This is a genomic window from Stenotrophomonas sp. TD3, assembly GCF_001939825.1.
GTDB lineage: Bacteria > Pseudomonadota > Gammaproteobacteria > Xanthomonadales > Xanthomonadaceae > Stenotrophomonas.
Genome location: NZ_MOYM01000001.1, coordinates 1875053 through 1929853 on the forward strand (window position 1 = coordinate 1875053; position 54801 = coordinate 1929853).

General features: G+C 65.9%; 55 protein-coding genes (2 of these 55 only partly in view). 19 read left to right on the forward strand and 36 right to left on the reverse strand.

The genetic code is table 11. The features are described 5' to 3' along the window. Nucleotides 1-110 carry the 5' end (the start) of an oxygenase MpaB family protein gene (locus tag BKE09_RS08780; RefSeq protein WP_014035826.1) on the reverse strand. 820 nt of this gene lie to the left of the window's left edge, so the window shows 110 of its 930 coding nt (coding positions 1-110); the start codon lies at nucleotides 108-110; its stop codon lies beyond the left edge, outside the window. Between the two features lie 309 nt (nucleotides 111-419). On the opposite strand from BKE09_RS08780, the gene BKE09_RS08785 reads away from it, so the two are divergent. After that, complete coding sequence (locus BKE09_RS08785; RefSeq protein ID WP_014035825.1) at nucleotides 420-1034, forward strand: hypothetical protein; 615 nt, start codon at nucleotides 420-422, stop codon at nucleotides 1032-1034. A gap of 39 nt (nucleotides 1035-1073) precedes the next feature. Here the strand turns inward: BKE09_RS08785 and BKE09_RS08790 are convergent, their stop codons facing one another. From BKE09_RS08790 to BKE09_RS08850, 13 genes are all read right to left on the reverse strand, one after another. Continuing rightward, complete coding sequence (locus BKE09_RS08790) at nucleotides 1074-1418, reverse strand: hypothetical protein (protein WP_014035824.1); 345 nt, start codon at nucleotides 1416-1418, stop codon at nucleotides 1074-1076. A 35-nt stretch (nucleotides 1419-1453) separates the two neighbouring features. Continuing rightward, complete coding sequence (locus BKE09_RS08795; RefSeq protein ID WP_075675481.1) at nucleotides 1454-2224, reverse strand: LytTR family DNA-binding domain-containing protein; 771 nt, start codon at nucleotides 2222-2224, stop codon at nucleotides 1454-1456. Continuing rightward, a complete protein-coding gene (locus tag BKE09_RS08800) occupies nucleotides 2214-3473 on the reverse strand; it encodes a histidine kinase (RefSeq protein ID WP_075675482.1) in 1260 nt (419 codons plus the stop codon). Before BKE09_RS08800 ends, BKE09_RS08795 begins: the two co-directional genes overlap by 11 nt. Nucleotides 3474-3661: 188 nt before the next feature. After that, complete coding sequence (locus BKE09_RS08805) at nucleotides 3662-5311, reverse strand: M28 family metallopeptidase (RefSeq protein ID WP_075675483.1); 1650 nt, start codon at nucleotides 5309-5311, stop codon at nucleotides 3662-3664. A 426-nt stretch (nucleotides 5312-5737) separates the two neighbouring features. After that, nucleotides 5738-7390 carry a CsgG/HfaB family protein gene (locus BKE09_RS08810; RefSeq protein ID WP_075675484.1) on the reverse strand — a complete coding sequence of 551 codons (1653 nt, stop codon included), beginning with the start codon at nucleotides 7388-7390 and terminating at the stop codon, nucleotides 5738-5740. A gap of 16 nt (nucleotides 7391-7406) precedes the next feature. Continuing rightward, nucleotides 7407-8093 (reverse strand): hypothetical protein, encoded by a 687-nt coding sequence (locus BKE09_RS08815; protein ID WP_075675485.1) that lies wholly within the window; start codon nucleotides 8091-8093, stop codon nucleotides 7407-7409. Between the two features lie 89 nt (nucleotides 8094-8182). Next, entirely contained in the window at nucleotides 8183-9283 is a 1101-nt protein-coding gene (locus BKE09_RS08820; protein ID WP_014035818.1) for a hypothetical protein, read from the reverse strand. After that, on the reverse strand, nucleotides 9274-10470 hold the full coding sequence (locus BKE09_RS08825) for a hypothetical protein (protein WP_075675486.1): 1197 nt from the start codon (nucleotides 10468-10470) through the stop codon (nucleotides 9274-9276). The genes BKE09_RS08820 and BKE09_RS08825 overlap by 10 nt, the downstream gene beginning before the upstream one ends. Before the next feature lie 106 nt (nucleotides 10471-10576). After that, complete coding sequence (locus BKE09_RS08830; RefSeq protein ID WP_075675487.1) at nucleotides 10577-11839, reverse strand: sigma-70 family RNA polymerase sigma factor; 1263 nt, start codon at nucleotides 11837-11839, stop codon at nucleotides 10577-10579. A 45-nt stretch (nucleotides 11840-11884) separates the two neighbouring features. Beyond that, nucleotides 11885-12241, reverse strand: coding sequence for a DUF1428 domain-containing protein (locus BKE09_RS08835; RefSeq protein ID WP_014645774.1), 357 nt, complete (start codon nucleotides 12239-12241; stop codon nucleotides 11885-11887). A gap of 23 nt (nucleotides 12242-12264) precedes the next feature. Then, a complete protein-coding gene (locus BKE09_RS08840) occupies nucleotides 12265-12675 on the reverse strand; it encodes a VOC family protein (RefSeq protein ID WP_075675488.1) in 411 nt (136 codons plus the stop codon). A 34-nt stretch (nucleotides 12676-12709) separates the two neighbouring features. Continuing rightward, nucleotides 12710-13132 (reverse strand): VOC family protein, encoded by a 423-nt coding sequence (locus BKE09_RS08845; protein WP_075675489.1) that lies wholly within the window; start codon nucleotides 13130-13132, stop codon nucleotides 12710-12712. A 67-nt stretch (nucleotides 13133-13199) separates the two neighbouring features. Then, nucleotides 13200-13613: a YciI family protein gene (locus BKE09_RS08850; protein WP_075675490.1), complete on the reverse strand. Its 414-nt coding sequence runs from the start codon at nucleotides 13611-13613 to the stop codon at nucleotides 13200-13202. Nucleotides 13614-14332: 719 nt separating this feature from the next. On the opposite strand from BKE09_RS08850, the gene BKE09_RS08855 reads away from it, so the two are divergent. Then, entirely contained in the window at nucleotides 14333-14740 is a 408-nt protein-coding gene (locus tag BKE09_RS08855; protein ID WP_053442461.1) for a YciI family protein, read from the forward strand. Here BKE09_RS08855 and BKE09_RS08860 read toward each other — a convergent pair. Then, on the reverse strand, nucleotides 14718-16799 hold the full coding sequence (locus BKE09_RS08860; protein WP_075675491.1) for an NHL repeat-containing protein: 2082 nt from the start codon (nucleotides 16797-16799) through the stop codon (nucleotides 14718-14720). The two genes, BKE09_RS08855 and BKE09_RS08860, sit on opposite strands and share 23 nt — an antisense overlap. A gap of 167 nt (nucleotides 16800-16966) precedes the next feature. Between BKE09_RS08860 and BKE09_RS08865 the strand changes: the two genes are divergently transcribed. Then, complete coding sequence (locus BKE09_RS08865; RefSeq protein ID WP_075675492.1) at nucleotides 16967-18487, forward strand: hypothetical protein; 1521 nt, start codon at nucleotides 16967-16969, stop codon at nucleotides 18485-18487. Between the two features lie 98 nt (nucleotides 18488-18585). Here BKE09_RS08865 and BKE09_RS08870 read toward each other — a convergent pair whose 3' ends face one another. Continuing rightward, nucleotides 18586-19362 carry a lytic transglycosylase domain-containing protein gene (locus BKE09_RS08870; protein WP_075675493.1) on the reverse strand — a complete coding sequence of 259 codons (777 nt, stop codon included), beginning with the start codon at nucleotides 19360-19362 and terminating at the stop codon, nucleotides 18586-18588. Nucleotides 19363-19672: 310 nt separating this feature from the next. Continuing rightward, a complete protein-coding gene (gene cycA, locus BKE09_RS08875) occupies nucleotides 19673-21046 on the reverse strand; it encodes a D-serine/D-alanine/glycine transporter (RefSeq protein WP_075675494.1) in 1374 nt (457 codons plus the stop codon). 230 nt (nucleotides 21047-21276) lie between these two features. On the opposite strand from cycA, the gene BKE09_RS08880 reads away from it, so the two are divergent. Continuing rightward, nucleotides 21277-22893, forward strand: a complete 1617-nt coding sequence (locus tag BKE09_RS08880; protein ID WP_075675495.1) for an EAL domain-containing protein — start codon at nucleotides 21277-21279, stop codon at nucleotides 22891-22893. 217 nt (nucleotides 22894-23110) lie between these two features. On the opposite strand, the gene BKE09_RS08885 is transcribed toward BKE09_RS08880, so the two are convergent. Both BKE09_RS08885 and BKE09_RS08890 read right to left on the reverse strand, forming a co-directional pair. Then, complete coding sequence (locus BKE09_RS08885) at nucleotides 23111-24295, reverse strand: MFS transporter (protein WP_075675496.1); 1185 nt, start codon at nucleotides 24293-24295, stop codon at nucleotides 23111-23113. Continuing rightward, a complete protein-coding gene (locus BKE09_RS08890; protein WP_075675497.1) occupies nucleotides 24292-25470 on the reverse strand; it encodes a serine hydrolase domain-containing protein in 1179 nt (392 codons plus the stop codon). Before BKE09_RS08890 ends, BKE09_RS08885 begins: the two co-directional genes overlap by 4 nt. Nucleotides 25471-25698: 228 nt before the next feature. On the opposite strand from BKE09_RS08890, the gene BKE09_RS08895 reads away from it, so the two are divergent. Continuing rightward, nucleotides 25699-26598 (forward strand): LysR family transcriptional regulator, encoded by a 900-nt coding sequence (locus tag BKE09_RS08895; protein WP_075675498.1) that lies wholly within the window; start codon nucleotides 25699-25701, stop codon nucleotides 26596-26598. 255 nt (nucleotides 26599-26853) lie between these two features. Further along, a complete protein-coding gene (locus BKE09_RS08900; protein WP_075675499.1) occupies nucleotides 26854-28461 on the forward strand; it encodes an ATP-binding cassette domain-containing protein in 1608 nt (535 codons plus the stop codon). Nucleotides 28462-28565: 104 nt separating this feature from the next. Here BKE09_RS08900 and BKE09_RS08905 read toward each other — a convergent pair whose 3' ends face one another. Next, nucleotides 28566-29891, reverse strand: coding sequence for a GTP-binding protein (locus BKE09_RS08905; protein ID WP_049443559.1), 1326 nt, complete (start codon nucleotides 29889-29891; stop codon nucleotides 28566-28568). Between the two features lie 69 nt (nucleotides 29892-29960). Here BKE09_RS08905 and BKE09_RS08910 point away from each other — a divergent pair, with 69 nt between their 5' ends. Beyond that, entirely contained in the window at nucleotides 29961-30332 is a 372-nt protein-coding gene (locus tag BKE09_RS08910; RefSeq protein ID WP_075675500.1) for a MerC family mercury resistance protein, read from the forward strand. Between the two features lie 77 nt (nucleotides 30333-30409). Here BKE09_RS08910 and BKE09_RS08915 read toward each other — a convergent pair whose 3' ends face one another. After that, nucleotides 30410-30694 (reverse strand): metal-sensing transcriptional repressor, encoded by a 285-nt coding sequence (locus BKE09_RS08915; RefSeq protein WP_075675501.1) that lies wholly within the window; start codon nucleotides 30692-30694, stop codon nucleotides 30410-30412. Nucleotides 30695-30743: 49 nt separating this feature from the next. Between BKE09_RS08915 and dmeF the strand changes: the two genes are divergently transcribed. Then, entirely contained in the window at nucleotides 30744-31718 is a 975-nt protein-coding gene (gene dmeF, locus BKE09_RS08920) for a CDF family Co(II)/Ni(II) efflux transporter DmeF (protein ID WP_075675502.1), read from the forward strand. Between the two features lie 131 nt (nucleotides 31719-31849). On the opposite strand, the gene BKE09_RS08925 is transcribed toward dmeF, so the two are convergent. Continuing rightward, nucleotides 31850-32134, reverse strand: a complete 285-nt coding sequence (locus BKE09_RS08925; protein WP_075675503.1) for a hypothetical protein — start codon at nucleotides 32132-32134, stop codon at nucleotides 31850-31852. Between the two features lie 90 nt (nucleotides 32135-32224). On the opposite strand from BKE09_RS08925, the gene BKE09_RS08930 reads away from it, so the two are divergent. From BKE09_RS08930 to BKE09_RS08940, 3 genes are all read left to right on the forward strand, one after another. Beyond that, nucleotides 32225-32641 carry a hypothetical protein gene (locus BKE09_RS08930; RefSeq protein ID WP_075675504.1) on the forward strand — a complete coding sequence of 139 codons (417 nt, stop codon included), beginning with the start codon at nucleotides 32225-32227 and terminating at the stop codon, nucleotides 32639-32641. A 69-nt stretch (nucleotides 32642-32710) separates the two neighbouring features. Then, nucleotides 32711-33091: a hypothetical protein gene (locus BKE09_RS08935; RefSeq protein ID WP_049443550.1), complete on the forward strand. Its 381-nt coding sequence runs from the start codon at nucleotides 32711-32713 to the stop codon at nucleotides 33089-33091. Between the two features lie 64 nt (nucleotides 33092-33155). Continuing rightward, nucleotides 33156-33998 (forward strand): MnmC family methyltransferase, encoded by an 843-nt coding sequence (locus BKE09_RS08940; protein ID WP_083663110.1) that lies wholly within the window; start codon nucleotides 33156-33158, stop codon nucleotides 33996-33998. Nucleotides 33999-34001: 3 nt separating this feature from the next. Here BKE09_RS08940 and BKE09_RS08945 read toward each other — a convergent pair whose 3' ends face one another. Together BKE09_RS08945 and BKE09_RS08950 are read right to left on the reverse strand one after the other, a co-directional pair. Continuing rightward, nucleotides 34002-34970 (reverse strand): polysaccharide deacetylase family protein, encoded by a 969-nt coding sequence (locus BKE09_RS08945; RefSeq protein ID WP_075675506.1) that lies wholly within the window; start codon nucleotides 34968-34970, stop codon nucleotides 34002-34004. 64 nt (nucleotides 34971-35034) lie between these two features. Next, the gene (locus BKE09_RS08950) at nucleotides 35035-35679 is read right to left on the reverse strand and encodes a hypothetical protein (protein WP_083663073.1); all 645 of its coding nucleotides are present in this window, start codon (nucleotides 35677-35679) and stop codon (nucleotides 35035-35037) included. Nucleotides 35680-35932: 253 nt separating this feature from the next. On the opposite strand from BKE09_RS08950, the gene BKE09_RS08955 reads away from it, so the two are divergent. Further along, nucleotides 35933-37198, forward strand: a complete 1266-nt coding sequence (locus tag BKE09_RS08955) for a hypothetical protein (protein ID WP_075675508.1) — start codon at nucleotides 35933-35935, stop codon at nucleotides 37196-37198. Nucleotides 37199-37244: 46 nt separating this feature from the next. Here the strand turns inward: BKE09_RS08955 and BKE09_RS23490 are convergent, their stop codons facing one another. Beyond that, nucleotides 37245-37418: a hypothetical protein gene (locus BKE09_RS23490; RefSeq protein ID WP_168356083.1), complete on the reverse strand. Its 174-nt coding sequence runs from the start codon at nucleotides 37416-37418 to the stop codon at nucleotides 37245-37247. A gap of 9 nt (nucleotides 37419-37427) precedes the next feature. Continuing rightward, nucleotides 37428-38240, reverse strand: coding sequence for an alpha/beta hydrolase (locus BKE09_RS08960; RefSeq protein ID WP_075675509.1), 813 nt, complete (start codon nucleotides 38238-38240; stop codon nucleotides 37428-37430). A 221-nt stretch (nucleotides 38241-38461) separates the two neighbouring features. On the opposite strand from BKE09_RS08960, the gene BKE09_RS08965 reads away from it, so the two are divergent. Continuing rightward, nucleotides 38462-38941: a nuclear transport factor 2 family protein gene (locus BKE09_RS08965; protein WP_075675510.1), complete on the forward strand. Its 480-nt coding sequence runs from the start codon at nucleotides 38462-38464 to the stop codon at nucleotides 38939-38941. 75 nt (nucleotides 38942-39016) lie between these two features. Continuing rightward, entirely contained in the window at nucleotides 39017-39433 is a 417-nt protein-coding gene (locus BKE09_RS08970; RefSeq protein WP_075675511.1) for an XVIPCD domain-containing protein, read from the forward strand. A gap of 46 nt (nucleotides 39434-39479) precedes the next feature. Here the strand turns inward: BKE09_RS08970 and BKE09_RS08975 are convergent, their stop codons facing one another. From BKE09_RS08975 to BKE09_RS09005, 7 genes are all read right to left on the reverse strand, one after another. Beyond that, nucleotides 39480-40577 (reverse strand): hypothetical protein, encoded by a 1098-nt coding sequence (locus BKE09_RS08975; RefSeq protein ID WP_049443537.1) that lies wholly within the window; start codon nucleotides 40575-40577, stop codon nucleotides 39480-39482. Nucleotides 40578-40617: 40 nt separating this feature from the next. Next, a complete protein-coding gene (locus BKE09_RS08980) occupies nucleotides 40618-41193 on the reverse strand; it encodes a hypothetical protein (protein ID WP_075675512.1) in 576 nt (191 codons plus the stop codon). 143 nt (nucleotides 41194-41336) lie between these two features. Next, complete coding sequence (locus BKE09_RS08985) at nucleotides 41337-42482, reverse strand: YncE family protein (RefSeq protein WP_075675513.1); 1146 nt, start codon at nucleotides 42480-42482, stop codon at nucleotides 41337-41339. Between the two features lie 209 nt (nucleotides 42483-42691). Next, nucleotides 42692-43663, reverse strand: a complete 972-nt coding sequence (locus tag BKE09_RS08990) for a DUF3427 domain-containing protein (RefSeq protein WP_075675514.1) — start codon at nucleotides 43661-43663, stop codon at nucleotides 42692-42694. A 190-nt stretch (nucleotides 43664-43853) separates the two neighbouring features. Continuing rightward, nucleotides 43854-44780 carry an XVIPCD domain-containing protein gene (locus tag BKE09_RS08995; protein ID WP_075675515.1) on the reverse strand — a complete coding sequence of 309 codons (927 nt, stop codon included), beginning with the start codon at nucleotides 44778-44780 and terminating at the stop codon, nucleotides 43854-43856. A 155-nt stretch (nucleotides 44781-44935) separates the two neighbouring features. Next, entirely contained in the window at nucleotides 44936-45910 is a 975-nt protein-coding gene (locus BKE09_RS09000) for a lytic enzyme (protein ID WP_240502892.1), read from the reverse strand. A 4-nt stretch (nucleotides 45911-45914) separates the two neighbouring features. Then, entirely contained in the window at nucleotides 45915-46514 is a 600-nt protein-coding gene (locus BKE09_RS09005) for a hypothetical protein (protein WP_075675516.1), read from the reverse strand. Nucleotides 46515-46727: 213 nt separating this feature from the next. Here BKE09_RS09005 and BKE09_RS09010 point away from each other — a divergent pair, with 213 nt between their 5' ends. The 3 genes from BKE09_RS09010 to BKE09_RS09020 all read left to right on the forward strand — a co-directional run bounded on the left by BKE09_RS09010 (nucleotide 46728) and on the right by BKE09_RS09020 (nucleotide 48274). Further along, nucleotides 46728-46937 carry a hypothetical protein gene (locus BKE09_RS09010; protein WP_170871735.1) on the forward strand — a complete coding sequence of 70 codons (210 nt, stop codon included), beginning with the start codon at nucleotides 46728-46730 and terminating at the stop codon, nucleotides 46935-46937. 91 nt (nucleotides 46938-47028) lie between these two features. Further along, the gene (locus BKE09_RS09015; RefSeq protein ID WP_075675518.1) at nucleotides 47029-47454 is read left to right on the forward strand and encodes an energy transducer TonB; all 426 of its coding nucleotides are present in this window, start codon (nucleotides 47029-47031) and stop codon (nucleotides 47452-47454) included. Between the two features lie 451 nt (nucleotides 47455-47905). Then, nucleotides 47906-48274 (forward strand): hypothetical protein, encoded by a 369-nt coding sequence (locus BKE09_RS09020; protein ID WP_075675519.1) that lies wholly within the window; start codon nucleotides 47906-47908, stop codon nucleotides 48272-48274. A 180-nt stretch (nucleotides 48275-48454) separates the two neighbouring features. On the opposite strand, the gene BKE09_RS23240 is transcribed toward BKE09_RS09020, so the two are convergent. The 3 genes from BKE09_RS23240 to aceE form a co-directional block, all read right to left on the reverse strand. Further along, nucleotides 48455-49009 (reverse strand): hypothetical protein, encoded by a 555-nt coding sequence (locus tag BKE09_RS23240; protein ID WP_139319632.1) that lies wholly within the window; start codon nucleotides 49007-49009, stop codon nucleotides 48455-48457. Then, the gene (locus BKE09_RS09025; protein WP_083663074.1) at nucleotides 49002-50603 is read right to left on the reverse strand and encodes an anti-phage dCTP deaminase; all 1602 of its coding nucleotides are present in this window, start codon (nucleotides 50601-50603) and stop codon (nucleotides 49002-49004) included. The genes BKE09_RS23240 and BKE09_RS09025 overlap by 8 nt, the downstream gene beginning before the upstream one ends. Nucleotides 50604-50703: 100 nt before the next feature. Further along, complete coding sequence (gene aceE, locus BKE09_RS09030; protein WP_046984452.1) at nucleotides 50704-53391, reverse strand: pyruvate dehydrogenase (acetyl-transferring), homodimeric type; 2688 nt, start codon at nucleotides 53389-53391, stop codon at nucleotides 50704-50706. 547 nt (nucleotides 53392-53938) lie between these two features. Here aceE and BKE09_RS09035 point away from each other — a divergent pair. Then, the gene (locus tag BKE09_RS09035) at nucleotides 53939-54499 is read left to right on the forward strand and encodes a PadR family transcriptional regulator (RefSeq protein WP_075675520.1); all 561 of its coding nucleotides are present in this window, start codon (nucleotides 53939-53941) and stop codon (nucleotides 54497-54499) included. Between the two features lie 61 nt (nucleotides 54500-54560). Then, nucleotides 54561-54801, forward strand: partial view of a siderophore-interacting protein gene (locus BKE09_RS09040; protein WP_075675521.1) — the 5' end (the start) only. The gene runs 557 nt beyond the window's last position; only the first 241 of its 798 coding nucleotides appear in the window; its start codon is at nucleotides 54561-54563; the stop codon falls past the right edge of the window.

The window sequence follows — 54801 nt, forward strand, 5'->3', positions numbered from 1 at the left end:
TGCGGATGGTCGTAGTCGATGCCGCTCTGGCCACGTGGAAAGGCCTCCAGTACCCAGCGCCGGATCGGCGCGGTGACGGGGCGGGAGAGTCGCTGCAGCAGAGCCGGCATCGCAGGTCCAGGAAAGGCGGAAGAACGGCCGCAGGTTGCGCGGTCGCCCCCGATTCTGGGCGATCACGACGGCGGCGGCGAGTCTCCGCGCTCAGCCACGGTTCCATGTGCAGCCGCAGCACGTTTCACCCTGCGACATCCTGTCGCAGGCTGCGACCACGATGCTGCGCCGCACCAAGATTCACCCATTCAGACAAAACCCTTACGCCGCTTGGCATTGCGCCCATTGCACGGCTCGCTGGAAGTGCTAGAACTGAACCCGCCACACCGTCCAACGCTGATCGACGCACGTTCCACAAGGAGCCAGCCATGATTGCTTTGTTCAAGGGTTTGGGACTACTGCTTCGCGACAACGAGCTCTACAGCAGCCCGTTCGAAAAACAGGTCGCGCACTGGCGCAGCCTCAGCGAGCAGCAGATCCGCGATGAAGTGGCTGTGCTGGCCCAGGCCAAGTGCCAATGGCTGATCGCCTCGATCGTCGGCTGGCAGGCGGCCTCGCTGCTGATCCTCGGCCTGATCACCAACTACCTGTGGCGCGACGATTACCACATCACCTTCACCCGCGTGGTCGTGGTGTTCGGTTCGTGGATCTCGATCCTGTTCGTGATCTGGTTCATGGCCAACATGTTCGACCGTACCGCCGGTTTCGAGCGCTGGATGAAGGCCTTCAACAGCCGCGCCCGCATCAGTTCCAAGGCTGACAGCGTCGAGCACGTGGCCGAGGCGCTGGACCTGGCCGAGCACTACCCGGAAGTGCTGGACTACAAGCAGGCGGTCACTGCCAAGCGCGAACTGCGCCATGAAGACATCCGCATCATGACCGAGATCGGGCGCATGAAGCAGCACTCCGAACTGGTCGGCCGCCTCAACCATGTGGGCGAGACCGAACACCACCATGACCTGACGCTGCAACCTGCCTACTGACCCTTCAGGGAAGCGGGGGGACCCACAATGCCACCGTGATCACTCACGGTGGCATTGTTCTATCGGGTCCTGGCTGACGCACTGGCGGAAGCCGTTGGGCAGGCCACGCATGGCCTCGGTCTTTCCCACTGCCACCGCGAACCGGCGCAGCGGCGGCGTGGCACACGCGGCGTCAGGGCTGCAGGCCGGATCAAGCACCAGGTAGTGGCAGGCGCCACTGCTGCTGGCAATGCACTGGAAGCGTGCCTCGCCATCGACGACGGTGCCCTTGCTGTACAGCGTATCCACGCCGTTGGCCTGGGTGCGGGTGATCGAGGTGTTGCGGGATTTTTCGCAGCCGGCCAGCGCCAGCACGACGACGCACGCAATCAACAGTCGGGGCATGTTCGTTCCTCGGTGCAAGGGCGATGCTGCTGCGGCTACATGCCGCGGAACAGGCTCATGAACGGCTGGCTGACCACCAGTGTTTCCGTGCGCCCGCGCAGGCGCAGCACGCCGCGCCCGGTATCGTCGCGGCTCACCGCCGCCACCGCCTTCATGTTGACGATGGTGGAGCGATGGATCTGGCGGAAGTGCTGCGGATCGAGCACTTCCAGCAGCTCACGCAGCGGTGTGCGCAGCAGGCTTTCGCCGGCGGCGGTGACCACGGTGGTGTATTTGTTGTCGGCGCGGAAGTAGGCCACGTCTTCCAGCATGATCAGCTGCGTCTCGCGGCCGTTGCTGGCGGTGATCCAGGCCAGCGGCGGACGCTCCGCTGCGCCCTGCGATGGGCCCAGCCGCTGCAGCAGGCGCTCCAGCACGGCATCGTCCTGGCGCGTTGATGGCAGCCGCGACAGGATGCGCTCGCGGGTGGCCAGCAGGCGCTCGTCGCTGACCGGCTTCAACAGGTAATCCATTGCGCCCTGCTCGAACGCATCGATGGCGTACTGGTCGTAGGCGGTGACGAACACCACCTGGGTGCGCGGGCTCAGTTCGGACAGCGAGCGCGCGACCTCGATGCCGCTGATGCCGGGCATGCGGATGTCGAGGAAGGCGATGTCCGGCTGTTTCTCGGCCAGCTGCTCCAGCGCGCTGGCACCGTCCTCGCACTCGGCCACCAGTTTGAGGTCCGGCCACAGCCGGCCCAGCTGCTCCACCAGTGACTGCCGCAGCAGTTCTTCGTCTTCGGCGATCAGGGCTTCAAGCGGCATGGCTGCGCTCCTTGTGCGACTGCGGCAGGGTCATGGTCGCGGCCACGCCGCTGGGAAAGTTGGCAACGATTGCCACGCCGGCCTGCTCGCCGCAGGTCAGGCGCAGGCGTTCGCGCAGGTTCTTCAGGCCGATGCCGGTTCCGCTGGTGCCCTGGCCGAAGCCGAGCCCATCGTCGGCCACGGTCACGGTCACGTGGTCATCGAAGCCGCGCGCCAGGATCCAGATCGTGCCACCGCCGGGCTTGGGTTCCAGGCCGTGCTTGATCGCGTTTTCCACCAGCGTCTGCAGTGCCATCGCCGGCAGGTGCACGCCGTGCAGTTCGTTCGGCACCTGCACTGCCACCGCGAGGCGTGCGCCCATGCGGATGCGCAGGATTTCCAGGTAGGCGCGGGTGCGGTCCAGCTCCACGCCCAGCGTGGATACCGATTCGTCCACCTGCGGCAACGAGCTGCGCAGGTACTGGATGAGGTGGCCGAGCATCTGCTCGGCACGCGCCGGGTCGGTGCGGGTCAGCACCTGCGCATTGGCCAGCGTGTTGTAGAGGAAGTGCGGCTCCACCTGCGCGTGCAGCAGGTTCAAGCGCGCCACCGACAGCTCCTTTTCCACCTGGGTCTGTTCGGCGGCGGCCTGCTCGTCACGGCGCTGGTCGGCAACGCGGCGGCTGATCGCGCGGGTGACCGCTTCGGCGTTTTCGTAGTTGCTGCCTTCGTCCAGCGCCAGCAGGTCGGCCCACCAGCCGGCATCGGGTTCGAACAGCAGGGTGACGGTGCTGGTGCCCTGCCCCGGCGTGACCGTGGCCAGCACGCTGTTGCGCTTGATCGCCAGCCGCGCCGGCAGGTTCCAGCGCGACGGCTGGCGGCCGTTCCAGAGGTCGACGCGGCGAACATAGGCGCGCACCTGCAGGCTGCCGGCCGAGCTTTCCACATCCTCGACGCGCGGCAGTTCGGCGATTGCCGCTTCCACCACGGCGTAGGCCTGGCCGGCATCCATCGGCAGTTCCACCTGGCGGCGCTGGCGCCCGGACAGCGTGGTCGAATCCAGCCGTCCGGCGACCAGCCAGACCCGTCGTACATGGGTGATCGCGCTGCCCAGCGCGGAGATCATCAGGAACATCGCCAGCAGGCCGAAGACCCAGCCGGGGCCATCGTTCATGCCGCTGAAGATGCCGCTCCAGACCATGCCGGCGACAACCAGCGCGGCAGCCCAGGCCAGCAGGTGGCGGATCAGGAGAGAGAGGCTGGCGAACACGGCGGCGCCTTGGAGGAAGGGGGTGAGCCGAGCATAGGGCGGCCCGCCGGGCAAGCAAGCGGGCTGCGACGAAGGCCGGGAAAGTGGGGATGGAAGCCATTCTGGTAGAGCCGGCCGCTGGCCGGCTCCCCATGACCTCCGCAAGCATCACAAGGTTGCCGGCCAGCGGCCGGCACTACCGAGCGCCCTTACCTGCGCTGGTCGGCGCTAGCGTCACGCACGGCGCGGAACGACTCGTCCTTGCTCCAGTTCGGCCAGCTGCGCGAGTTGGCCAGCTGGTTGCCCAGCGTGTACAGCACTTCCAGGTCGCGGGCGGCACCGGCGAACACCCAGTCCGGCTGCCACTCGTCGCCCTGCTGGTGGTAGCGCTTGGCGGTGTAGTCCTCGGAGGCCTTCTTGCCTGCGGCCACGCCACCGTCCACCCAGTCCTGGCCGGCTGACCAGGACAGCGCCGGCACGCCACGCTTGGCGAACGGGAAGTGGTCGGAGCGGAAGAACAGGCCCGCTTCCGGCTTCGGGTCCGGCGTGTAGCGGATATCCCAGCCCTTGGCCACGTCCTTCAGCTGGTCCAGCAGCTCGAAGCGCGCGGCACCGTAGATGCCGAAGTCACGCGACGGGCCGAATGGCGCCATGCCATCCATGTTGATCACCGCCACGGTCTTTTCCAGCGGGTACAGCGGGTGGGTGGCGTAGTACTCCGAACCCAGCAGGCCCTTCTCCTCGGCGGTGACCGCCAGGAACAGCAACGAGCGCTGCGGGCGCTTTTCCTTGGCGAAGCCACGGGCCAGTTCGATCAGCGAGGCAGTACCGCTGGCATTGTCCAGTGCGCCGTTGAAGATGCGGTCACCGCGCGCGTCCGGCTCGCCCACGCCGATGTGGTCCCAGTGCGCGCTGTAGATGATCGTCTCGTCCGGGTGGCGGCTGCCTTCCAGGCGTGCGGCCACGTTGTGCGAGGTGATCACTTCGGTCTTCACCGCGTACTTCGCGTCCAGGCTGGCACCGGTCAGCGGCACCGGGGTGAAGTCGCGCTGCTGCGCCTTCTTCTTCAGCGCCTCGAAGTCCTGCCCGGCGGAGCGGAACAGCTCCACCGCCAGGTCGCGCTGGATCCAGCCTTCCAGCAGCGGATGGCTCTCGGCCGGGTTGTCGCGTACCACGTCGAACATGGTGTTGGTGTTGGAACCGGCCACGGTGGCCCAGCCATACGACGCCGGCGCGGTCTCGTGCACGATCAGCACGCCCAGCGCACCCTGGCGGGCGCCTTCCTCGTACTTGTAGGTCCAACGGCCGTAGTAGGTCATGCCCTTGCCGTCGAAATCACCCTGTCCGGTTTCGAAGTCCGGATCGTTGATCAGCACGACAGCGATCTTGCCCTTCAGGTCCACGCCCTTGAAGTCGTCCCAGTTGCGCTCCGGGGCCTTCACGCCGTAGCCGAGGAACACCAGCGGGGCCTTGCTGATGTCGACGTTGCTGGCGCCGTTCATGGCGGCACGCACGGCGATCTGCTTGCCCTGCTCCAGCGCAACGGTCTTGCCGCCCTGGTGCAGCGCCAACTGCGGTGCGCCGACGATGTCGCCCTTGCGCAGCGGCACGGCCTGGGTCCACAGGCGCTTGCCGTCCTTGAGGTCGCCGCCCGGCTGCAGGCCGGCGTCGGCGAACTGCTTGCTGAGATAGGCGATGGTCTTCTCTTCGCCGGCGGTGGCCGGCGAGCGGCCTTCGTAGGCGTCGGAGGCCAGTTCCTTGACGTCGGCGGAGATCCGCGCGCCATCGAATTTCGGGGTGGCCGCCATCAGTGCGCTCGACACCGACAGGGCCAGCACGCCCAGTACCACTCGTTTCATTGCTCTCTCCAGCAGGGAAATCCTTCTGGAGTGTAAGGGGTTCGGCAGGGCTGCGCCCTGCACCTGCCGAAGCCAGGGCAACAGCAATAGCCGAAGCAACAGCGGTATTCCGTGGGATGGCGGGGTGGGTCCGGTTGCGGGAGACGCCGTAAACCCCGCTCCGCGGTCCGGCCCAGCCGCTGGCGGCTGTGCGTTCGGGCGCTTGCGAAGCAGTGCTTCGCAAGCAAAGCACCCTCACCCATGGGGGCTTGGCCGCGGCATCCACGCCGCGGACACTCCCGCAACCGGACCCACCCCGCCTTCGACAGGTTCCCGCTGCTGTTGGTAGGTGTCGACCTTGGTCGACACGAACGGAAACAAGAAGGGGTCAGAGCCCTTTCCCGGCGGGAAAGGGATCTGACCCCATCGGTGTGTTGCTTGAGCCTGTTACCAGTTCGGGTCTTCGGCGGGGGCGGCGGGCTTGGGCTTCGGCTTGGCCGCCGGGCGCGCGGCGGCGGCCGGTGCAGCCGAGGCCGTTGCGCCAGCAGCGGCGGCAGCCGGCTTGCTGCCCAGCTTCTGGCGCAGTTCGATCTGGCCCGGACGGAAGCCGCCGCGCATCGCGTCGACGCCGTCTTCAATGGTGCCGTACGAGGTCTGTGCAGCAACGCGGTCGATGCGGATGGTGCAGCATGGGTGTTCACTGCGGCCCAGCGAGCGGCCGGTCTGCGGGTCCTTCAGTTCCTCGCCCAGGCGCACGGCCTGCCAGCGCTGGCCGGCCTGCAGGGTTTCGCCCCCCTGGCTCAGCACCACCTGGTCACCGTCCACCGACACCACCGACACCGGGAACAGCGTGGTGACGATGGTGGTACCAATCTGGCCGGACAGCGATTCCATCATCGCTGCGGCCATGTTGCGGCCGTTGACCACGCGCGGCAGGGTGCTCGGGCCGGTCGAGGCCAGCTGGTGATCGAAGCTGTCGGACATCACCACCTGGCCGGTGGTGGCGTTGATCAAACGCAGGGTGATGCGGCCGCCACCGGAGTACGAGGTCACCTGGCGGTCGGACATGCGCAGGTTGCGCACGCTGCGCGGGTACTCGAAGCGTTCGATGGTCGGGATCAGGATCAGGTCGGTCGCCAGCTGCTGGCCGACGCGCGCGGTGTCCTGCAGGCGTACGTTGCCGCTGTTGATGTGGTCGATCTCGGCCTGCAGTTCGTCGCCGAACTCGCGGTCCAGCACGATGAAACGCTGGGTCTGGGTCAGCGTGTCGGACAGGCGCGCTCGGATCGCGTCGGCCACTTCATCGGCACTCACGCGACCATCGCCCACGGCATAGCTGCCGGCCTTGGTACGCGGCAGCGCGACCACGATCTTGGGCTTGCCCTGCTCGTCCGGTGCGCGGTACTGGGCGATCTGTGCACGCACGCGCACCTTCCAGTAGCTGCGCATGCTGCGGTGGGTCACGTCGGAATCGAACGAGCTGGCGCCGCGCTTGGCATCGACGCTGACCTTCTCGTCGTAGCTTTCCTTGACGCTGGCCGAGCCGCCGGCACCCTTGGCCGTGGCTTCGCCGGAAGCGCTGGCAGATGCCGAGCCCTTGAAGCTCCAGCCTTCATCGCTGGCGCGCACGCGCGCGATGGTCTCCTCGTCCAGCTGCCGCACTTCGTCCTGCGACAGGATTTCATAGCCCAGCACCGCGCCCTGCGAGCCGGCGATCATCTGCTGGGTGAACGCGTCGGCGCGGATATCGCCGACGTGTTCGTCATCCACATCCACATGCAGGCCTGCACGCAGGCTCTGCATCTGGCTGGCCACGCGTACGCCGTTGACCTGCGCCACCGCCGACTGCAGCGCCGCCAGCACCGCCAGTTCCGGGGTGCTGCCGATGCCGTCGGCCTCGCGCGCGACCTGGGTGGTACCGCCGAAATCCGGCGTGCCACGCAGGGGCGCTGCTTCCACTGGCGCATTGCTGGCCAGTGCACTGGTTGCCTTGTCCTTGGCGGGTGTGGGCGCATCGGCGGCCGGGGTGTCCTGCTTGCCGCAGGCTGCAAGCAGCACGGCAGCCAGGCCCAGGCCGATCAAACGGGGGGTCGTACGCATGGGGATTCGCCTCGGATCAGTTCATCTTGTCCAGCTGGCCCAGCATCGAGTCGGCGTTGGACGGCACCTTGACCTTGCTCTTCTTGGCGAAGGTCACGGCCGACTTGGTCGAACCGTACAGGCCCTGGATGAAGCCCGGCGATTCCTTGGCCACCCATGCACCGGCGGCCAGCTTGCGGCCAACGGTAGCCATCTGGGTCGCGCCCAGGTTCTTCATGCCGGCGGTGAAGTTGCTGGCTTCGCCACCCAGCTTCTGCGCTTCGGCAGCCGAGGACAGCAGCGAGACCAGGCCTTCGGCGTAGTGCTGCTTGGATTCAGCGTTCAGCTCCGGCTGCGCGGCCTGGCGCTCGTCGATCGCGGCCTGGGCGGCTTCGCTGACCGACACCGACTTCTTCATCGCATCGACGCTGACCGAACCCGACGACAGCGCCTGGCGCTCGGCTTCCAGCAGCTGCACCTGCTCGGCCAGGCCGAAGGCACGGGCGAACGAGGTCTGGGCCTGCAGCGAGTGCGACTGCGAGCTGACGAAACGACGCACCAGCGCTTCCTGCGCGGCTTCGTTCGGGGCAGCGGCGCTGGAGGTGCTGCTGGAGGCGCCGGTGGAGGCACCCGTCAGGTCCTTCAGCTTGCCCAGGCCCGCATGGGCCGGCATCGACAGGGTGGCGGCCGCGATGGCCAGGACAAGAGCGGTATTGCGGATCATGAGAGAGTCCTTTGGGAGAGACGGCCGCGGTGCGGCGCGTGGAAACACGGGGGTAGCGCCGGGCCTGGCCCGGCGCGAACGGCCAGGGATCAGCGGACCGCCTTGACGTTCAGTTCGTTGATCATCTGCTGGGCGGCCTTCTCGGCAGCCAGCTGCAGGGCGTTGGTACGGGCCACGGTTTCATTCGGGCCGGTGCCGGAGAACTGCACCGGGCCGACCGAGGACACCGTGCGCGGGAAACGGCCGGTCACGTCCAGCACCTTGCCGGTGACGGTGACGAACACGCGGGTGTTGCCACTGGCCGGATCGCGGTCACGCATGCCGACGTCGAGGGTGCCGACGGCGATGTACGGAATGTTGGCCGCACGGATGCCGTTGGCGGTGTCGCGCAGGGTGGCCGGGGCCAGGTCGTTGCCGGTGCTGAAGTCCTTGCGGATGCGCTCGATGCTGAGCAGGCCGCGCGACTCGCCTTCCACGTATTCGGCTTCAACCACTTCGTAGCCGGCGGCACTGAAGGCACCGGTCATCGCAGTGTTGACCTCGGCGGCGTTGGCCACCTTCCAGGTGATGTTGTCGGCACGCGCGGTGGTGCTGCCGCCGCTGGTGACCGACACCGAACCGTTCTGGTTGATGCTGCCGTTGGTGCTGACCGAGTTGCCGCGGAAGCTGTCGCCTTCACGGGTGTTCTCGCTGTAGCTGCTGCTGGCGTCGACGCGGCGGTATTCCTTGTCCTGGAACGACTGCACGGTGTCCTGCGAGCGCGCCATGAACAGGAAGGTCAGCAGCGAGCGCTGCGCGGCGGTGGCACCGGCCACGGCCGAACCCGCATCCAGCTTGGTCTGCAGCAGGGTGGTGTTGATCTCGGCGCGGACGGTGACGCTGTAGGTCTTGGCCTTCTTGTCTTCGGTGTCCGACAGCTGCACGGCACTGAGCACGTAGCGGTCGATCTCGCCGATGAACTCGGCGCGGCGCGCTTCGAACAGGCGCAGCTTGGCTGCACCGGTTTCGGCGATGTACGCCTCCAGGGCATTGACCTTGGCCTTGTTCAGGGCCTGGGCGCGGGTGTCGGCACTCAGGCGCAGGCCGTAGCTGGCCGAGCCGGTACCGCGCGAACTCGCGGTCTGCGCAGCGACCGGCGAGGCCACCACCAGCGCGATGAGGATGAGCAGGATGGTACGCATCAACGACATGACTTGATCAACTCCTGGAGGGCTTGGGTCTGCTGCTGCAACGGGCGGCCGCCCGGCTTCTGTTCGTCCAGCCAGGCGCGCGAATCGGCACGCTTGGCGGCGGCGCCGGCGAAGGCGTCGAAGCCGGCCAGCAGGGTTTCGTAGCTGGCCGACCACTGGTCGACCTGCCACTGCGTCACCGGCACCACCTTGGTGGCACCCTTGCGCAGCGGCTGTTCGAAATAGACCTTGCCCGAGAACGGTTCGGTCACCTTGGCGGTGAAGAAGGCGCCGAACAGCATCGTCTTCATTGCCGGGGTTTCCTCGATCACACCGTTCTTCAGTGCATCGACCTGCAGGTTGATGACGTAGTCGGGTTCGGGAATCTTCAGCTGGTAGACCTTGCCGTCGGCAAAGCGGGCGGCCATCGCACCACCGATCGCCTGACCCGAGGCCGGCGGCAGCAGGCCGACGCCGGTGTTGGACGACAGCGTCTTGGACAGCTCATGGGCCAGGGTGGCGCGCAGCGGCGCATCCCACTTCGGGTCGGGCAGCTTGGCGCGCACCGCGTCGGACAGGGTCACCCCACCCACCTGCAGGCGACGCATGGCGGCGTCGGGCAGCCGGGCCTGCGCCAGGCTGGCCGCCAGTACCTGCGACAGGCTGGTATCGGCGCCGCCGTACAGCAAATCGGCGACGATCGCGTCGATATCGTCGTTGTCCGGACGGTAGTCCTGCACGTCGATGCGCTGCAGGGTGAGCGGATAGGAGGCGATCACCTGGCGCTCGCGGAAGTCGAAGAACAGCGCCTGCAGCGCCACTTCCACCAGCACCTTGTACTGGTCGCCGATCGGTTCGACCGAGACCAGCTCGCGATCCAGCGCAGCGGCCAGCACGGTGGCGCTGGTGGTGCCGTCGAGCATCGCCACCGGCTGGTCGATCAGCTCCAGGTGCGCCGGTGCACGGCGCTTGAGCGACTGCGCCAGCGTCTGGTTCAGCGGGACCAGGCCACGCCGTTCCAGCACCGCATGCGCATGCGGCGTGGTCGCCTGCACGGCGGCAGCGTCAGCGGTATAGGCAAAACCGGCCCAATAGGCCTGCTGCGATTTGTCCGCGGCCTGCACGGCCATCGGCCATACGGCCAGGCACAGGGCACAGGCAAGCAGGCGCGCAAAAGCGCGCGATGCGCTCTTCGTCCTTGAATACATCCAACCGCTCCTCGGTCAATACGCACGGGTCGCGGACGCTCATGCGTCCGCTGGGCGCGAAACATAGCCGCTCACGGGCCCGCCGACAAGTGCTGCCTTTGTCGGTTCACTCCGTGGGGGACAGGCCCGCCCGTTGCCGCAGCAGTCCGCGCTCGGCCTGGTTCTGGCTGAGCCGGGCGGCTTCGGCAAATGCATCGCGCGCGTCCTGCTCCCGTCCCAGTGCCTGCAGCAGCTCGCCGCGCACCACCTGCAGCGGCGCGTAGTCGCGCAGGCGCGGCTCGACCAGCAGTGGCTGCAGCTGCGCCCACGCGGCGAAGGCACCATCGCTGCGCAGGATCGCCACCACCCGGTTCAATGCCACCACCGGCGAAGGTTGCACCTGCAGCAGCTGTGTATAGAGCGCAGCAATGCGCGGCCAATCGGTGGCATCAGCGCGACGCGCAGCCGCATGGCAGGCCGCGATGCGCGCCTGCAGCACATAGGGGTCCTGGTCGCCACCGATGGCCAGCGCGCGCGCCAGCACCTGCTGCCCGCGGCCGATCTGCAGCCAATCCCAACGCGCGCGGTTCTGCTGGTCCAGCAGCACCGGTGCCCCCTGCGCATCCACGCGCGCCGCTGCGCGCGAGGCCTGCAGTTCCATCAACGCCAGCAGGCCCAGCACCGGCGGCACCGGCAACCGGTGCGCCAGGATGCGGGCCAGCCGCAGTGCTTCCTCGCACAGCGCCGGGCGCATCCAGTCATCACCGGCACTGGCCGCATAGCCTTCGTTGAACACGAGATAGATCGCCTCCAGCACCGAGGCCAGGCGCTCCGGCATTGCCTCCGCGCGTGGCACTTCATAGGGCACCTGCTTCTGCGCCAGGGTGCGCTTGGCGCGCACGATGCGCTGGGCGATGGTCGGCTCCGGCTGCAGGAACGCACGCGCGATCTCGATGGTGGTCAGGCCACCAAGCAGGCGCAGGGTGAGTGCCACGCGCGCATCGGCCGGCAGCACGGGATGGCAGGCCACGAACATCAGCCGCAGCAGGTCATCGCCCAGGTCATCCTCCAACGCCTGGCTGTCATCGGGTGCTGGCAGCGCCGCCGGATGCAGTTCCTCGCCCCATTGCGCGTGCTGCTGCGCCACCCGCTGGTGCTGGCGCAGCACATCGATGGCACGGTTGCGCGCGGTGGTCATCAGCCAGGCTCCGGGGTTGTCCGGGATGCCCTGCTCCGGCCAACGCTCCAGCGCGGCCAGCCAGGTGTCCTGGGCCAGTTCCTCGGCACGGCCGACATCGCCACCGAGCAGCCGCGCCAGGCGCGCGATCAGCACTGGCGACTCCATCCGCCAGAGGGTTTCCAGACGCTGCGTCAGTGCGGGCTCGAGCATGCGCCGATCACAGCACGCACGCCCGGCCCGCACAAGCGCCGCAGCTCACGCTTCAACAATCGGCTTGAAGCCGCCCCAGAACATGCGCCGGGTATCGAACGGCATGTCCTTCGGGCCCAGCGACGCCAGCCGCGGGTCGGCCATCACCTTTGCGTTGATGCGGTCGCGTGCCGCGCGCGAGCGGAACACCACGAAGGCGACGATCACCGTTTCGCCCGGCTTCGCCTTGACCGCGCGCGGGAACGAGGTGCTCTTGCCCGGTTCCACATCGTCGGCCACGCATTCCATGTACTGCAGCGCGCCATGGTCCTTCCACACCGCGCCGGCCTTGCGGGCAAGGCGGCGGTAGGCCGCCACCTTGTCCTGCGGGCACGGCAGCACGTAAGCATCCACGTAAGCCATGCGGGTTCTCCCTGCGGCGGCCGTCAGCCCGGCTCGCCGTCCATGTGCGCGATTTCCCAGAGGTGCCCATCCAGATCCTGGAAGCCCCGCTGGTACATGAAACCGTAGTCGCGCGCGGGCTGCGGTTCGCTGGCGCCGGCCGCCAGTGCCTTGTCCACCATCACATCCACCGCCTTGCGGCTGTCGGCCGACAGGCAGGTGATCACCTCGGTCTGGCTGCGTGCATCGGCGATCGGCTTGGTGGTGAACTGCTTGAAGAACGGTTGGGTCAGCAGCATCAGGAAGATGCTCTCGCTGATCACCATGCAGGCCGCATCGTCATTGGTGAAGGTCGGGTTGAAGCTGTAGCCCAACGCGGCGAAGAAGGCCTTGGACGCGTTCAGATCCTGCACGGGCAGGTTGACGAAGATCATCTGCGGTTGCGGTGCACTCATCGGTGAAGCTCCTTGTGGATGAAAAGAAGAGGGATCAGGGCTGCTTCATGCAGTTGACCATCCACGGCTTGCCGTAGCGGTCGATCAGCATGCCCCAGCGGTGCGCCCAGAACGTTTCCGCGATCGGCATCTGCACCTGGCCACCCTCGGCCAGCGCGGCGAACACGCGTTCGGCTTCTTCGATGCTGTCGACGTCGACATTGATGGTGGTCGAGCCACCCTCGCCGCCGCCGGGGCCGTCGGCCGCCATCATGATGGCGTTGCCGATCTCCAGCTGGCTGTGCGCAACGTGGTCCAGGGTCTGCGCCGGCATCTCGTTGCAGCCGGGCATGCCATCGGACGGCGGCATGTCGCGGTACTTCATTTCCGAGGTGACCTGGCCACCGAGTGCCTTGGCGTAGAACGCCATCGCGTCGTGGGCCTGGCCGCTGAAGCCGAGGAAGGGAATCAATCTCATGGCAATACTCCGTGGTGTGGTTCAGGGCGGTAGCGCCGGGTCGAGCCCGGCAGGGAGATGAATCGGATCAACCTTCCAGCTGTGCACGCAGACGCTGTTCCTGCTGCTGTAATTCGGGGGTGAAGGCTTCGCCGAAGTCTTCAGCGGAGATCAAGGGACGCAGTTCGAGGGTGCCACCACTGCCGAACGGCGCACGGCTGGCCCACTCGACGGCCTCGTCCAGCGACCGCACCTCCCACAGCCAGAAGCCGGCGATCTGTTCACTGGCAGGACCGAACGGACCGGCCTCGACCTTCGGTGCCGCGCCGCCGAAGTGAATGCGGCGGCCGCGCTGGGTGGCGTGCAGGCCTTCACCGGCCAGCATGATGCCGGCGGCCACGAGTTGTTCGTTGAAGGCGCCCATTTCGGACAATTCCTGTTCACTGGGCATGCGGCCGGCTTCGGAGTCGGCGTTGGCCTTCACGATCACCATCACTTTCATTGTGGTCTCCCGTGGGGACGCGTGGTGCGTGCCCTTCACTGGGTACAACGAACCAGGGGGCTGGGAATCGACACGTCTGTTGGAAATTTTTTCTTCCGCGGAAAGCGCGCCTTCGGCGGAGGTCGGCGAACGGCGGAGCCCCTCCGTGGTGGATTTGGGTTGGTCGCTGAAAGCTCGGGTTCATGGGTTTGGCCGGGTGGGTAGGCGGGTCGGGGGACGCCGTAAACCCATCCATGGGGGCTTGGCCGCGGCATCCATGCCGCGGACACCCCCGCCCCGCCTACCCACCCGGCCCTGGACAGTTTCCTGCCTCCGGTACCCACCACGGGAAGATCAAGAGAGAAGGCAAATGCAACAGCAACGGTGGTTGGCTGGCGACCTCGGCTTTGCGAGCGAAGCGACCCGCTTTCGCTCTTGTTGTTGATTTCCCGTGGTGGTTCGGCGACCGGAATCTGTCAGGGGCCGGGCGGGTGGGATTGGCGGGGTATCCGCGCCATGGATGGCGCGGCTAAGCCTCCAAGGACGGATTCACGGCGTCCCCGCCGATCCCACCCGCCCGACCCACCCTCTGAAACCCAGCTTTCAGCGACCAACCCACCCCACCACGGAGGGGCTCCGCCGTTCGCCGATCCCCGCCGAAGGCGCGCCTCCCGCGCTGCAACATGCCCACGCGCCATCCTGCGCCATCATGGGCACCCCGCCCCCGCCAGGACCGTGCCATGCAGCAGTACCTGCTTCTGATCTACATCGAGCCTGCCCTGCTGCAGGCCCTGCCCATCGAAGAATTCAACGCGCTGATGCGCGACTGCCTCGCCCACGCCGACAAGCTGCAGGCCGAAGGCACGCTGCTGGCCGCGCAGAAGCTGCAGCCGGTCGACACCGCGCAGACCCTGCGCGTGCGCGATGGCCACAGCCGCGTGCTCGATGGCCCGTTCGCCGAAACCCGCGAACTGCTGGCCGGCTTCAACCTGATCGTCGCCCGCGACCGCGACGAAGCCATGCGCATCGCCCGCGACTTCCCCTGGGCGCGCTTCGGCAGCATCGAGGTGCGGCCGCTGGAAGACATGGACGCCGAGCGCGAGCGCTGCGGCGCCCCGGCTGCCGCTATGGCAGCAGCCGTACTCTGATCTCGCGCGGGCCGACGCCTTCGTTGCCGCTGTAGTCGCGCACGCTGGCACGCACGGTGTACTCGCCCGGCGGCAGCGCCGCCGGCTGCCAGCGCCCGGTTTCCATCAGGCCGTCACGCACGGTGTTGGTGGCCAGGTAGCGGAAACGGGTCACCGCGCTGCCATGCACGGTGATGCCGCTGTCGGGGGCGTAGGCCACCCGCACCGCTTCCTTCTGCGGCGGCATGCGGTTGAACACGATGTTCCAGCGCGGCTGCTCGTAGCCCTGCAGCGGCTGCCCAGCGGCATCGAGGATCTGGTAGCCCACCTGGTACATGCCCAGGCGACGGCGCGGCAGGTTGTTGTCCACCTGGTCCCAGGCCTCGACCACGATCTGCACGCCGCGCCCCTGGCGCGCCACCATCACCACGCCATCGCCGCCTGCGGCCATCGGCTGGTCGTTGTCGTCCAGCAACGCTACATCGGTGATGCGCGGCGCGAAGTGGTCGGCGTAGCCTTGGAAGCCCAGCGCCACCGCGTTGGTCTCGAAGCCGCCGGTACCCACCGCCAGGTGCACATGCGCCTGGTTGTTGATGCTGCCCAGGCGATCGCCGACGTGGATGCGCATGCCGCGACGCACGCGCATCCGCTCCAGCTTGCCCTGCTCGTCATACAGCGCCTGCCAGCGCGCATCGTAGGGTTCGTCGCGCGGGGTGCGGCCTACCCGCATGTGGATGTACTTGAGGCGATCCACCGCCAGCCCTTCGGCCTGCTCACCCAGGTTCCAGGCGGCCACCGGGCTGCTGATCTTGCCTTCGGCGATCGCCAGCACGGTCTGGCCCACATCACCGCGCACGTCGAAGCCGCCATGCAGGTGGTGGCGGCTCTCTCCGGTGAAGTTGCCGCGTACTTCGCCCAGGGTGCCGACCACTTCGTGCCAGCCGTCCTGCGGTGCCAGCGGCCAACGGCCCCCGGTCTTCGGCAACGCGGCATCGGCGGCCGGGCCGACCAATGCCGGCGCCGGCAGGTCGCCCACCGGCAACGGGCGCAGGCGGTGCAGGCGGTAGCTGGCGGCGTCGGCCACCAGCACGCTGCCATCGGCATCCATCGCCAGGCCACTGGGGCGGGCCAGGCGCGGCAGGCGGCCGTTGCCGACCAGCGCGATCTGGTGGCCCTGCGGCGTCACCTGCACGATGCGGCCATCGAGGTCACCCACGTACAGCACGCCGTCGTGCGTGGTGGCCAGTGACAGCGGCCCATTGATCACGCCACCGGCGGCGACCACGGTGCTGACCGTGCCATCGGCCCCCACCCGGCGCACCGCGTTGTTGAACAGGTCGGCCACCAGCAGCGCACCGTGTGCATCGAAGGCCAGCGCCACCGGCGTATCGAAACGCGCGGCGCCACCCACGCCATCGGCAAAGCCGGGTCGATCGCCACCGGCCAGGGTGCGCACGCTGCCATCGGTGCCGATCACCCGGATGCGGTCATTGAAGGTGTCGGCCACGTAGACCTGGCCCTGCGCGTCCACTGCGATGCCCATCGGCGCATCGAAGCGTGCCTGCGCAGCCGGACCATCGGCATGGCCCTGTTCGCCACCGGCCAGCGTGGTCACCTGGCCATCGGTGCCGATGCGGCGGATCGCATGGTTGCCGGTGTCGGCCACGTACAGGTTGCCCTGCGCATCGGCAGCAATGCCCGAGGGCGTATTGAAGCTCGCCTGCAGCGCCGGGCCATCGACGCGGCCCTCGCCCTGCCCGGCCACGGTTTCAACACGGCCATCGGGCAGGCGGCGGCGGATCCGGTTGTTGTCACCGGCATCGGTGAAGTAGACGTTGCCATCGGCGCCGCGCAGCAGTGCATACGGGTCGGCGAAGCGGGCCTGCGCGGACGCACCGTCGCGGTCACCGGGGTGGCCATCGCCGGCCAGCGGCTCGATCTGCGCGGTCCAGGCCAGGGGCGTGGGCACCGGGCCTGCGGGGCCGGCCAACGATTTCAGCGGGGTGTCCCACCAGGTTGCAGCCAAGCCCACTGCCGTTGCCAACGCCACCCCTGCCGCCATCCATTGCCACCGTGCCATCGTGTTGCGCTGCCTCTGCCTGCTGCTTGAAGAGGCACCGACAATAGACGCTGCGCGTGCGATCCGCCACGGCCGATCGTGCGGCTGAACGCCAGAATTCCCTTCCTCGTGCTTGTCCTCGCTGGCTGCAGCAGGTTCAATGCGGTTCCCACGGATGGAGATTCTCCATGCCCCGCGTTCTCCCCCTCACCGCCCTGCTGCTGGCCGCATTGGCCATCGCGCCCGCCTCCGCCTCGATCACGGTGGCCCCGCAGAAGCCATCAGCCACCGCCGACGCAGTACACGCGGCGTACGCCACGCGCTGGGATGAAGCGATCCAGCAGGCACGCAGCGGCAATACGCTGGGTGCGCTGATCAGCATGGAGCGGCTGATGGAGGATCCGTTGCTGGACGACTTCGATGCCGAGCATCGTGGCCGCGCCGCGCAGGTGGCCGGCTGGACCGCGCTGATGCAGAAGAAGCCGGACCAGGCCCGCCGCTACCTGCAGCGGGCGCAGGAGGCCCTGCCGGAGGATGCCCAGGTCCTGCTCACCCAGGTGTCGGTGGAACTGTCGGACAACCAGCCGGCCGCAGCCACCACGTTCCTGGTGAAGGCACTGCAGCATGCCGACGCACCGCTGCCGGTCGATCACCACGCCATCAACTACCTGCAGTACCGCCTGCGTGACCAGCCACAGAAGCGCATGGACCTGCTGCAGGCGCTGTTCGACAACGGCTGGAAGAGTGGCGGCCTGGAGCCCACCGGGCTGTGGCTGGCGCTGGCCACGCTGCAGGCCGACAACGGGCGTGGTGACGGCATCCCAGCCACGCTGGCGCGCATCGACAGCCCGGCCGAGATCATCCGCCTGCGCAGCGACAAGCGCTTCGACCGTTATGTCGATCGCGGCGATGCGCGCTTCGATCCGGTGCAGGCGGCACAGCGCCACCTCGATCAACTGCGCGTCTCCGGCCTGCTCGACCGCGCACTGGATGCGCGCATGGCCGAGTTCAGCACCACCCTGCTGATGCTGGACCGCAACGAGGAAGTGCTGTCGTTGACCGAGGGCATGGCCGGTGCGGCGAGCAACGGCGAATCGCCTTCCGCCGCGGAAGCGGAATGGGTAGCCTGGCTGCTCAACAGCCGGCTCACCGCGCTGCGCCGGCTGGGCCGCACCGATGAGGCGCTGGCCACCGCAAAGCAGGCCGCACGCATCGGCGCGCTCGGCCCGGATGGTGTCGAGCACCAGATGAATGTCGGTTTCGTGTTCAGTTCGCTGGGCCGCATGCAGGACGCTGCGCAGGCAGTGAATGACATGCCGGGCCTCGCTGGCTACGGCAAGGCCGCGCAGGCGCTGCTGCAGTTCGCCGCCGCCCGCGAGCGTGGCGATGCCAAGGCACGCGATGCGGCGCGCGCGGTGATCCTGGCCCAGCGCGATGACGCCCGCCTGTTCCATCGCGAAATGCTGCTGGAGGAAGGCAACCTGGACGGTGCCGCCGCCGTGCTGATCGAACAGCTGCGCTCGCCGGTGGAACGCGGTGAAACCCTGGCCAGCCTGCAGGACATGCGCACCTACCCTTCGCTGCCGGGCGACGTACGCATCGATGCCGCCTGGCGCGCACTCAAGCAGCGTGCGGATGTACAGGCCGAGGTGGCACGCGTCGGCCGCATCGAGCGCTACGACCTGGTCAGCACCTCCACCTCGCGCTGAGCAGACTCCCTGTAGAGCCGAGCCCATGCTCGGCTGCTGGCACCTCAGCCGAGCATGGGCTCGGCTCTACAACGCCACGTGCGGGCAGCACCGTCCGGCTAACGCGCCGGCACCTCGGTACGGATGCCCATCGCTTCACGGTAGCGCGCGTACAGGGCCATCACCTTGTCCACGTAGGCCAGGGTTTCGGCATAGGGCGGTACGCCCTTGTAGCGGGTGACCGCACCGATGCCCGCGTTGTAGGCGGCCGCCGCCAACGGACGGTCGCCGTTGTAGCGGCGCAACAGCGCGCGCATGTAGCGCGCGCCACCCTCGATCGACTGCTGCGGCGAGAACGGATCGCTTACCCCATATTCCAGCGCGGTATCGGGCATCAGCTGCATCACCCCCTGCGCGCCCTTGCTGGATACCGCCAGCGCATCGAAATTGCTTTCGGCGTGGGCGATCGCACGCAACCACGCATCATCGACCCCGGTGGCCTTGGCCGCGGCCTTGAACTGCCTGGCGTGCTGCGCCAGCTGCGGCTTGCCGACCTTGCCCAACCCTTCGTGTGCCGGCTCGCCGGGCGGCGTGGCCACGGTGAACTTCAGGAACACCCGCGAGCCGGGCAGGTTGCGCGTGGAGTAGACCAGCGCCCCGTCCTGTTCGCGCTCGTACAGCACGCCGCTGAACACGCCCATGTTGCCCCACAGGTTCGGAGTCTGGATGGCGTTGTCGTCGATCTCCCTGGCGGTGCAACGCGAGCCCGGTTCCGGGGCGGTGGCCAGGCTGACGGTGTTGCCCTGCACGCAGCGATAGACGGTGCGCGCGGCGGCCGGCCCGGGCCACAGGCTGGGCAGCAGCAACAGCGCAAGCAGGAGGGGGCGACGGGACATGGCGGCCGGATGATCCGGCCGCGCCCGCTAATGTTGGGTGAATGGGGGTCGGCAGGGCTGCGCTCTGCACCTGCAGAGGCCAGATCAAGAGCAACAGCAAGTTGGCTGAAGGATGGCGGGGTGGGTCCGGTTGTGGGGGACGCTGCAAGTACGTCCATGTAAGCTCGGTCGCCGCATCCATGCGGCTCACGCCCCCACAACCGGACCCACCCCGCCTTCGACAGTTTCCTGCGACGAGCAGTAGATCCACGCCATGCGTGGATGAAACGTCCGGAGACAATGGATCAATCAATGGAACGAAAACGCCGGGTTACTCCGCGGTCCGCCGCCGCACCCAATACCCCACGCCCAGCAGCACGAACCACGCGGGGCTGGCGATCAGCGCCTGGCGGGTGTCGCCCTGCAGGCTCAGCAGCACCAGCACGCCGGCGAAGAACACCAGGCAGGCCCAGCACATCGCAACGCCGCCGGGCATCTTGAAGATCGACGCGGCATGGCGCTCCGGGTAGCGGCGGCGATAGGCCATGTAGGCCACCAGGATCAGCGACCAGACGAAGATGAACAGCACCGTCGCCAGCGTCGTCACCAGGGTGAAGGCGGTCACCAGGTTGGGAATCAGGTAGATCAGCAACGTGCCGCCCAGCAGGCACAGGCATGAGAACAGCAGGCCGCGGGCCGGCACCGCGGCGCGCGACAGTTTCGACAGCCCGCGTGGGGCGTGGCCCTCTTCGGCCAGGCCGTACAGCATGCGGCTGGTGGAGAAGATGCCGCTGTTGGCCGAGGACGTGGCCGAGGTCAGCACCACGAAGTTGATCAGGCTGGCGGCGGCGGGAATGCCGGCCAGCACGAACAGCTGCACGAACGGGCTCTTGTCCGGCACCACCTGGCGCCACGGGGTGACGGCCATGATCGCGATCAGCGCCAGCACGTAGAAGATGATGATGCGCACCGGGATCGAATTGATCGCCTTGGGCAGGTTGCGCTCGGGGTCGGCGGTTTCGGCGGCGGTGGTGCCCACCAGCTCGATGCCGACGAAGGCGAACACCGCAATCTGGAAACCGGCGAAGAAGCCGACCAGCCCCATCGGGAACATGCCACCGTCATTCCACAGGTTCGACAGCGAGGCGGTGTGGCCGCTGGGCGAGGTGAAACCCCACGCCACCAGGCCGGCGCCGGTGATGATCAGCGCGCAGATCGCCACGATCTTGATCAGCGCGAACCAGAATTCCATTTCGCCGAACAGCTTCACCGTCACCAGGTTCAACGCCAGCAGCAGCATCACGCAGGCCAGCGCCGGTTTCCAGGCTTCAAGCCCGGGAAACCAGAACTGCGCATAGGCGGCGATCGCGATCACGTCGGCAATGGCGGTGACGATCCAGCAGAACCAGTACGTCCATCCACAGAAGAACCCGGCCCACGGACCGAGCAGGTCGGTGGAGAAATCGATGAAGGATTTGTACTGCAGGTTGGACAACAGCAGCTCGCCCATCGCGCGCATCACGAAGAACAGCATCGCGCCGATGATCAGGTAGACGAAGACGATGGACGGGCCGGCCAGGCTGATGGTCTTGCCCGACCCCATGAACAGGCCGGTGCCGATGGCACCGCCGATGGCGATCAGTTGCAGGTGGCGGTTGGACAGGCTGCGGCGCAGGTGCTCGGGGGGCGTTGCGGGCTCGGTCATGGGCGCGGGCTAAGGGACGGGCGAAGCATCCGACGGTAGTCCTCCGCGGCGCCGAGCGCCAGCGCCGGACGGACCCATTACGTCAAAGTCGGCCGCTTTCACCACAATGTGACCGAATACCGTATTGATCCCATTCCGCCCGGCCCGGCGCCATGCTCAGATAGCCGCACCTGCCCAAGGACCGGCCCGACCATGCGCCCTGCCCCGCCCGCCCCGCTGGAGCCCCGGCCATGAGCCGGCTGCGCGTCATCATCGGAGGCACCGCGCTGGCGCTGCTGGCCGCCGCCGTGCCGATCGCGGTCATGGCCTACGCCACCTGGGACCGCGCGGTCAGCGTCGAGCAGCAGCGCCTGCGCGACATCGCCGACCGCACCCTGCGCCGCTCCGACCTGTCCTACCAGGAAGCACTGGCGGCGCTGAAATCGGCCGAGGCCGGCGCCTACGTGCCCTGCAGTCCCGAGCACGTGCGGCGCATGCAGACGCTGGTGATGACCACCCCGTCGATCGACCAGATGGGCTACTTCGAAGGTGGCAAGCTGCGCTGCACCTCGTGGGGACCGTTCCTGTCCGACGTGGATCAACCCACGCCCGACCACGTCACCAGCGATGGCGCCGGCATTGCGGTGGATGTGCGCCCTGAAAACAGCGGGCGGCGCCAGGTGCTGGCGATCCTGTATGGGTCCTACGACGCACTGGTGGACCCGCGCCGCTTCGTCGATGTCATTGCCGACCCGAACGTGCGGCTGGCCTTGGCCAGCCCGGATGGACGCCTGCTGGCCCAACAGCCCGGCCTTGATCCGGAGCTGTTGCAGGCACTGCTGCGCGACCCCGGCGAAGGCCTGGATCACAGCACGCTGTACGCCACCTCGCGCAACGAGGAATGGCTGGCCATCGCCACGACGCCACGCACCGCGCTGGCTGCGGCGTTCCGCCAGCAGGCGTGGCTGTACGTGCCGGTCGGCCTGCTGCTGGCCGCCGCCGGTGCCGGCCTGGTGATCTGGCTGTCGCGGCGCCGCCTGTCGCTGCGCGGTGAACTGGCCACCGCCATCCGCCGCCGCGAGCTGTACCTGCATTACCAGCCGATCATCGAGCTCGACACCGGCATCTGCGTCGGCGCCGAAGCGCTGGTGCGCTGGCAACGCCCGGATGGCACCCAGGTGCGGCCCGACCTGTTCATTCCGCTGGCCGAAGAGGCCGGCATGATCGCCGACGTCACCGACCTGGTGATCGAGAACGTGGTGCGCGACATGCGCGAGCTGTTGGTGGCCGACCGCAGCGCGCACATCGCGATCAACCTCGCTGCCGAAGACATCAGCAGCGGCCGCGCCCTGAAGATGATTTCCCGGCACATGGCCGGCAGCGGCATCCTGCCGCAGCAGATCTGGATGGAGGCCACCGAGCGCGGCTTCCTCGACCTGGACCGCGCGCGCACGATGCTGGCGCAGGCACGCCGTACCGGGCACAGCGTGGCCATCGACGATTTCGGCGTCGGCTTCTCCAGCCTGCAGTACCTGGAACAGCTGCCACTGGATGCGCTGAAGATCGACAAGTCGTTCATCGATGCGATCGGTACCGAAAGCGCGACCAGCCCGGTCACGCCGCACATCATCGACATGGCCAAGGAGCTGGGCCTGTGGGTGGTGGCCGAGGGCGTGGAAACCGAAGCACAGCTGGCCTACCTGCACAGCCGGCATGTGGAATTCGGCCAGGGCTGGCTGTTCTCGCGGCCACTGCCCCGCGATGAGTTCGTCGCCTTCCACCACAAGCGGCAGCAGCAGTACGGCGCGGCACGCGAACACATGCAGAACCCGCGCAGCGTGCCGATCGAGCGTGAGGGGATCGAGTAGGACGGCCAACGGCAGAGCCCCTCGTGGTGGGTCGCGTACAGCTATCCCGGAGTTGGCCGGGGCGGTCGGGTTCCGGCTGCGTCCCACCACGGAATCAACAGAAGAAAGCAAAAGCAAACGCGGGTCGCTGCGCTCGGTAGTTCCACGCCATGCGTGGATGGCGCGGACCACGGTAGTGCCGGCCGCTGGCCGGCACCACGTGACACTGATCGGCTGCCTACGCCCACGCCTTCGGCCGTGCCAGCAGCCACGCCACGGTCACCGCCAGCAACAGCAACGGCAACCATCCCAGCTGGCGTGGGCCACTGGCCTGCAGCAGCACCCCGCCCGCCACGCCGCCGGCGGCTATGGCCAGGTTCCAGCCGGTCACCAGCATCGACTGCGCCAGGTCTGCGGCGGCACCCGCACGGCGTGCCAGTGCGGCCTGGAACAGCGTCGGCACCGCACCGAACGCCACGCCCCACAGGATCGTCGCCAGCAGCAGCGCGGTCGCCGCACCCGGCCATACCAGCAACGTCAGTACCGGCACGATGAAGCCGGTCACCGCCGCCCACACCAGCGCACGCAGGTGGCGATCCACGCCCCAGCCAGCAATCCCGATGCCGGCAATCGCCGCCACGCCGAACGCCAGCAGCAGCCGGTCCAGCCACGCACCGGCACCCGCATCGACCGCCAGCGGCTCGATGTAGGTGTACAGCACGTTGTGCGCCAGCACGTACAGCATCATCACCAGCAGCGTGCTGCGCACGCCGGGCATCCGCCAGACCGTAGCCAGCGAAGTGCGCTGGCCGGCACTGGCCGCCGGCAGCGCCGGCAGTGTCCAGCGCGCGTATGCCAGCAGACCCACGCCCAGCACGCTCATCAATGCGAACGCCCAGCGCCAGCCGATCTGCTGGCCGAGCAGCGTACCGGCCGGCACCCCCAGTGACAGCGCCAACGGCGAACCCACCATTGCCACCGCGATGGCCCGCCCCTGCAACGACGGCACCACCATGCGCGCGGCGTAACCGGCCACCAGCGACCACAGCAGGCCACCGCTCACGCCGGCCAGGAAGCGCGCGGCGAGGATCAGCGGGTAACTGCTGCTCAGCGCGGTCAGCGTGTTGACCACCACGAAACCGGCAATGGCGGCCAGCAACAGCGGACGCCGCGGCAGGCGCTGGGTCAGCGCGGTCATCGGCAGCGCGGCCATCACCGAGCCCAGCGCATACACGCTCACCAGCTGGCCGACCGCCGCATCACTCACGCCCAGGCTGTCGCCCATCGGACGCAGTACACCGGCCGGCAGGGTCTCGGTCAGCAGGGTGATGAAGCCACCACCGGCCAACGCCAGCAGGCCCGCCCATGGCAGACGCGTAGCCTCACCGGCCGGGCTGGCCGCATCAATGGCATGGCCACTCATCGCACGGTCTCCAGATCGGCGTACACCGCATCACGCAGCTCATCGACGAAGTCCCCATCCATGCCTTCGTACAGGGTGTTGGTCAGCGCCACCACGCTCAGCCCACGCGACGGGTCGACGAACCAGCTGTGACCATAGGCGCCGCCCCAGCGCCAAGTCCCTTCGCGCTGCGGCGTGCCACTGGCGGCAGCATCGCGCAACACCGCAAAGCCCAGCCCGAAGCCCCAGCCAGCCGGTTCCGGCGGCCCCTGCTCGCCCACCTGCGGGCTGGCCATCTCTGCCGCCAGCGCGGGCGGCAGCAGGCCGGAGCGCTGCACATCACGCAAGGCCTCCAGCACCACCATCACCTCATCGGCAGTACCCACCAGGCCGGCGCCGGCGGAAGCGAAACGGCTGGCATCGAGCGCACGCGCAAGGCTGTACTCGATGCCGACCGTACCTTCGAACGGCGCAACCACCTCGCCTTCACGCAGGCGATGCGGCTGCGGCGTGTCGCTCACATAGGGCGTGGCCAGCCGCGCACCCTCGCGCGTGGCGAACGCGGTATCGCGCAGGCCCAAGGGGACGGCCAGCAAACGCCGGAACAGCACCTGCAGCGTTTCACCGGTCGCGGCTTCGGCCACCGCACCGGCCACATCCACGCCCAATGAGTACAGCCATTGGCTGCCCGGCTCGAACAGCAGCGGTGCCTGCGCGATCCGGCGTACGTTCTCGGCCAGCGAGAGCGGGTTCGCGTCCAGGCCATCGCTGACCCCAGCGCGCGCATAGGGGCCGTCTGCATCGGCTTCCAGGAAACGGTAGCCCAGCCCGCTGCTGTGGCTGAGCAGCTGGCGCAGGCTGATCGGCGGCGTGCGGCCATCGGCCAGCGCCGGGCGGAACTCCGGCAACCAACGCTGCACCGGCGCATCGAGGTCGAGCACGCCCTCGGCCACCAGGCGCAGGATCACCGTGGTCAACAGCGGCTTGCTGACCGATGCCAGCCGGAACAGCTGGTCGCGCAGCATCGGCAGGGCCGACTCGCGATCGGCCAGCCCGGTCGCGCTGGCATGGCGCAGCACGCCGTGCTCGCGCACCAGCACCACCGCACCGACCAGGCGCAGGGGGTGGACCTGCTGCAGCAGCCGCTGCACCGAAGGCAGCGTCGGTGCGGGTTCAAGGGAAAGAGCGGCATTCATCGCGGTGATCCGTGGGGAGAGGCCCGCCACGTTAGGCAGCATGGCTCGGCGCAAAAAGCCGGTTGCCGCTCCGGGCATCATGGACCGTGCAGTCCGCAATCGGCATCATGGCCGGAACTGCAAGGCCGCAACGGCCGGCGACCGCGCCCCGCACCACAGTGTTGCGGTGGCGGCGCCGACCAGCGCCATCGCCCTCTCTACCCTGCTGCTTTCATCGCCCGCACGCCCATGTCAGTCCTGGACAACCTCGCCAACCTGCAGACCTTCGTGCACGCCGCCGACACCCGCAGCTTCGTCGAGACCGGGCGCCTGCAGGGCATCTCCGCCTCGGCCGCCGGCAAGTGCGTTGCGCGGCTGGAGCATGCACTGGGCGTGCGCCTGTTCCATCGCAGCACGCGCAGCATCACCCTCACCGCCGAGGGCCAGCTGTTCCTGGCACGCTGCCGGCGCATCCTCGACGAGCGCGATGCCGCACGCACCGAGCTGGCACAACCACACGCCACGCCCCGCGGCACGCTGCGCATCGGCCTGCCGTTGGTGGGCGACCTCACCCTGCCGTTGATGGCCGAGTTCATGGCGGCGTATCCGGACATCCGCCTTGACCTCGACTTCAGCGACCGATTGGTCGATGTCATCGAGGAAGGTTTCGATGCAGTGCTGCGTGTCGGTGAACCCAGCGATTCGCGCATGAACGCACGTCGCCTGGGCGTGTTTCCACGCCGCATCGTCGCCTCGCCGGCCTACCTGCAGCGCCGCGGCACGCCACGCACACCCGCCGAACTGCTGCAGCACACGCTGCTGCACTACCGCTTCCCCAGCACCGGCAAGCTGGAACTGTGGCCGATCCACTGGCCCGATGAGGAAACCCCGCAGGAGCTGCCGGTACACATGGTGGCCAACACCATCGAGGCGCGGGTGGCGCTGTCACTGCGCCACGTCGGCCTGGCCTTCGTGCCGGTGCACTCGGTGCGCGATGCGCTGGCGGACGGCCGCTTGGTTACCGTGCTGGACGAACACGTGCATTCCTGCGGCATCTTCCACCTGCTGTGGCCCTCGGGCCGCCACGTACTGCCGAAGCTGCGGGTGTTCATCGATTTCGTCAGCGCCCGCCTGGAAACCGTGCCCTAGGCGCGATCCCCCCCATGCCCGGCCCACAGTAGATCCACGCCATGCGTGGATGCCTTTGTAGAGTCGAGCCATGCTCGACTTGCCGGATGCCCGGCCCACCACACCCGACCATTCAGCCAGCCCCGCTATACTGCCCGCTCATTCCTCCAAGAGGCTCGCGACCAATGCGCCATTGATGCCGCCGTCTTCCCACCAGACGGCCTGACTCTTCCCGCCCCTGCGCGCAGGGGAGAACCCGGCATCCATGGAGGTCGCATGACCACACATTCCCTCACGCTCGATCGCGTGTCGTATCGGCTGGCCGACGGCCGCCCGCTGTTTTCCGATCTGTCGTTTTCCTTCGAACCGGTTGCCACCGGCCTGGTCGGTGCCAATGGCACCGGCAAGAGCGTGCTCGCCCGCCTGCTGGCCGGCCACCTGCTGCCCGACAGCGGGCTGATACGCAGCAGCGGCCGCGTGTTCCTGTTGCCGATGCCCGGCTATCCCCCCACCGGCACGGTTGGCGAACTGGCCGGCGTCGGCGCGGAACTGGCCGCACTGCAACGCATCGAAGCCGGCAGCGTGGACGAGAGCGACTTCGCCTGTGTTGGCGAGCGTTGGGATCTGCGCGAGCGCCTGCAGCAGCAATGGCAGGCGCTACGGCTGCCCGGCGATCTCGATCCTGCCCAACCCGCCGCGCGCCTCAGTGGCGGCCAGGCCATGCAGGTGGCGTTGTCCGGCGCCTGGGCCAGCGGCGCCGATTGGCTGATCCTGGACGAACCCAGCAACCACCTCGATGCCCGCCATCGCCAACAGTTGTACGAACACCTGCAGCAGTGGCGTGGCGGCCTGCTGGCAATCAGCCACGATCGCGAGCTGCTGGCGCAGATGCAGCAGATCGTCGAACTCGACGCGCGCGGGCTGCATCGCTATGGCGGGCCGTGGCAGCACTACGCGGACACGCGCGCCGCCGAACGCGAAGCCGCTGCTGCACAGCTCGACCATGCGCGCGCCCAGCACCGGCAGCAGCAACGCAGCGCACGCGAACAGCACGAGCGCCAGCAGCAACGCCAGGCACGCGGCAATCGCGATGCGAAGCAGGCCAACCAGGCGCCGATCCTGCTCGGCCGGCAGAAGCAGCGTGCAGAGGCCAGCCACGGCCGCGCGCAGCAGGTACAGGCCGAGCGCCTGCAGGCCAGCGCCGATCAGCTGCGCGTCGCAGCCTCGGCGGTTCATGCCACGCCGGAACTGGCGCTGTTTGCAGGCGACGGCGAACGCGGCAGCGCGCGTCTGCTGCAGGTGGACTCGCTGGTGCTGCCGCATGGCTGCAGTGCGCCGTTGCAGCTGGAGATCCGTCGAGGACAGCGCATCGCCGTGATCGGTGACAACGGCAGTGGCAAGTCCACGCTGCTGCGCGTGCTGGCCGGCCAGCTGCCCGCACGCAGTGGCGCCGTGCAACGCCATGCACCGCTGGCGCTGCTCGACCAGCAGCTGCTGGGGTTGTCCGGCGAGCGCAGCATTCTCGACACCGTGCAGGCCGCCAACCCGGCGGCTGATACCGGTGAACTGCGCACACGGCTGGCCCTGCTCGGGCTGGACGCGCAGCGCATCCAGCGTGCAGCCCATAGCCTCAGCGATGGCGAACGGGTGAAAGGCGCCCTGGCCAGCGTGCTGTATGCCGATCCCGCACCGCAGCTGTTGCTGCTGGACGAGCCCGGCAACGCACTGGACCTGAGCGCGTTGCAGGCACTGGAAGAACTGCTGGCGGCATGGCCGGGTGCCCTGGTGATGGTCAGCCACGACCAGCACCTGCTGCAGGCGTTGCAGCCGACGCAGGTGTTGCAGGTCACCGCCAACAGCTGGCAATGGCGCGACAGTCTGTAGAGTCGAGCCATGCTCGACTACGCCATGCATCCATCCACGCATGGCATATCGACCAGGGGTAGTGCCGGCCGCTGGCCGGCAACCCATGGATCCTCAATGCACCATCACCGCTTCCACACCGGGAACGCCTGCGGCAGCTGATGCCACAGCAACGGGCCGGCACGCAGCTCCTGTTCGTTGAGCAGGCAGGCATCCAGTTCCGCGCGCACCGCACGCTCATCCATGTGCACGCCGATCACCACCAGCTCCTGGCGGCGGTCGCCCCACAGCGGGTGCCACAGCCGTTGCATCGCCGAATGCGCGGCCGCATCCGGGAATTCTTCCAGCCCCGGCAATGGCGCGCTCCAGCAGTCGGCCTGCTGCCGCGCCCACCCCAGGTCGCTGTACGGCAGCGGCGTCGGTGGCAGCAGCGGCGCAGTGTCCTCCAGCCCGGCGCGCACGCGGTCGCGTGCGGCGTACCAGAACCCCGCCGCCTGCGTCCGCGTCGCGGCACCCACGGTGTTCAGCTCGCCCACCCAGTCCATGCGGTTGGCCAGCCAGAACCAGCCCTTGCTGCGGATCACGCCGGGCATGCCCGACTGCAGCGCGCGTGCGAAGCGCGCAGGATGGAACGGGCGCCGCGAGCGGTAGACGAAACTGGCGATGCCGTATTCCTCGGTTTCCGGCGTGTGCTCGCCACGCAGTTCCTTCACCCAACCCGGCGCACGTTGCGCTCGCTCGTAATCGAAGCGGCCGGTGTCCAGCAGCTCGGCCAGGGGAACATCGCCGAAGCTGGACAGCAGCAGCTTCGCGTCGCGGTTCAAGCCACGCAGCACGGCCAGCGTGTCCTGCAGCACTTCGTCATCCACCTGGTCGATCTTGCTGACCACGATCACATCGGCGAACTCCACCTGCTCGCACAGCAGGTCGACCACGCCGCGATCATCGTCCGGCCCGGCCTGCTGCCCGCGCTCGGCCAGGCGCAGCGTCGAACCGAAGTCGGCCAGGAACGCACTGCCATCCACCACCGTCACCATCGTGTCCAGGCGCGCGATATCACTCAGGCTGAAGCCCTGCTCGTCGCGTACCGCGAAGGTGGCCGCCACCGGCATCGGCTCACCGATACCGGTCGACTCGATCAGCAGGTAGTCGTAGCGCCCGGCATCGGCCAGCCGCCGCACTTCCTGCAGCAGGTCGTCGCGCAGCGTGCAGCAGATGCAGCCATTGCTGAACTCCACCAGCGTCTCTTCGGTGCGGCGCAGTTCGGCACCACCCTCGCGCACCAGCTGCGCATCGATGTTGACTTCGCTCATGTCGTTGACGATGACCGCCACGCGCAGGCCCTCGCGGTTGCGCAGGATCTGGTTGAGCAGGGTGGTCTTGCCGGCCCCGAGGAAGCCGGACAGCACGGTGACCGGAAGGCGACGGTCGGCGCGGGAAACAGTGTTCATGTCGGAGCGGGTTGGCTGCGGAACGGAAATGTTACTGTATAACAATTGTTGCGCAAGGAACCTCCCCCGATGAAGTCGCCTTCTGCCGCCCTGCTCGATGCCGGCGCGGTCGCCCTGTCCAGCCTGTGCCTGCTGCACTGCCTGGCGCTGCCCCTGCTTGCCGCCGCGCTGCCACTGCTTGGCACCTGGGCCGAAGCGGAATGGGTGCACCTGCTGTTCGTGGCCATCGCCCTGCCACTGACCGGCTACGCGCTGTGGCGGGCCGAGCGCCGCCGCCCACTGCCCGTGCTGGCCTGGGCCACCGCCGGCGCCGGGCTCGGCCTGCTGCTGGCCGGCGCGCTGGCGCTGCCTTCGCACGATTGGGAAACACCGATGACCGTCACCGGCAGCCTGCTGCTGGCCGCCACGCACATCTGGAACGCGCGGCACCGGCACGGGTAGTGCCGGCCGCTGGCCGGCAACCCCATGAACGCCGCACGCAACCTGCAGGTGCCGGCCAGCGGCCGGTACTACCCCTGCTATTTGCCGTAGCGGCGAAGCAATTCCACCAGCACCGCGGCCTCGTCCGCCCGCTGCTGCGGGTCTTCGGCGCCCACCACGTGTTCCTGCAGGTGCTCGTGCAGCAGCTCCATCAGCAGGCTGTGGGCGGCACCGCGCACGGCGGCAACCTGCACCAGCACGTCCGCACAGTCGCCGGCCTCACCCTCCGGCCTGTCCAGCGCCTGCTCCAACGCCGCCACCTGGCCGCCGATGCGGCGCACCCGGGTCAGCAGCTGCTTTCGATGCTTGTGTACATGAGCCATGGCCGGATCATATACCCTATGGGGGTATCCACTCCACCCTTTGACCCCCATGCATCTGGACGCCCTCGCCGCCGCCCGTCGCCACGAACACCGTTTCGACGACGGCAACCCGCTGGCCGAACGCAACACCCGCCGCGCCCTGTGGCTCACCGTCTGCATGATGCTGGTGGAGATCGTCGGCGGATGGTGGTTCAACTCCATGGCCGTGCTCGCCGACGGCTGGCACATGAGTTCGCACGCGCTGGCGCTGGGCCTTTCGGTGTTCGCCTACCGCTGCGCGCGCCGCTACGCGCACGACCCGCGCTTCGCCTTCGGCACCTGGAAGATCGAGATCCTGGCCGGCTATACCAGCGCCATTGCCCTGCTCGGCGTCGCCGCGCTGATGGCCGTGCAATCACTGGAGCGGCTGTGGGTACCGGCACCGATCCACTACAACGAAGCCATCGCCATCGCTGCGGTCGGGCTGGGCGTGAACCTGCTGTGTGCCTGGTGGCTGCACGACAGCCCGGGCCACGCGCATCACCACCACGGGCATGAGCATGGCCATCACCACGGGCATGACCACGATCACCACGATCACAGCCATGCGCACGGCCACGACCTCAACCTGCGCTCGGCCTATGTGCACGTGCTGGCCGACGCCGCCACCTCGGTGTTGGCCATCGTCGCCCTGCTCGGCGGCAAGTTGCTGGGCCTGACCTGGCTGGACCCGGTGATGGGCCTGGTCGGCGCCGTGCTGGTGACGGTCTGGGCGATCGGCCTGCTGCGCGACAGCGGCCGCATCCTGCTCGACGCGCAGATGGACGCGCCGGTGGTGGCCGAAGTGCGCGAAGTGATCGAACAGGGCCCGTGGCCGGCACGCCTGGCCGACCTGCACGTCTGGCAGGTCGGCCGCGGCAAGTACGCGGTCAGCGCCAGCGTGGTCACCAGCGACGCCAGCCTCGATGCCGATACCCTTCGCAACGCGCTGGCCATCCACGAAGAGCTGGTGCATGTAACCGTGGAGATCCATCGCAGCGCGTGACCCGCGCCGGGTAGTGCCGGCCGCTGGCCGGCATGGCATGCTCCGGCCGCCGCTGACCAGTAGAGCCAGGCCATGCCTGGCTGCGTTGCCCACAAGTCGAGCATGGCTCGACTCTACAACTACAGCTTCAACTACAGCTTCAACATCATCCGCAGCAGGTACATCAGCAGCGGCAGCGCGCTCAGCACCGCGCCAGCAATGCCGATCCAGGGCCAGCGTTCACCGCGCACGCGCGAGGCCACCGCCAGGCCGCCGCCCACCAGCGCCGCACCCAGCACGCCCACGCCCAGCCCTGCGGCCATGCCATTGCCACCCGCAGCGACGGCCGCCTGCGCCGCCACGGTGCCCGCACCCCAACCCACTGCAATCCCCAGCCAACTGGCCACGCCGCACCACGGTGCCTTGCCCTGCGCCATCCGAAAACCCCTGTGTTCTTGCCGAATTTCTGTACGGGCCGCGCCCGCGTGCTGCCTACACTAGCCGCACCCGCCCTGTAGGGACATCCCATGCGCACGCTCCGCCTGCTGCTGCCCGGTGCCCTCCTGCTGCTCACTGCCTGCGGCGACGATGCGCGGCTTCCCTTCTCCGCCGACCCATTGCAGGGCTGCTTCGCCACCGGCGCGCGCAAGCCCGCCGACTTCCGCATCGACAAGGAAGGCGGCCAGTACTTCGTTTCCTTCAGCCGCGGCGAGCAGTGGCAGCGCGAGCCCAATGCCCTGCACAAAGCCAACCGCAGCGAGATCAGCCGTTACTTCCGTGATGATGCCGACCAGATCGACAGCGCGTTGATCCGCATGGCTGGCGGCTTCGGCATCTTCCACTTCAACAAGGGCGCCACGTTGAAGGGCAAGGCCAGCGACAGCGATTACATGGCGCTGATGCTGATCGGGGCTGGGCCGGTGTATGCGGTGAAGTGCCCGTAATCCGCAACGATTCTGATGGCTGCAGGGAGTGGCATCGGCACATCCTGTCTTCTTTGAGGATGGACGCGGATGCTGCTGTTCCTGCTGCTTGCGGTGAGCGCCCCGAAGACCCAGGGCGCCTATGACGAAGTCCGGGAACTGCCCGATGGCCAGATCCTGATAATGCGCACCCTGGACTGGGACCTCGGCGAAGGCACGAAGGAACGCGTCACCGTGCACTGGCTGCTGCAGGATGACGGCCGCATGCGCTACGACTTCGATCGACAGCCACCGGAAACCCAGGAGGCCCATCGCCGATCGTGCGCCCGGCTGGGTATGCAGCCTTCACGCGGGGTCGGCATGATTGCAGGAGAAGGCGCCACGCACGGCTACAGCTGTACCAGCGGTAGCGTCGGGCCCACGCTCGACTCCGCCCTGCCTGCATCCACGCATGGCGTGGATCTACTGTGACATCGGCTTGGCGCTGCAACAGCTGCGGTACCATGCCCTCCCCCGAACCGCCCCGGTACCCGCCGTGTCCCATTACACCGGCCCCCTGCTGACCCGCGACAGCGCCGACACCCTGCGCCGTGCCCATGACAAGGGCGCCGCCGAATGGCAGGGCTCGCTCGACCTCGGCCGCAGCCAGGACACCGTGGTACTGCACGCCGACGGCTTCCACTTCCGGGGCCAGCCCTACCCGTGGCCGGGCAAGCTGAAGGACCGCACGCTGTACTACTGGGATGGCGAGGCGTTCGAGCCGATCTCGCGCTACAGCGGCTCGCTGATCAAGCTGGTGCCGACCGAATGGGGTGCCCCCACCTTCGAGATCGACGGCATCAAGATGCTGCCGACCTCGAAGCTGTCGCCGTTCGAGGATGCGCGCCGCAAGGTCGAGCTGGTCGCTCCCGCCGGCAAGGTCATCCTCGATACCTGCGGCGGCCTGGGCTACTTCGCCGCCTGCGCGCTGGAGGCCGGTGTCGGCCAGATCCGCTCGTTCGAGAAGAACGCCGATGTGATGTGGCTGCGCACGCTCAACCCGTGGTCGCCGGATCCGGACTCGGCTGCCGCCGGTGGCCGCCTGCAGTTCAGCCACGGCGACGTCTCGCAGCAGATCGAACAGGTCGCCAGCAACAGTGTCGATGGGATCCTGCACGACCCGCCGCGCTTCGGCATCGCCGGCGAGCTGTACTCGCAGGTGTTCTACGACCACCTCGCCCGCGTCATCCGCAAAGGTGGCCGCCTGTTCCATTACACCGGTGCGCCGAACAAGCTGACCAGCGGCCGCGACGTCCCACGTGAAGTGGCCAAGCGGCTGGAGAAGTCCGGTTTCAAGGCCGAGCTGGCGCTGGACGGCGTGCTGGCCGTCAAGCGCTGAGCCTTACTCCGAATCGACCTTGGCCAGTTTCATCACCCACGCCGGCACCTCGGGTTCGCCGGCGTAGAAGTCCTTCGGCTTTTTCTCCGCCATCGCCCAGCGGTGCAGCCAGCTCGGGCCGTAGCGGCCGTTATAGCCTTCGGCACCACGGGCATAGGCCGGGTCACGCATCGCCTCGTCCAGTGAAATGAAGCGATAGCCGCGGCGCTTCGTGGCCGCCACCAGTTCGGCAAACGTGGCCGCGTTGAGCTCATTGGCGTGCATCAGCCACACCTGCGGCAGCGCGTACCCCAACAGCGCCTGCGACTGCTTCTCATAGTAGTCCAGCTTGTTCAGCATGTACGGCACGTAGCCTTTGCGCAGCTGCGCCAGCGTCGCTTCGCGTGCAGGTGAGTCCGCCTGCTCGTTCATCACGTTGGCATAGGCGAACGCCCACACCCACTCACCGTTGTCCACCGTCACCGGCGCCACGCGGTAGCCATGCTGCTTGAAGAACGCATCCATCTGCGCACGCTCTTCCGGTGTGCGCCCGGCGCGCAGATAGGGATGGCGCATCCACTGCGGCGCCTGCCCCTTCTCAGCCAGCAGCGGCCGCAGCACCGTTTCACCGCGCAGGAAATCCTGCTGGAACGCCGCCACACCCTTCGCATTCAGATCCATATGCGAGTACGTGTGGTTGCCCAGCGCATAGCCCGCATCGCGCCAATCGCGCAGCATCTGCACCCGCGCCGGCTGCACCTGCCCGTCCACCTCAAGCTTGTTCTCGTTGACGAAGCCGACCACCGGCACGCCCGCCTGATGCAGCTGGGCCATCAACGCCTCCTGCCGTGCCTGCAAATCCGGCGGTACGATCTGGTCCAGCCGTGCCCATGGCAGGTCATCGATGGTCACCGCAATCCGGCGGTCCACCTCGACGGCATGCACCGCCAGCGAACACAGCAGCAACGGCAACGCACGCAGCAAGCATCGCATCGGGTCTTCCCTGGAATGGCGAGGCGTCGACTGTAGCGCGATTGCCGCGCGCCGCCGAGCGTGCTCAGCCCGCCCGGGCCCGCGCGATCGCGCGCCACAGGGCAACGCCACCGGCCATCGCGGCCAACAGCAGCACCGTCAACACCAGCGCCAGATCATCCGGATTGCGCAGCAATGGCGCGTTCACCCGCGCCAGGATGTGGAACACCACGCGCTGCGCCTGCTCCAGCGGTACATCGCCCTCCGACAACAGCTCCACCAGGCACGCCGTGGGTGACAGCCGCGCCACATTGCTCCACGCATTCTCATACAGGTGCAGCACCCATCCGGCCAAGCCCAGGGCGCCACCGTGCAGCACCATAAGCGCCACGTTCGCCGTGCGCAGCCGATCGCGCAGCCATAGCGCACGGCTTGCGCATACCGCCATGGCCCCGAGCAACGCCAGCACCACGCCCACCCATGGGATCCAGCCCAGGGGTTGCCAGTCATCCAGCGCGCCCGCGCGCGCCATCACCTGTTCGGCAACCTGCAATCGCGCCTGCGCGTCCGGGCCCCCGCAGGCCACCGTCACCGGCTCCAGCAACAGCTCCACACGGTAATGGAAGAAGCCGGCAGCCAGCACCACAGACAGCAGCGCGACCCACTGAAGCATCAACAGGATCGGCCCCTGCCCACAGATACGACGAATTCGGGACGTGGCAGGGCTCATCGGTTCATCCATGACAGCAAAGAGCCATCCTACCCAAGCGCCCCGTGCGTGTCGGCTGGCGGATGCGACAACGATGCCCGTCGCAGCGTAGCAGCGCCGGCCCTAAACGATGCTACGGAGGGCGCGGAACGCTTCTTCGCGGACGATGCCATGACCCTTCCGCTAAAGATGCCCTGCTTTGGGCCGATGTTCCGGTGGAGCTGCAAGCGCGGCAGCAGGTACCCACGGCTTCAATACCGAAAAGGACTTCCCGATGAGCACGTCGGAATCACCCGCAAAGACCATTGGATCCATACTCAAGCTCATCAGGAAGCACGGCTGGATCGTAGGCATAGGCAGCCTTCTGCTTCTCATCCTTCAGTTCGTGAGAATGAACTACGTGCCGCAACTAGCGATTACCGACCTCGGTGTCGTCGGTGCCTCCATGCTGGCCATCAGTGTGATCGGTGCGGTTTATTTCCTGGTCCCGCTGTTCCTCCCGGGCTATGCCTTCCACCTGCTGAGCGAGGCCAGGGTCATCCGCAGACCTCAGCGTCCCGAGCTCCGGCGTCAGTACGCAACACGCCGGATAGCCGTAATGAGCGAATGCGGTTGCTGCGGCTCGTCACTACCAGTGCAGTCGTTGACCAAGCGCAGGAGGCACGTCTGGGCGCTCTCGCTGCTGGCCATCTGTGCAGGCTTCCTGCTCGCCTTCCTGACGCACGCGGTGCTTCTGTTTGGCCTGTCGGACCATCTGGTATTCGAACTTGTCTACGTCGTGGTCGCGCTGGTGCTGGCAGCGGTTCTGCTGGCAAGTGCCCAGACCCTGAAGGGGCGACGCTTCCTCAGCCACTGCGGGCTCTCATGGACAATGATTCTCACCATTGCCGCGTGGTCCATCTACGCGGTCGTGATTCCGACTGCAACGTTGCTCTACGAGTTTCTGGCTCCGCCGGAGTCGCAGATCAAGCCACTGGGCATTTCAGCACTGCTTCTGCTGGTGCCCATCATCAACTGGGTGATCTATCAGTCAGGCCGGAAGAAGACGTGGAACCGCGTCGGAGGCCTCACCGTAGTCGCGATCAGCCTGCTCTTGGGGCTGGGTGCCTTCAACCATATCGCCGATCTCAGCTTCGCCGCACTCAAGCTGGGCCGCATGGAAGGCCAGACCGTCATCCTCTCCGCAAGAGGATGCGGCGTCCTCCGGGAGGCCGGCATCATCGACCAATGCCGGGTCACGACGTACGACAACGGCCTTTACAGTGCAGGGCCGGTAAGTGTGATCTCAAGGATTGGCGCCGAAGTCCTGATTGGCTGTCGGATCGCCGATACGCCGACGGAGATGCGCAGCGTCGCCGTCCGCCGGGAGGATTTTGCTGGCTTCCGGCCTGCGGCATGGAGTGGCAGCTCCCAACGGCGATCGGCACTTCCCCGAGTTGCAACTCGTGCTTGCTCGGCAGCAGCCGCTGCGCCGGAAGAGGCCAGCGACTCATCAAGTCAGCGCCCACTGGCGGCAGACAAAACACAGGCTCACAGCTAATAGAACTGAAATAGACCTGTCGCCGGGCCATGCTCGGCGACAACGCTCACGCACCACGCGGCAGCTTCGACGCCCACATGTTGTCCACCAGGTTCGGATAGCGCCGCCCGTTCTCCTCCGCCCGCTGCCGCGCCGCAGCCTTCTGCGCATCCGACAGCGGCTGCGGCGCCTGCCCCTTGGGCTTGGGCTTCTTCCACGGTGGTGTCTTCGGCTCGCGCATCGCTGCAGCTTACCGCTTCAGGAAATTCAGCAGCGCCAGATTGAAATGATCCGCGTGGCTGGTGTTGCAGCCATGCGGCGCGCCCTCCAGGATCACCACCTCGCTGCCCGCAATCGCCTGATGGGTGCGCTGGCCGGAGCCCTCGAACGGCACGATGGCGTCACTGTCGCCGTGCAGGATCAAGGTCGGCACCGTGATCTTCTTCAGGTCATCGCGGAAATCGGTAGTGGCAAACGCCTTCATGCAGCCCAGCGCCGCCGCCTGGTCGGATTGATGACACAGCGCGATCGCCGCCTGTCGCGTCTCTTCGGTCACCATCAACTGGCCGTTGGCGCTGAAGAAATCACGGGTGAACCCATCGAAGAACGCCTCGCGGTCCTTCTCCAGCCCACTGCGCATGTCATCGGCCTTGGCCTGCGTCAGCGGTCCCTCGGGGTTGTCGTCACTACGCAGCAGGAACGGCGGCACCGCCGCAGCGAACACCACACTGTGCAGTCGATCCTGACCATGGTTGGCCACGTAGCGCGCCACCTCGCCGCCGCCCATCGAGAAACCGATCAGGGTGACGTCGCGCAGGTCACGCGCCTCGATCAACCCCGCCAGGTCCGCCGCCAGCGTGTCGTAGTCATAGCCCTCGGCCGGCTTGTCGGAGCGCCCGAAGCCGCGCCGGTCGTAGCTGATCACCCGGTGCTGGGCATCGCGCAGGATCGACACCTGCGGTTTCCAGGCATCGGCGGACAACGGCCAGCCATGGATCAGGATCACCGGGCGGCCGTCGCCACCACTGTCTTCAACATGCAGGCGGATGCGGGAAGCAGGCATGGGAGCTCCTGTGGAAGGGGAGGATTGCAGGCTAGCGGCCACGCCCTATGGCAGCCGTGAGGGAATCGCGCCCGCCCGTGACATCGCCTGCACACGCTTCCGCACGGCGCCGCACCGGCATTCCCGGCCTTCGCACCGCGCCTTCCCGGTTTCGTCGCAGCGCCGTACCGCCATGGTCAGCCGCATGCCAGCCTGCGCGCATCACTCCCGGGAGTTTCGCCATGTTGCTGCTCACCCTGCCCCTGCTGGCCGCCGGCCTCGCTGCCGCACCCTCGCCCGACGATGACCTGCGCGAACAGATCCGCCAGGCCGATACCCAGCTGTTTGCTGTGGCCTTCGAGGCCTGCGATGCCGACAGGGCCGCCGCGATGACCACCGAAGACATGGAGTTCTTCCATGACAAGGACGGCAAGTCGGCCAGCAACCGCGAGGACTTCCACCGCAGCGTGGCCAGCATGTGCGACAACGCGCGCAAGGGCGGCTGGCACCTGCGCCGCGAGCTGGTGGATTCCTCACTGCAGGTGTTCCCGCTGCACGATGAGCGGGCGCTGGAAATCGGCGACCACCGCTTCCACGAGCGCGGCAAGGACGGCGTGGAGCGCTGGGTGGGCCAGGCCCGCTTCATCCAGATCTGGCGCCGCGTGGATGGGCGCTGGCTGGCCGAACGGGTGATCAGCTACGACCATCACCCGGCGGACTGACCCATCGGGCGTGCTTCACGGGCCGGATCTATACTGGCGGGGTCCACCACGACCCACCGCTACCGTCCGATCGCCATGGCAGAGATCACCCCCAACCATCCCGAGTACGGCCTCAACCAGCAGATCCGCCAGGGCGTGGCCGCGCTGGACGCCCAGCATGGCCGTCCGTTCGACCAGACCAGCGAGCGCCTGACCGCCAGCCTGACCGTGCTCGCCCGCGAGCAGGGCCTGCAGCAGGTCGACCATGTGCTGGTCAGCACTGCGACGGCCCAGCACCCGGCCGGGCACAACGTCTTCGTGGTGCAGGGCGACCCGGCCAACCCCGCGCATCTGCGCGCGATGATGCCGACCGCTGTGGCGGCACAGACGCCGGTGGAGCAGTCGATGCAGAAGCTGGGGCTGGGTGTGCAGCCGCAGGCGCAGGCTGAGCAGCAGACGCTGGATGCACAGGCGCAGGACCCGCAGCAGAATCCCGTGCATCGCCTGGGGTGAATGCCACCAGGCGTCGATGCCATCGACGCCTGTGGAAAACCCTGTATCAGCCCATTCGCGGCTGAGCGTGCTGCGTCTGCTGCTGCAGCTGATCGTCCTGCGCGACGCGGCTGGCCTCGCGGCCCTGATGCTGCACGCTGGCGAGCTGGTACACCTCTTCAACCGTGCCCTGCTGGGTATCGGCCAGCGAAAGGCGCTGGCGGTTCGCCGCCGGGTCCGGTGATGCGGTCTCGCCCGTGCGTTGCAGAAAGACATAGCCCGGCGAATCCGCCGCACCGCCACTGCTGAAGGCCACCTGCAAGGTGTCGCGCTCGGTGTAGCCGCCCTGCACCGCCAAGCGCGTCAGGTGGCCCGCCAGCAGTTCGGGCTGCTGTCCCGGCGGCAGCCCCTGCCGATCGGCGGCCTCACCCAGCGCCGCACGCACACGCTGGTCCAGCGGATGCAACGCATCACCCGGCGCACGTGCGTCGTTGGCCAATCGCTCACCGCTGCGCTCACCCATGTCGTCGTTCTCGCTCAGCAGGTGCTGCTTCCACGTGCGATCGGGCATCGGGTTGGTTTTCGTACGGTTGAGCTCGCTGTCGGGGAACGGCGGATCGATGCTTTCGACGCCGTGGATGTTGCGCAGCGGACGATAAGCGTCCTTGCCTTCGCCCTTCATGCCCAGAGGAATGCGCACATCCGGAAGAAGCTGCGCGGCAGGACCGACCAGCCCGTTCACGTCGATACTTCTCTTCCGCTCGATGCCGGCGTGATTCAGTGCTTCCCAGGTGAAATCCACGCAGTTGTGGCGCACGTCCTTGTATTGCAGATCGAAGCCGTACTTGTCCGGGTGCGCGCCGAACGCCTCAAGCTTTTTGTACTGTTGCTCGCTGATCTCGAGCGTGCGGCTGTAATGGGGGTTCCTGTACTCGGCCGCGTCGGTCTTCATGACCTCGCCCGGCCCGTTCATGCTTCCATGCTCGGAAGGCGCGAAGCCGAAACTCCGCGTGGTCTTGTCCGGCCCATGGAGCACGTAGAACATGTGCCCGGGCCCGGATGTCTGCGGAACCCCGTCCACAACTTTCTGTACACCTCTCTCGTCCACCAACGGCGTACCAGGTGCGGCAATGACGATTTCTACGGTGTAGCGCGGCTTATCCATAAGAAGAATCCTTCAGTTCCTTCCAGCGGTGGGATGTCGACTATTTTCCAGAGAGTGGGTCTGCATGAACCCGCAGCTGTGCCGGGTAATGCTGGAGCGCAGCGGTGGGCTGCACCGTGCGCACATCCAGGCGGTAGCGGGCACCCGTTTCCAGCGGCAGCGGGGCGATGCTCAACCTGTATCGGTTGGCGTCCATCGATACCTGCTGCGCGTAGCGCCAGTCTGCCGATGCATGCCATTCGGGGAGCGGCTCACCCAGATTGCGCGCCCTTGCCTGATGGACATCAGAGGTTGCAACGTCCTGCCAGGCACCTGCTACCCAGCGCTGCAGGGACAGCTGGAAGGGAACATGAACACTGTCCATGTCTGGCTCACTGCCGGGCCCGGGCCCATGTCGCTGCACTTCAAGATCCAGCACATAGGGTCGACCCGGATAGAAGTTGCGGGTATTCGTCTCGAATTCGAACCGCACCGCCTGGCCGGGTTCGGCCACATCGATCGGCTTGACCAGTTCCAGCGGCTCCGGCGCGTCCGGTACGCGATTGCTGCAGGCGCCGAGTGCGCTCGCCAGCGTGAAGAACAGGCCGGCGCGCAGCCAGCGATGGATACCCAGCATGATTCAGACCCTTTGGCTCCCTGCCATGGGCTTCAACCCTAGCGGGCGGCCTCCGGCACTGCAACCGTGCAAAGAAAAAGGCAGGGTCTTCACCCTGCCTTCTTCACGCGGCACGTCGACGGGCGGGGCCCGGCGTCAGCGCCTTACAGCTGAATCCGCGCCACGCTCTCGTCAGCGCCCTTGTCATCCTTCTCGCCGTTCTTGATGCTCACGAACAACACGTTGTTCTTCGCATCCAGCGCCAGGCTGTTCGGGTGGGTCGGCACCGTGTAGGTGGCCACCTTCTGGTAGCTGTCACTGTTGTACGCCGTCACCGTACCGGCTTCGCGGTTGGTCACGTACAGGCGCTTGCGCGGCGCATCCAGCAGGATGCCCAGCGGGCCGGCGTCGGTCGGGATGCTGGCCAGTTCCTTGCCGGTACTGCGGTCGAGCACCAGCACGCGCTGGCCCGGATGCTTGCTGACCAGGCCACTGCTCTTGGCCTGGTAGCCACGCAGGAATTCCGAGCCCTGGTCGGTCACGAACAGGCGCTTGCCGGCCGGGTCCAGCGCGATGTTCATCGGCTGCTCGGCGGCGATCTTGTGCTGCGCCACCACCTTGTTCGAATCGGTGCCCACCACCACCAGGTCGGCCAGCAGGTTGCTGGTGTAGACGCGCTTGTTGGCCGCATCCAGCGCCAGGCCCGGTGCCTTGGCATTGCCCAGGCCGTCGATGGTGTTGATCACCTTCAGCGTGTTCGTATCGATCACGAACAGCACGCTGCTCACGTCCGGCTGGCTGCTGTGGCCGGTCACGTACAGGCGGTTGGCCACGCTGTCGACCACCAGCTCGCGCAGATCGTGGGTGTAGGCGGCCTTGCCGTCCTTGCCGGTCTTCTTCTCCATCAGCTGGATGGTGCCGACGGCCTTGTTCTGCGCGGTGTCGACCACGGTCACCGACAGGTCCACGGTGTTGCCCACGTACAGGCGGTTGTGGGCGTCATCCAGCACCACGCCGAACGCCTTGCGCTCCAGCGGGATGCGGGTTTCCACGGCCAGCGTGGTCGGGTTCAGACGCAGCACCTGGGCCGGGCCGGCGTCATCGCCGAAGCCACCGGACGAGGCCACGAACACGGCGTTCTGCTTCGGGCTGTAGGCCAGCTCGTACAGGCCCTTGGCCACGGCCTGGCGCTGCACGGCGGTGGTGGCGCTGGCGGCAGGTGCGTTGTCGGCGAATGCAGAGGGCGTACCGAGGCTGAGCGATACAGCGAGGGCCAGCGCGGCCGAGCGGAAGAGAGGATTACGGAACATGCGAGCGTCCTTGAATGGGCACGGGAAGGTGTCCTGGCTCGCTGGGCCGTACTGCGACGGCCCGACCTGCATCTGTCTGCGCGGGTGGGCTGGCTGGGGTTGCCGGGGAATGGTAGCAGGTGGGGGGCGTGGCGTGCGTCTGCGCAGGCGTGGCAGGCGTTCGACCTTCGTCGCCCTTCAGTTCACCGCCCCACCCCGTCAAACGAGGCTCAGTGCGCGGCTCGGTACTTTTTTCTGCGCTCAGCAGCCACCTTCGCATGCTGCTGAAGCCTTTCCGAGCTAGGCCGATCGTTTGCGGCATTTGGCAGCCTCAAAGGCTTGCCATGCAAGTCGGCGTAAGGAGCGCCACGCGCGGATTTCGCGACTTGAATGATGAAGCCCTCCGCGATCCAAAGTAGTCCAAGGTCAAAGAGCGTGTGAATGTCCGCACGGAGCAGCAATCCGTTGTTAACGGAATTTGTGTGGTCACCAAGATACGGGCTGATATGCGCCGCCTCCAGAAGTGCCTCAATCTTGCACCCCGTTACAGCACACGTCTTGTCGTAGCTTTTCAGTAGCCTTCGGCGGAACGCTCGCTGCCCCCGGCGTACGTAGATGGCCCGCAACGTCTTGTTTCGACGATCTGCGTCATCCGCAGCCTGCGCCTCTTGCTCTGCCGCCTCTTGCGCACTAAACAACTCCGCACCGAGCGTGTCCCCAGGGCGAATGGGGCGCCAACGAAGAATCTCGTCGAGCGCCTCACTTCTACCTTGCAAAGCTTCCTTAACATCGAAGACGCAATCGACGGGATTGTTCTTCTCCATGGACCGAAGTACGACCTCACCACAGTAGTAGAACGGCTGGGCGTCCCGCCCCCGTTTTGCATAGATGCGAACGAATAGAAGTGCCTTCACGGCGCCCTTCTTCAGCGCAACGATGCGCCTAGATGTTTGGCTCTGGCGGTACTGACTCTGCCAGTGGAATTGCTCACCCTCAAAGGAATCATCGTAGCCGCCATCCCCCTTTTCCAGGGTTACAAGCAGCAAGGTGGCGTTACTGAAGGAAACTACACCGTTCGTCCAGCGTGGATCACGGGATTCAGTGGGGGGTTTTACACCACCCGCATGAGCCATCTCCTTGCGGCTGTAGGTCTTGCCAATGACCAGCCCATCCGAATTGAACACTTCCTGCTGTGCAGCCATGACCCACCCCGTCCCATAGACGGGGGAATTCTAGTGGTGGCATGACCATTGACTCAATCAATTGGCGATCCCAAAGCTTCGATTTGCAAGAGGCAAAGCCGACAGACCCTGACAGAAGGGCCCCTACTCCTGGCGCGACACCACTTCGACGGAGCTGGACCAACTTCCGTTGGCCTTGGAGAGCCCGCCCCTACTGCTTCCTCAACCGCAGCGAATCAGCCACATCGGTCTTGGCCGCCACTTCGGTGGCGATGCTGGCGCGGCGGTGCCCCGGGTCGTTGCGGTCGCCCTGCACGATGAAGATGCTCTCGGCGGCGTGGCTGTTCCTGGTCGGCTGGCTGAGCAGCACGTGGTCCACGCGCGAGAGATTGTTCTGCTTGGCCAGCACCAGCAGGCTGGCGCTGATGCGCTGGCTGGCCGCATCGAACGGGCGACCATGCGCAGCGTCCAGCTCCGCTACCTTCTGGATCAGCTGCGAGAACAGGCGATGGTCGGGGTGCGAAGGGTCCAGCAGCGTGCCGGCCACTTCAATCGGCGTCGGTGGCGGTTCATCGATGGCACGGTCGCCTTGGCGATGATGTTCGGCCTCGCGCTCGGGCATCGCGTGGTGGGTTTCGGCATTCAGATCACTGCCCGGGAACGGCGCGGCAATGCACTGGATTTCCGGCAGGTTGAACAGCACCGCGAACTCCCCCAGGTTGCTGCCGCCGTCCAGCGGTGCCGGCAGCGGATGCAGGCCGGCGTAGTGCAGCGCCGCCCAGACGAAATCGCTGCAGCGGTTGATGGTGGCCGGGCGATCCACATCGAATTCGAACTCGGCCGGTTCCTCGGCGAAATCACGCAGGCAGCCGTAATGCTCCTCGGTGATTTCCAGGGTGCGGCTGTAGTACGGGTCCAGATGCTCATCCGCATCGTCGTGGCGCACCTGTGCGTACTGCACGCCAGTGCGGGTTTCGCCCGGCGCCTGGCGCGGCGGTGCGAAGCCGTAACTGTGGGCCTCTTCGCCCGCGGCTACCTGCAGGTACATATGGCCACGCGGCGAGATGCCCCCACTTTTCAGCGGGGTGCCGGGTGCGGCCAGATAAAGGGTTGCGGTGTAGCGTGTTGCCTGCTCCATGCCTGCTCAGCCTTGTTGGGTACTGCGGTCCTGGGCGGATGATGGCATAGGTGGGATGGGGCGCAGGTGGAGGAATAGAGGGCGCCGATCGCGACTTGCTGAATATGTGAGCTAGCAAGCAGTACCAGCGCCCCGAAAGCTCGCGGGTGGCGGCACTAGCCCATCTGCATGCCGCCAGACGTCTGCGTCGCCGCCTCGCGCTGCTGCGTTTCCTGACGGGTCTGCTCAGTCACTCGCGTGTCGATCTGCTGACTGCGGGCCAGCCCCTCCTCAAGGCTTTGCTGAGGCTGGTTCAGATCCACCATGGCCCTGAAGCCAGGCGTCGTGCCCATCACGAAGATCTTCTCTTCCTGCAGCACCACATCGCGCAGCTGTTGCGGCTGGTGAATGCCGTTCTCCCGCGCAGCAACCATCGCTGACATCACCTGCGCATCGCTCACCTTCTCAGGCAGGTCCGATCGCATGCGATCAAACAGCTGCTGCGATTCCGGAGACAGTGCGGCTACCCGTTCGTGCGGCGGCAGTTCGCCCTCCACCTCGGTCAACAGCTTCTGCAACGTGGTTTGCTTCTTGGGAAGGGGGTTCTCGTGCGTCGAATTGAGCTTGCTATCGGGGAACGGCTTGGGAATGCTCTTCAGCGCATCGATGTTCGGAAGCACCTTCATCGTCCCTTCGAAGCTGGGATCGGGCTTCTCGAGCTTGGGTCGCAAACCGGCCTGACCAAGGCCTGTCCACACGTAATCGACGCAGCTGTTCGACAAGCCGTTGTAATAGAGATTGAAACGGTCCTGATCGCGATTGACGCTCGCCTCGCCATACGCCTTCAGTTTGTCGTACTGATCCTTGGTGATCTCGAGCGTGTAGGAGAACCGAGGGTTCTGGTAGGTCTCGAATTCCCCCTTCACCACGTGCCCAGGCCCGGTGATCCCCGTTTTTATCGGCGAGAACCCATATCCGTCTTTCTTGTCACCATCGGCAACCATGAAGTAGGCATGGCCCGCCGAAGATGAGTGGGTCGTCCCATCCTTGCCTGCAACAGGTGTCCCCGGAGCAGCGAGGTAGACCGTGACGGTGTAAGGGCCCTTCTTGCCTTCCTGAGGTGCGGCTGCACTATTCGATTGACTGTCCATAGTCCTATTTCACGTTGTAGTTGGCGACGAGAAGCTCGATGTTGAGATGTGCAACTTCCGGGTTGCCCTGAAGGTTTGTCACCTTAAGCCGGTACTTCCCGGCCGTCAGATCCCCGGAATCGGCACGGGCCACCTCGTATTCCCTGTAGGCCAGGGACGTGTCGTACTTTCCTGCGTTGACCAGGCTGTTCGAATCCGCGCCAACGGCGCTCCTGTATTCGTACACATCACCCTTGGCCGGTTGATATCGGCTGCCCTGCCAGACAGCAGGCAGATCGCGATTCAATACCTGTAGTGCTATGGGCGTTTCGGTGTCGCCCTCCAGCTTCCACAGCTGCACCTTCAGGGGAATCCGGGCGTCTTCAAGGAAGTCGACATCGCCTGGTTTCATGTCCGGGCGCTTGGCAGGCCCACCGGTACGGAACCCGATCAGGAACGTGCGAGGCTTGGGATCCTTCTCCCAAGGCGGCGGCAGTTCAAAACGCGCCTCTACCGTCGCACCTGCATGGACCAGGTCCATCGGCTTGGCGACGGGGAAACCATCGCCATACATCTGGGGTGCCCGGGTACTACAGCCGCCCATAAGCAGGGGCAGCAGTACCATCCATGGCCTCAGTAGCTGTCGCATCCGTTCCTCACATTCGGGCACTTACGTGCCGGCAGTTTATACACCGCACCGGCCGGCAGGACATGAACTGGCTTCACATAACCTTGGGGTGGGATGGGGATTCCTGCCGATGAACATTGCACGAGCCAGTTCTGGTGTTAGCAGGCATGCGATGGTGCAGGCACTATTCCTGCACTCAGGAGGATGACCATGACCAAGCTCGACGCCACATGGCTGGAAGCCTTCGACAAAGAGCTCCTCCACCTGTTCGCCATTGACCATAGCGATGCCGGCATGGATGAGTACCTGCTGGGCTGCTATGCGGACCTGCCGCCGCGCGAGGCGGCGCTCGCCTTCGGCAGCGACTACGACCTAGAGCGCGACGATGCGCTGTGGCCACGGCCTGGCGCGCCTATGTGATCCGCGCAGAAATCCCGCACGCCGGCATTCAAGGCAAGCGATGCCAGGGGATGGCCGCTATGCTGGCAGCGCACCGGAATGGAAACCACGTATGCCCCGCTTCAACACCGCCCTGGCGCTGAACCTCGTTCTGATACTGCTGGGCGCTACACCCGCCATGGCCATGGCGACAGACCCGCAGGTTTCCACTGAAGTATTCGTGGAGCGCGGTGACAACCCCACCTTCGAGCTGCAGCAGGCGCCTGCCCTTGTGTATTCAACGGCCCTCGCCACGCCGCCCGATACCTTCGTGCAGGCTCCCATGCAGGTGCTGCTGGTTGCTCAACTAGATGAGCTGGGCCACGTTTCCAACGTGATGGTGGCGCGGTCCAGCGGACTGCGGGAGATGGATCGTGCGGCCCTTACCGCTGTGCGCAAGTGGCGCTTTGATCCGGTCGTGGTTGAGGGCGTCGCGCTGCATGCGCGGGTGCGGGTCCGTCTGACCTTCGTGCCCACGGCCGAGGTGCCACCCGGCTGAACCGCTGCCCCAATCTGTCGCGATTGGCCCTAGGCCATTGGCTTGGCTGCGGGCATTCCTACGCTTGAGGCCAATAGCGCCAAGTCCTTCAATACCATTACAGCGCAATCGCTTGCCGGCTTAACACCGTGTGCGACAATGCCGAAAGCGTCAGGACTGACAATCGTCGGTTCTGCAGTTTCTTGGCATTTGGCAGCTGCGCGGGTATCTCTTGGCGTGCCACCGAAAAGGGTGGCGCGGGACTCGAAAACCCGTGTTTATGCCAGCTGTATACGCTTGTCAGTCGGCGTCACCTTCGGGTGGCGCCGGCTGGCAATCCGTTCGCGTTCCATGGCGGGCGGTGCGTGGGGGCCTTCGGGCCCGCCGGTCTGGCATTTACCGGTTTTCGAGCCACGCACCGTCCGCCGCCTTTATCGGTGGCGCTGCTATCTGTCCTGTACGGAGCATTGCCATGAACACATCGGACTTCCGTTCCCTGCACGCGCAGTACGATCCGGACAACGCCGAACCCGAGCACAAACCGTCCGTCGATCCCAACGCCTTCGTCGCCACGCTGCGCCGTATCGGAGCCGGTGCGGCTGCGGATGGCCAACCTTGGCCGGAGCGGCACCAACTGCCTGGGCGCTGTCTGCAACTGGCGGATGCGGATTGCGCGCTGGCGGGGCTGCGTGTGGTGGCGGAGCTGATGCTGGCTGCGGAGCGGACTCGGCAGAACGGCGCGCCCGAGGAGTACCTTGGGGACCGGGTTATGGAGGGGTTGAAGATGGCTTGTGTGGCGTTGACTGCGCAGGTGACTGAGCGGTTGCAGGTGCGGGAGTAGAGCGAAGGAGACAGAAATCCAAGAGCGTGAACTAACTGTCGAGGCCGTTTGCATTTCCCTGTATTTCACTAACCTGCAGGACTGCAAATGAGGACTCCGAGACAAAGTACATACTAACAGCGACATTGATTTCCGCATCGCCAGCTTCAAACCTTAACATCAGACCAACCAAAATCAATATCACCAAGGTCGAGAACCCATAAAAACCTCAAGCTCAAAATCTCGCCCTACGGCGTTTGAAAGCATAGGATTTACACCCCTAGCATAGCAATCCATATCATCAACGCTATCGTACAAAAACATAAGAGATAGCGGCACACCAAGATGAGGAACAAGCAGGTCTTTTATTAACCGCGGAACCGGCGACATGTCCGACACCAATTCGCATCTACGCCCGTACCCTACAATACCCGGAACATCAATATATTCCGACCCAAGAACATCAAGCTCACTAAACACTTTCCTTCGATCCAAGTCGAGCGACCTAAAGCTCGGACTTCTTCGCACATCAAGTAGAAATCGCGGACGAACTTGAAAAATTGTTTCCAGAAAATCACATCGATCGAAATAGGCAACATGGAAAAATGATGCCAAATACCGCTCTGACCGAGGAAACAACCCCATCTGAATCCCATTCACCGGCGCACAAATGCCTGAATCTTCAAAATCCCCCCCCCCCACCAGCTTCAGAGCTGGCTTATTAAGTTTTGCGAAGGGAAAGTGTGAATTAGACATCTGCCATCGCCACTTCAAGATCAACATATCCAACGCGCCGCAAGGCCATGGAACCACCCCATGCAGGCTCGCCAATACTCATTTGACCCGTGCTTTTATTCTTCAAGCTACGATCCTTCAAGAACGCCCTGCGATAAAGCACCGGGGCAACACCAGTAAAAGGTACAAAGCGAACCTTTGGATCGTCCTTAGATACATCACGCCCCGATTTCCTTTTGGCGGCAAAGACGCTCGGTATCACGCTCTTGCTTGAACTTGAAATTGCATCATCATGAAGAGTCATAGCCAAACTTTTTGGATATGGCTCAATAAACTGAACCTCATCCACTCCAGCGGCAACTATATGACGAGCACAATAATGACAAGGGAAGGTAGTTACGAAGAGCTTAGATCCAACCGTTGATATTCCCTTTCGAGCAGCAGCAAGGAGTGCATCCATTTCCGCGTGTACCGCTCTACTAAATTCCAGAAGACCACCAAGCGGTGACTTACGCAGCCTTCCTCGAGCCAAATCCCTATCTGAATTTTTCAACTCAGGGAACATTTCAATCACCGCATCAATTATTCGATTTTGCTCTCGAACACTACTGCAATATTCATTATGGAAAGCGCAGCGGTGATCCTTCCCAAACTCACCGTCATATACCCCTCCACCAGCCTGAGGAACTTCATTACAACCTGTAGACACAACCTCGCCGTTCACATCAACCAAAGCCGCCCCTACCTGCCGCGAGAGGCATGCACTCCGCATTCGAGCACCGTGTGCGTGATACATCGCGGTCTCGCTCAATGATGGGCGTACAACCCTAGAATGCGTAACAATCTCCACAAGCCTTGCCAAATGTTCTAGAACAAGCCAATTGGGATTTGATTTACTTACTGCACCAATCTTCTCTTCCTCAAATCTCGATTCAGTGTTATCCACGAAGAAATCTGACAAAAAGAACGTCTCAGCAACAAGCTGCCCATGATCCAAGTCACCATCGGCATCTCGATCCATGAACTGATCAACCTTGGCTGGGGCATCATCCTTGTACTTTTCCACAAGTCTTGATTTGCGCACCTTGGAATCACATACCACACCAATTGTTAGGAAAGCGTCTTGATACAGACTTCGAAGCGCTTTCACTTCGTCTGGATGACGTAGAGAGTCCAGAACATATGCTCTCTTCCTTCCATCAGGCATTACCGCTTGACCTTCGACCAATTTCTGGCCAGAAGCCTCCGCGCGCTTCTCACGGACCTTCCCGATGAGACGCCTTGCTACCGCGGCATGATCTCCCAGTGCAAACCTCATCTTGTCACCCAAGTCTTGCATCGCAGATGCTCCCGCGATACCTGTAGGGATATCGGAAGACTGTTCAGCATTCCACTCACGAATAGCCTCACTCGCTTTGAGAATGAAGACTTCAAAATCAGCGTTCTCAAGCGCGACTTTTAGGCTTTCTGCGACTTTGCTTGTACCAGAGCCTGCATGACCGACAACCGCGAATATGAGCTCATTGGATGCGGCATTTCTTATGAGTTCGTCAGCCCCTTCATCGACGCTGTTGGCTTCCTTGGCGCCTGCAAATTGCAGTTTGTGAACTTCCATGTGCCCCCCTAGGGATTCCGATTAAATACCTACATCTTAAATACCTACATCGGAAGAGGCGGCAACGGCCGCCTCCTCTGAACGAAATCGCTCAACCCAATCAAACCCCAACAGGATTAGCCTTCTCCGGATCAATCTTGTACTGCTTGATCGCCCGGGCCACATCCTTCGCGGTCATCTTCCCTTCCTTAGCCAGCGCCGCAATCGCGGCATGGGCGATGTAGTAACGGTCAACCTCGAAGAACCGACGCAGGTTCGCACGCGTATCCGAACGGCCAAAACCATCCGTACCCAGCACCGTGTACGACATCGGCACGAACGCACGAATCTGGTCCGCATACGCACGCACGTAGTCGGTGGCGGCAATCGCCGGGCCCTGGCGGCCTTCCAGCAGCTCGGTCACGTAGGCCTTGCGCTGCTCACCTTCCGGATGCAGGCGGTTGGCACGTTCCACGTCGAAACCATCGCGACGCAGTTCGTTGAAGCTCGGGCAGGACCAGATGTCGGCAGTCACGCCGAAGTCCTTATCCAGCAGCTCGGCCGCGGCAATGGCTTCGCGCAGGATGGTGCCCGAGCCCAGCAGCTGCACGCGCAGCTCGCCCTTCTTCGGCTTGCCGGCGTCGGTCAGCAGGTACATGCCCTTGACGATGCCTTCGGCCGCGCCTTCCGGCATTTCCGGGTGGGTGTAGTTCTCGTTCATCAGGGTGACGTAGTAGTACTCGTCCACCTGGTCTTCCATCATGCGCTTGGTGCCGTGCTGCAGCACCACGGTCACTTCGAAGCCGAAGGTCGGGTCGTAGCTGCGCACGTTCGGGATGCCACCGGCCACCAGATGGCTGAAGCCATCTTCGTGCTGCAGGCCTTCACCGTTCAGCGTGGTGCGGCCGGCGGTGCCACCCAGCAGGAAGCCGCGGGTACGCATGTCGGCAGCCTGCCAGGCGATGTCGCCCACGCGCTGGAAGCCGAACATCGAGTAGTAGATGTAGAACGGCAGCATCGGCACGTTGCTGACCGAGTAGCTGGTACCGGCGGCCATCCACGAGCTGATCGCACCCGGCTCGCTGATGCCCTGCTGCAGCACCTGGCCGCTCTGGTCTTCGCGGTAGAACATCAGCTGGTCCGCGTCCACCGGCTTGTACTTCTGGCCGAACGGCGCGTAGATGCCGATCTGGCGGAACAGGCCTTCCATACCAAAGGTACGGGCTTCGTCGGCCACGATCGGCACGATGTGCGGGCCCAGTTCCTTGTCACGCAGGGTGATGTTCAGGCTCTGCACGAACGCCATGGTGGTGGAGTAGCTGCGCTCGCCGCTGCTCTTCAGCAGGCGGTCGTAGGCTTCCAGCTTCGGCGCCACGAAGGTCTTGTCGGCCTTGCGGCGGCGCTGCGGCAGGTAACCGCCCAGCGCGGCACGGCGTTCCTGCAGGTACTGCACTTCCGGCGAATCCGGGCCCGGGTGGTAGAACGGCACCTGGCCGTCGGCCAGCTGCGCGTCGGTCACCGGAATGTTGAAGCGGTCGCGGAAGTGGCGCACCGCTTCGTCGTCCAGCTTCTTGGTCTGGTGGGTCGGGTTCAGTGCCTCACCGGCGCTGCCCATGCCGTAACCCTTCACGGTCTTGGCCAGGATGACGGTCGGCATGCCCTTGGTGTTCACGGCCTGGTGGTAGGCGGCGTACACCTTGTGCGGGTCGTGGCCACCACGGTTCAGGCGCCAGATGTCGTCGTCGCTCAGGCCGGCGACCATCGCAGCGGTTTCCGGGTACTTGCCGAAGAAATGCTCGCGGGTATACGCGCCGCCGAAGGCCTTGCAGTTCTGGTATTCGCCGTCGACGGTTTCCATCATCAGCTTCTTCAGGACGCCGTCGCTGTCCTTGGCCAGCAGGGCATCCCAGTAACCGCCCCACAGCAGCTTGATCACGTTCCAGCCGCCGCCACGGAACACGCCTTCCAGTTCCTGGATGATCTTGCCGTTGCCGCGCACCGGACCGTCCAGGCGCTGCAGGTTGCAGTTCACCACGAAGATCAGGTTGTCCAGGCCTTCACGGCCGGCCAGGGCGATGGCACCCAGGGTTTCCGGCTCGTCGCTCTCGCCATCGCCGATGAAGCACCACACCTTGCGGTCGGACTTCTCGATCAGGCCACGGTTTTCCAGGTAGCGCATGAACTGCGCCTGGTAGATGGCGGCCAGCGGGCCCAGGCCCATCGACACGGTCGGGGTCTGCCAGTATTCCGGCATCAGCCACGGGTGCGGGTACGAGGACAGGCCACCGCCGTCCACTTCCATGCGGAACTTGTCCAGCTGCTCTTCGCTGATGCGGCCTTCCAGGAAGGAACGCGCGTAGATGCCCGGGGCGCTGTGGCCCTGGATGAACAGCAGGTCGCCCGGGTGGTTTTCGCTCGGGGCGCGCCAGAAGTGGTTGAAGCCCACGTCGTACAGGGTGGCGCCGGAGGCGAACGAGGCGATGTGGCCGCCCAGGTCACCCGGCTTGCGGTTGGCGCGCACCACGGTGGCCATCGCGTTCCAGCGGATGATCGAACGGATGCGCCATTCCAGCTCGGCGTTGCCCGGGCTCTTGGCCTCGAGCTGCGGCTCGATGGTGTTGACGTACTCGGTGGTGGGAGAGAACGGCAGGTAGGCGCCCGAACGACGGGTCAGTTCCACCATGCCTTCCAGCAGCTGATGCGCGCGCTCGGAGCCCTCGACATCAATAACGGCCTTCAACGACTCGATCCACTCCTGGGTTTCCACAGGATTCGGGTCGTTGTTCAGCACCTCGTTCAACCAGTTCATTAGCGCTCCCATAACCGCACGCACGCGCGCGACTGTTGTATAGATTTCTAGACCGCAAAGTGTAGCGCACCAAGGGCTTTCGTCACTTGGCTACGCAGGCGTATGGATGCAACCGGCCAGTGTCCGCAAGGGGCTTGCCGGGCCCGCTGACGGCCCTGCGGCGGGCCTTGGCGGCTGCGCGGGCTGTCGCTTGCGGGCCGCTGCGCCCATGTGCAGGACGCAGTGTTACCGCTGCCGATGACGGTTGTAGGGCAACTCCGGCACCGCCGTAGGTGGGGGCCGGGCAGCGGTTCTGAACCGGCGACAACATGTCGCATCTGCCTCTGGATCGGTACCGGCATCGGGTCCAGCGTGGGCCGCGAGTGAGGGGCCTGGCGGCCCTGCTCCCTTCCACAGCTTCGCCGGGGCGCCCTGCAAGGGGCGCCCCTTTTGCTGTGGGTGGGCGGACGGCCGTGGCCCAAAACGCACCTGCTTGTGGCCGGATCGGTGATTGCCGGCTTCGATATATCGATATATCGTTTGCACACTCGTTTACCGATATATCGAAATGAGCCGCACCGCTTCTCCCAGAGCCCGTTCCAACGATTCTTCAGTGCCCCGCCGCAACGGCCAGCCGCGCGTGCTGAGCCGCGGCGACCTGCGCCTGCTGGTGCTGGCCCTGATCGGCGAGCAGCCGCGGCATGGCTACGAGCTGATGCAGCTGATCAGCAACCAGTTCATGCAGGCCTATACGCCCAGCGCCGGCACCATGTACCCGCTGCTGGCCAGCTTCGAGCAGGCCGGCTGGATCGAGGCCGAGGAAGTGGACGGCAAGCGGATCTTCCGCATCACCGCCGCCGGCGAGTTCGAGCTGAAGGTGCAGCGCACCCAGGTACGCCTGGCGCAGCGACGTGCCTTCGACCGCGCCCGCGAGATCACCAAGGCCTCGCTGCCGCCGCCGCTCGCCACGGCCCTGCGCGAGTTCAAGCGGGCGCTGGTGCACCACCACGGCCGCTGGGCCGAGGGCGAGGCGGACGAGGTGGCGGCGCTGCTGACGCGGGCCTCGGCCCTGCTGAACGGTACCGCCGGTAGCGAGGCATCACCACTTTCAACGACCCAGCCAGACTGAATCCAGCCAGGTCCTCCCCCATGCCGCGCGCCCCCCGCGCGACACCTTTGCAGGTATCCCCATGACCGAACACAACAACACGCGCCTGCGCCTGGATGTGCGCTTCCGTGAACTGACCGTGCTGCGCACCGAAGAAGTCACCCCGCGCATGCGCCGCGTGGTGCTGGGCGGCGACGATCTGGCCGGCTTCGATTCGCCCGGCGCCGACGACCACATCAAGCTGTTCTTCCCCAACGCCAGCGGCGAAATGGTGCTGCCGGTGCTGACCGCTGAAGGCCGCAGCTACCCGGCCGGCAAGGAGC

What these genes read in the sequence shown, in the direction of transcription:
- BKE09_RS23490 (WP_168356083.1), bottom strand. Translation starts at nt 37,418, where the DNA reads ATGCGCGAGCCGAAGACACCACCGTGGAAGAAGCCCAAGCCCAAGGGG.
- BKE09_RS08790 (WP_014035824.1), bottom strand. Translation starts at nt 1,418, where the DNA reads ATGCCCCGACTGTTGATTGCGTGCGTCGTCGTGCTGGCGCTGGCCGGC.
- BKE09_RS08825 (WP_075675486.1), bottom strand. Translation starts at nt 10,470, where the DNA reads ATGTATTCAAGGACGAAGAGCGCATCGCGCGCTTTTGCGCGCCTGCTT.
- BKE09_RS08915 (WP_075675501.1), bottom strand. Translation starts at nt 30,694, where the DNA reads ATGGCTCATGTACACAAGCATCGAAAGCAGCTGCTGACCCGGGTGCGC.
- BKE09_RS09025 (WP_083663074.1), bottom strand. Translation starts at nt 50,603, where the DNA reads ATGGAAGTTCACAAACTGCAATTTGCAGGCGCCAAGGAAGCCAACAGC.
- BKE09_RS08835 (WP_014645774.1), bottom strand. Translation starts at nt 12,241, where the DNA reads ATGGCTTACGTGGATGCTTACGTGCTGCCGTGCCCGCAGGACAAGGTG.
- BKE09_RS08830 (WP_075675487.1), bottom strand. Translation starts at nt 11,839, where the DNA reads ATGCTCGAGCCCGCACTGACGCAGCGTCTGGAAACCCTCTGGCGGATG.
- BKE09_RS08955 (WP_075675508.1), top strand. Translation starts at nt 35,933, where the DNA reads ATGAGCACGTCGGAATCACCCGCAAAGACCATTGGATCCATACTCAAG.
- BKE09_RS09020 (WP_075675519.1), top strand. Translation starts at nt 47,906, where the DNA reads ATGAACACATCGGACTTCCGTTCCCTGCACGCGCAGTACGATCCGGAC.
- BKE09_RS08785 (WP_014035825.1), top strand. Translation starts at nt 420, where the DNA reads ATGATTGCTTTGTTCAAGGGTTTGGGACTACTGCTTCGCGACAACGAG.
- BKE09_RS08905 (WP_049443559.1), bottom strand. Translation starts at nt 29,891, where the DNA reads ATGAACACTGTTTCCCGCGCCGACCGTCGCCTTCCGGTCACCGTGCTG.
- BKE09_RS08925 (WP_075675503.1), bottom strand. Translation starts at nt 32,134, where the DNA reads ATGGCGCAGGGCAAGGCACCGTGGTGCGGCGTGGCCAGTTGGCTGGGG.
- BKE09_RS08995 (WP_075675515.1), bottom strand. Translation starts at nt 44,780, where the DNA reads ATGGAGCAGGCAACACGCTACACCGCAACCCTTTATCTGGCCGCACCC.
- BKE09_RS08975 (WP_049443537.1), bottom strand. Translation starts at nt 40,577, where the DNA reads ATGGATAAGCCGCGCTACACCGTAGAAATCGTCATTGCCGCACCTGGT.
- BKE09_RS08990 (WP_075675514.1), bottom strand. Translation starts at nt 43,663, where the DNA reads ATGGCTGCACAGCAGGAAGTGTTCAATTCGGATGGGCTGGTCATTGGC.
- BKE09_RS08810 (WP_075675484.1), bottom strand. Translation starts at nt 7,390, where the DNA reads ATGCGTACGACCCCCCGTTTGATCGGCCTGGGCCTGGCTGCCGTGCTG.
- BKE09_RS08890 (WP_075675497.1), bottom strand. Translation starts at nt 25,470, where the DNA reads ATGAATGCCGCTCTTTCCCTTGAACCCGCACCGACGCTGCCTTCGGTG.
- BKE09_RS08950 (WP_083663073.1), bottom strand. Translation starts at nt 35,679, where the DNA reads ATGAGCCCTGCCACGTCCCGAATTCGTCGTATCTGTGGGCAGGGGCCG.
- BKE09_RS09000 (WP_240502892.1), bottom strand. Translation starts at nt 45,910, where the DNA reads ATGGACAGTCAATCGAATAGTGCAGCCGCACCTCAGGAAGGCAAGAAG.
- BKE09_RS08845 (WP_075675489.1), bottom strand. Translation starts at nt 13,132, where the DNA reads ATGAGATTGATTCCCTTCCTCGGCTTCAGCGGCCAGGCCCACGACGCG.
- BKE09_RS08865 (WP_075675492.1), top strand. Translation starts at nt 16,967, where the DNA reads ATGCCCCGCGTTCTCCCCCTCACCGCCCTGCTGCTGGCCGCATTGGCC.
- BKE09_RS08930 (WP_075675504.1), top strand. Translation starts at nt 32,225, where the DNA reads ATGCGCACGCTCCGCCTGCTGCTGCCCGGTGCCCTCCTGCTGCTCACT.
- BKE09_RS08945 (WP_075675506.1), bottom strand. Translation starts at nt 34,970, where the DNA reads ATGCGATGCTTGCTGCGTGCGTTGCCGTTGCTGCTGTGTTCGCTGGCG.
- BKE09_RS08985 (WP_075675513.1), bottom strand. Translation starts at nt 42,482, where the DNA reads ATGTTCCGTAATCCTCTCTTCCGCTCGGCCGCGCTGGCCCTCGCTGTA.
- BKE09_RS08870 (WP_075675493.1), bottom strand. Translation starts at nt 19,362, where the DNA reads ATGTCCCGTCGCCCCCTCCTGCTTGCGCTGTTGCTGCTGCCCAGCCTG.
- BKE09_RS08960 (WP_075675509.1), bottom strand. Translation starts at nt 38,240, where the DNA reads ATGCCTGCTTCCCGCATCCGCCTGCATGTTGAAGACAGTGGTGGCGAC.
- BKE09_RS08820 (WP_014035818.1), bottom strand. Translation starts at nt 9,283, where the DNA reads ATGTCGTTGATGCGTACCATCCTGCTCATCCTCATCGCGCTGGTGGTG.
- BKE09_RS09005 (WP_075675516.1), bottom strand. Translation starts at nt 46,514, where the DNA reads ATGGTACTGCTGCCCCTGCTTATGGGCGGCTGTAGTACCCGGGCACCC.
- BKE09_RS08880 (WP_075675495.1), top strand. Translation starts at nt 21,277, where the DNA reads ATGAGCCGGCTGCGCGTCATCATCGGAGGCACCGCGCTGGCGCTGCTG.
- BKE09_RS09015 (WP_075675518.1), top strand. Translation starts at nt 47,029, where the DNA reads ATGCCCCGCTTCAACACCGCCCTGGCGCTGAACCTCGTTCTGATACTG.
- BKE09_RS08935 (WP_049443550.1), top strand. Translation starts at nt 32,711, where the DNA reads ATGCTGCTGTTCCTGCTGCTTGCGGTGAGCGCCCCGAAGACCCAGGGC.
- BKE09_RS08910 (WP_075675500.1), top strand. Translation starts at nt 29,961, where the DNA reads ATGAAGTCGCCTTCTGCCGCCCTGCTCGATGCCGGCGCGGTCGCCCTG.
- BKE09_RS08895 (WP_075675498.1), top strand. Translation starts at nt 25,699, where the DNA reads ATGTCAGTCCTGGACAACCTCGCCAACCTGCAGACCTTCGTGCACGCC.
- BKE09_RS09010 (WP_170871735.1), top strand. Translation starts at nt 46,728, where the DNA reads ATGACCAAGCTCGACGCCACATGGCTGGAAGCCTTCGACAAAGAGCTC.
- BKE09_RS23240 (WP_139319632.1), bottom strand. Translation starts at nt 49,009, where the DNA reads ATGTCTAATTCACACTTTCCCTTCGCAAAACTTAATAAGCCAGCTCTG.
- BKE09_RS08980 (WP_075675512.1), bottom strand. Translation starts at nt 41,193, where the DNA reads ATGCTGGGTATCCATCGCTGGCTGCGCGCCGGCCTGTTCTTCACGCTG.
- aceE (WP_046984452.1), bottom strand. Translation starts at nt 53,391, where the DNA reads ATGAACTGGTTGAACGAGGTGCTGAACAACGACCCGAATCCTGTGGAA.
- BKE09_RS08850 (WP_075675490.1), bottom strand. Translation starts at nt 13,613, where the DNA reads ATGAAAGTGATGGTGATCGTGAAGGCCAACGCCGACTCCGAAGCCGGC.
- BKE09_RS08855 (WP_053442461.1), top strand. Translation starts at nt 14,333, where the DNA reads ATGCAGCAGTACCTGCTTCTGATCTACATCGAGCCTGCCCTGCTGCAG.
- BKE09_RS08885 (WP_075675496.1), bottom strand. Translation starts at nt 24,295, where the DNA reads ATGAGTGGCCATGCCATTGATGCGGCCAGCCCGGCCGGTGAGGCTACG.
- dmeF (WP_075675502.1), top strand. Translation starts at nt 30,744, where the DNA reads ATGCATCTGGACGCCCTCGCCGCCGCCCGTCGCCACGAACACCGTTTC.
- cycA (WP_075675494.1), bottom strand. Translation starts at nt 21,046, where the DNA reads ATGACCGAGCCCGCAACGCCCCCCGAGCACCTGCGCCGCAGCCTGTCC.
- BKE09_RS08965 (WP_075675510.1), top strand. Translation starts at nt 38,462, where the DNA reads ATGTTGCTGCTCACCCTGCCCCTGCTGGCCGCCGGCCTCGCTGCCGCA.
- BKE09_RS08815 (WP_075675485.1), bottom strand. Translation starts at nt 8,093, where the DNA reads ATGATCCGCAATACCGCTCTTGTCCTGGCCATCGCGGCCGCCACCCTG.
- BKE09_RS08900 (WP_075675499.1), top strand. Translation starts at nt 26,854, where the DNA reads ATGACCACACATTCCCTCACGCTCGATCGCGTGTCGTATCGGCTGGCC.
- BKE09_RS08805 (WP_075675483.1), bottom strand. Translation starts at nt 5,311, where the DNA reads ATGAAACGAGTGGTACTGGGCGTGCTGGCCCTGTCGGTGTCGAGCGCA.
- BKE09_RS08970 (WP_075675511.1), top strand. Translation starts at nt 39,017, where the DNA reads ATGGCAGAGATCACCCCCAACCATCCCGAGTACGGCCTCAACCAGCAG.
- BKE09_RS08860 (WP_075675491.1), bottom strand. Translation starts at nt 16,799, where the DNA reads ATGGCACGGTGGCAATGGATGGCGGCAGGGGTGGCGTTGGCAACGGCA.
- BKE09_RS08795 (WP_075675481.1), bottom strand. Translation starts at nt 2,224, where the DNA reads ATGCCGCTTGAAGCCCTGATCGCCGAAGACGAAGAACTGCTGCGGCAG.
- BKE09_RS08840 (WP_075675488.1), bottom strand. Translation starts at nt 12,675, where the DNA reads ATGAGTGCACCGCAACCGCAGATGATCTTCGTCAACCTGCCCGTGCAG.
- BKE09_RS09035 (WP_075675520.1), top strand. Translation starts at nt 53,939, where the DNA reads ATGAGCCGCACCGCTTCTCCCAGAGCCCGTTCCAACGATTCTTCAGTG.